The organism is Fodinibius saliphilus, assembly GCF_005869845.1.
GTDB lineage: Bacteria > Bacteroidota > Rhodothermia > Balneolales > Balneolaceae > Fodinibius > Fodinibius saliphilus.
The window spans coordinates 1,614,800-1,672,470 of record NZ_VAWF01000001.1 but is presented as its reverse complement, the minus strand read 5'-3'; the positions used below and the strand labels follow the sequence as shown (position 1 = coordinate 1,672,470).

The 57,671-nt window shown below is 41.7% G+C and carries 50 protein-coding genes and 1 riboswitch (2 of these 51 running past the window's edge); of the genes, 18 read left to right on the top strand and 32 right to left on the bottom strand.

Annotated elements, in window-relative coordinates; all coding sequences use genetic code 11:
* From FCN14_RS07005 to FCN14_RS06955, 11 genes are all read right to left on the bottom strand, one after another.
* On the bottom strand, positions 1-303 hold the 5' end (the start) of the coding sequence (locus tag FCN14_RS07005) for a cytochrome c oxidase subunit 3 family protein (protein ID WP_138430493.1). Its footprint begins 357 nt before the window's first position; the window shows 303 of its 660 coding nt (coding positions 1-303); it begins with the start codon at positions 301-303; its stop codon lies beyond the left edge, outside the window.
* Positions 304-338: 35 nt separating this feature from the next.
* Complete coding sequence (gene ctaD, locus FCN14_RS07000) at positions 339-2,084, bottom strand: cytochrome c oxidase subunit I (protein WP_138430492.1); 1,746 nt, start codon at positions 2,082-2,084, stop codon at positions 339-341.
* A gap of 1 nt (position 2,085) precedes the next feature.
* On the bottom strand, positions 2,086-3,036 hold the full coding sequence (gene coxB, locus FCN14_RS06995) for a cytochrome c oxidase subunit II (RefSeq protein ID WP_138430491.1): 951 nt from the start codon (positions 3,034-3,036) through the stop codon (positions 2,086-2,088).
* Positions 3,023-3,859, bottom strand: a complete 837-nt coding sequence (locus tag FCN14_RS06990; RefSeq protein WP_138430490.1) for an SCO family protein — start codon at positions 3,857-3,859, stop codon at positions 3,023-3,025. The genes coxB and FCN14_RS06990 overlap by 14 nt, the downstream gene beginning before the upstream one ends.
* Positions 3,860-3,874: 15 nt before the next feature.
* Positions 3,875-4,435 (bottom strand): hypothetical protein, encoded by a 561-nt coding sequence (locus FCN14_RS06985; RefSeq protein WP_138430489.1) that lies wholly within the window; start codon positions 4,433-4,435, stop codon positions 3,875-3,877.
* 68 nt (positions 4,436-4,503) lie between these two features.
* Positions 4,504-5,688, bottom strand: a complete 1,185-nt coding sequence (locus FCN14_RS06980; protein ID WP_138430488.1) for a hypothetical protein — start codon at positions 5,686-5,688, stop codon at positions 4,504-4,506.
* A gap of 55 nt (positions 5,689-5,743) precedes the next feature.
* Positions 5,744-6,733, bottom strand: a complete 990-nt coding sequence (locus tag FCN14_RS06975) for a c-type cytochrome (RefSeq protein WP_138430487.1) — start codon at positions 6,731-6,733, stop codon at positions 5,744-5,746.
* A gap of 35 nt (positions 6,734-6,768) precedes the next feature.
* Complete coding sequence (locus tag FCN14_RS06970) at positions 6,769-7,317, bottom strand: DUF3341 domain-containing protein (RefSeq protein WP_138430486.1); 549 nt, start codon at positions 7,315-7,317, stop codon at positions 6,769-6,771.
* Between the two features lie 12 nt (positions 7,318-7,329).
* Positions 7,330-8,763 (bottom strand): NrfD/PsrC family molybdoenzyme membrane anchor subunit, encoded by a 1,434-nt coding sequence (gene nrfD / locus FCN14_RS06965; RefSeq protein ID WP_138430485.1) that lies wholly within the window; start codon positions 8,761-8,763, stop codon positions 7,330-7,332.
* A gap of 17 nt (positions 8,764-8,780) precedes the next feature.
* On the bottom strand, positions 8,781-11,831 hold the full coding sequence (locus FCN14_RS06960; RefSeq protein WP_138430484.1) for a TAT-variant-translocated molybdopterin oxidoreductase: 3,051 nt from the start codon (positions 11,829-11,831) through the stop codon (positions 8,781-8,783).
* Positions 11,832-11,870: 39 nt separating this feature from the next.
* The gene (locus FCN14_RS06955; RefSeq protein WP_138430483.1) at positions 11,871-12,521 is read right to left on the bottom strand and encodes a cytochrome c3 family protein; all 651 of its coding nucleotides are present in this window, start codon (positions 12,519-12,521) and stop codon (positions 11,871-11,873) included.
* A 372-nt stretch (positions 12,522-12,893) separates the two neighbouring features.
* On the opposite strand from FCN14_RS06955, the gene FCN14_RS06950 reads away from it, so the two are divergent.
* On the top strand, positions 12,894-13,457 hold the full coding sequence (locus tag FCN14_RS06950) for a DUF420 domain-containing protein (RefSeq protein WP_138430482.1): 564 nt from the start codon (positions 12,894-12,896) through the stop codon (positions 13,455-13,457).
* Between the two features lie 124 nt (positions 13,458-13,581).
* On the opposite strand, the gene FCN14_RS06945 is transcribed toward FCN14_RS06950, so the two are convergent.
* Positions 13,582-14,289: a metal-dependent hydrolase gene (locus tag FCN14_RS06945; RefSeq protein ID WP_138430481.1), complete on the bottom strand. Its 708-nt coding sequence runs from the start codon at positions 14,287-14,289 to the stop codon at positions 13,582-13,584.
* Positions 14,290-14,517: 228 nt separating this feature from the next.
* Here FCN14_RS06945 and FCN14_RS06940 point away from each other — a divergent pair, with 228 nt between their 5' ends.
* The 3 genes from FCN14_RS06940 to ytxJ are packed head-to-tail and all read left to right on the top strand — an operon-like array spanning position 14,518 to position 16,690.
* Entirely contained in the window at positions 14,518-15,189 is a 672-nt protein-coding gene (locus tag FCN14_RS06940; protein WP_138430480.1) for an L-threonylcarbamoyladenylate synthase, read from the top strand.
* Between the two features lie 3 nt (positions 15,190-15,192).
* Positions 15,193-16,269 carry a 6-phosphofructokinase gene (locus FCN14_RS06935; protein WP_138430479.1) on the top strand — a complete coding sequence of 359 codons (1,077 nt, stop codon included), beginning with the start codon at positions 15,193-15,195 and terminating at the stop codon, positions 16,267-16,269.
* 31 nt (positions 16,270-16,300) lie between these two features.
* Positions 16,301-16,690: a bacillithiol system redox-active protein YtxJ gene (gene ytxJ / locus FCN14_RS06930; RefSeq protein ID WP_138430478.1), complete on the top strand. Its 390-nt coding sequence runs from the start codon at positions 16,301-16,303 to the stop codon at positions 16,688-16,690.
* Between the two features lie 103 nt (positions 16,691-16,793).
* On the opposite strand, the gene mtnA is transcribed toward ytxJ, so the two are convergent.
* From mtnA to FCN14_RS06915, 3 genes are all read right to left on the bottom strand, one after another.
* Complete coding sequence (mtnA, locus tag FCN14_RS06925) at positions 16,794-17,846, bottom strand: S-methyl-5-thioribose-1-phosphate isomerase (RefSeq protein ID WP_138430477.1); 1,053 nt, start codon at positions 17,844-17,846, stop codon at positions 16,794-16,796.
* An 80-nt stretch (positions 17,847-17,926) separates the two neighbouring features.
* Positions 17,927-19,639 carry a gamma-glutamyltransferase gene (gene ggt, locus FCN14_RS06920; RefSeq protein WP_138430476.1) on the bottom strand — a complete coding sequence of 571 codons (1,713 nt, stop codon included), beginning with the start codon at positions 19,637-19,639 and terminating at the stop codon, positions 17,927-17,929.
* 480 nt (positions 19,640-20,119) lie between these two features.
* The gene (locus FCN14_RS06915; protein ID WP_138430475.1) at positions 20,120-20,302 is read right to left on the bottom strand and encodes a hypothetical protein; all 183 of its coding nucleotides are present in this window, start codon (positions 20,300-20,302) and stop codon (positions 20,120-20,122) included.
* A gap of 210 nt (positions 20,303-20,512) precedes the next feature.
* Between FCN14_RS06915 and FCN14_RS06910 the strand changes: the two genes are divergently transcribed.
* The 4 genes from FCN14_RS06910 (at position 20,513) to FCN14_RS06895 (ending at position 26,349) form a co-directional block, all read left to right on the top strand.
* Entirely contained in the window at positions 20,513-22,582 is a 2,070-nt protein-coding gene (locus tag FCN14_RS06910) for an IPT/TIG domain-containing protein (protein WP_171032837.1), read from the top strand.
* Positions 22,583-22,872: 290 nt separating this feature from the next.
* Complete coding sequence (locus FCN14_RS06905) at positions 22,873-24,054, top strand: DUF5050 domain-containing protein (RefSeq protein WP_138430473.1); 1,182 nt, start codon at positions 22,873-22,875, stop codon at positions 24,052-24,054.
* Positions 24,055-24,468: 414 nt separating this feature from the next.
* Positions 24,469-25,323, top strand: a complete 855-nt coding sequence (locus FCN14_RS06900; protein WP_138430472.1) for a collagen-like domain-containing protein — start codon at positions 24,469-24,471, stop codon at positions 25,321-25,323.
* A gap of 132 nt (positions 25,324-25,455) precedes the next feature.
* Entirely contained in the window at positions 25,456-26,349 is an 894-nt protein-coding gene (locus tag FCN14_RS06895; RefSeq protein ID WP_138430471.1) for a collagen-like domain-containing protein, read from the top strand.
* Between the two features lie 174 nt (positions 26,350-26,523).
* Here FCN14_RS06895 and FCN14_RS06890 read toward each other — a convergent pair whose 3' ends face one another.
* The 6 genes from FCN14_RS06890 to FCN14_RS06865 all read right to left on the bottom strand — a co-directional run bounded on the left by FCN14_RS06890 (position 26,524) and on the right by FCN14_RS06865 (position 36,618).
* Positions 26,524-29,340 (bottom strand): serine/threonine-protein kinase, encoded by a 2,817-nt coding sequence (locus FCN14_RS06890; protein ID WP_138430470.1) that lies wholly within the window; start codon positions 29,338-29,340, stop codon positions 26,524-26,526.
* A 23-nt stretch (positions 29,341-29,363) separates the two neighbouring features.
* Positions 29,364-29,921 carry an ECF-type sigma factor gene (locus FCN14_RS06885; protein ID WP_138430469.1) on the bottom strand — a complete coding sequence of 186 codons (558 nt, stop codon included), beginning with the start codon at positions 29,919-29,921 and terminating at the stop codon, positions 29,364-29,366.
* A 112-nt stretch (positions 29,922-30,033) separates the two neighbouring features.
* On the bottom strand, positions 30,034-30,942 hold the full coding sequence (gene xerD / locus FCN14_RS06880) for a site-specific tyrosine recombinase XerD (protein ID WP_138430468.1): 909 nt from the start codon (positions 30,940-30,942) through the stop codon (positions 30,034-30,036).
* 6 nt (positions 30,943-30,948) lie between these two features.
* Entirely contained in the window at positions 30,949-33,384 is a 2,436-nt protein-coding gene (locus FCN14_RS06875; RefSeq protein ID WP_138430467.1) for an HD family phosphohydrolase, read from the bottom strand.
* Between the two features lie 123 nt (positions 33,385-33,507).
* Positions 33,508-35,508: an NAD-dependent DNA ligase LigA gene (gene ligA, locus FCN14_RS06870; RefSeq protein WP_138430466.1), complete on the bottom strand. Its 2,001-nt coding sequence runs from the start codon at positions 35,506-35,508 to the stop codon at positions 33,508-33,510.
* Positions 35,509-35,526: 18 nt separating this feature from the next.
* Positions 35,527-36,618 carry a helix-turn-helix domain-containing protein gene (locus FCN14_RS06865; protein ID WP_138430465.1) on the bottom strand — a complete coding sequence of 364 codons (1,092 nt, stop codon included), beginning with the start codon at positions 36,616-36,618 and terminating at the stop codon, positions 35,527-35,529.
* A gap of 155 nt (positions 36,619-36,773) precedes the next feature.
* Here FCN14_RS06865 and FCN14_RS06860 point away from each other — a divergent pair, with 155 nt between their 5' ends.
* Genes FCN14_RS06860 through surE form a run of 7 tightly spaced genes read left to right on the top strand, consistent with a single transcriptional unit; the run spans position 36,774 to position 41,642 of the window.
* Positions 36,774-37,484, top strand: a complete 711-nt coding sequence (locus FCN14_RS06860; RefSeq protein WP_212747580.1) for a ComF family protein — start codon at positions 36,774-36,776, stop codon at positions 37,482-37,484.
* Positions 37,485-37,538: 54 nt separating this feature from the next.
* Complete coding sequence (locus FCN14_RS06855; protein ID WP_138430464.1) at positions 37,539-38,171, top strand: hypothetical protein; 633 nt, start codon at positions 37,539-37,541, stop codon at positions 38,169-38,171.
* Between the two features lie 5 nt (positions 38,172-38,176).
* Positions 38,177-38,812, top strand: coding sequence for a histidine phosphatase family protein (locus FCN14_RS06850; RefSeq protein ID WP_212747579.1), 636 nt, complete (start codon positions 38,177-38,179; stop codon positions 38,810-38,812).
* A gap of 48 nt (positions 38,813-38,860) precedes the next feature.
* Entirely contained in the window at positions 38,861-39,550 is a 690-nt protein-coding gene (gene ubiE / locus FCN14_RS06845; protein ID WP_138430462.1) for a bifunctional demethylmenaquinone methyltransferase/2-methoxy-6-polyprenyl-1,4-benzoquinol methylase UbiE, read from the top strand.
* A gap of 45 nt (positions 39,551-39,595) precedes the next feature.
* Entirely contained in the window at positions 39,596-40,042 is a 447-nt protein-coding gene (fabZ, locus tag FCN14_RS06840; RefSeq protein ID WP_138430461.1) for a 3-hydroxyacyl-ACP dehydratase FabZ, read from the top strand.
* Positions 40,042-40,869, top strand: coding sequence for a 3-methyl-2-oxobutanoate hydroxymethyltransferase (panB, locus tag FCN14_RS06835; RefSeq protein ID WP_138430735.1), 828 nt, complete (start codon positions 40,042-40,044; stop codon positions 40,867-40,869). The genes fabZ and panB overlap by 1 nt, the downstream gene beginning before the upstream one ends.
* Before the next feature lie 5 nt (positions 40,870-40,874).
* Positions 40,875-41,642 (top strand): 5'/3'-nucleotidase SurE, encoded by a 768-nt coding sequence (surE, locus tag FCN14_RS06830; RefSeq protein ID WP_138430460.1) that lies wholly within the window; start codon positions 40,875-40,877, stop codon positions 41,640-41,642.
* Positions 41,643-41,791: 149 nt separating this feature from the next.
* Here surE and FCN14_RS06825 read toward each other — a convergent pair whose 3' ends face one another.
* From FCN14_RS06825 to FCN14_RS06810, 4 genes are all read right to left on the bottom strand, one after another.
* On the bottom strand, positions 41,792-44,203 hold the full coding sequence (locus FCN14_RS06825) for a ribonucleoside-diphosphate reductase subunit alpha (RefSeq protein ID WP_138430459.1): 2,412 nt from the start codon (positions 44,201-44,203) through the stop codon (positions 41,792-41,794).
* A gap of 93 nt (positions 44,204-44,296) precedes the next feature.
* Positions 44,297-45,283, bottom strand: a complete 987-nt coding sequence (locus tag FCN14_RS06820) for a ribonucleotide-diphosphate reductase subunit beta (protein ID WP_138430458.1) — start codon at positions 45,281-45,283, stop codon at positions 44,297-44,299.
* A gap of 138 nt (positions 45,284-45,421) precedes the next feature.
* Positions 45,422-45,612, bottom strand: a riboswitch (cobalamin riboswitch).
* 153 nt (positions 45,613-45,765) lie between these two features.
* Entirely contained in the window at positions 45,766-46,626 is an 861-nt protein-coding gene (locus FCN14_RS06815; RefSeq protein WP_138430457.1) for an esterase/lipase family protein, read from the bottom strand.
* Between the two features lies 1 nt (position 46,627).
* Positions 46,628-47,527, bottom strand: coding sequence for a hypothetical protein (locus FCN14_RS06810; protein ID WP_138430456.1), 900 nt, complete (start codon positions 47,525-47,527; stop codon positions 46,628-46,630).
* A gap of 208 nt (positions 47,528-47,735) precedes the next feature.
* On the opposite strand from FCN14_RS06810, the gene FCN14_RS06805 reads away from it, so the two are divergent.
* Both FCN14_RS06805 and FCN14_RS06800 read left to right on the top strand, forming a co-directional pair.
* A complete protein-coding gene (locus FCN14_RS06805; RefSeq protein WP_138430455.1) occupies positions 47,736-48,878 on the top strand; it encodes a hypothetical protein in 1,143 nt (380 codons plus the stop codon).
* Positions 48,879-48,958: 80 nt separating this feature from the next.
* On the top strand, positions 48,959-51,091 hold the full coding sequence (locus FCN14_RS06800) for a PAS domain S-box protein (RefSeq protein WP_138430454.1): 2,133 nt from the start codon (positions 48,959-48,961) through the stop codon (positions 51,089-51,091).
* Between the two features lie 11 nt (positions 51,092-51,102).
* On the opposite strand, the gene coaBC is transcribed toward FCN14_RS06800, so the two are convergent.
* The 7 genes from coaBC to FCN14_RS06765 form a co-directional block, all read right to left on the bottom strand.
* Positions 51,103-52,299 carry a bifunctional phosphopantothenoylcysteine decarboxylase/phosphopantothenate--cysteine ligase CoaBC gene (gene coaBC / locus FCN14_RS06795; protein ID WP_138430453.1) on the bottom strand — a complete coding sequence of 399 codons (1,197 nt, stop codon included), beginning with the start codon at positions 52,297-52,299 and terminating at the stop codon, positions 51,103-51,105.
* Between the two features lie 3 nt (positions 52,300-52,302).
* Entirely contained in the window at positions 52,303-52,593 is a 291-nt protein-coding gene (locus FCN14_RS06790; protein WP_138430452.1) for a DNA-directed RNA polymerase subunit omega, read from the bottom strand.
* 16 nt (positions 52,594-52,609) lie between these two features.
* Positions 52,610-53,188, bottom strand: a complete 579-nt coding sequence (gmk, locus tag FCN14_RS06785) for a guanylate kinase (RefSeq protein ID WP_138430451.1) — start codon at positions 53,186-53,188, stop codon at positions 52,610-52,612.
* Positions 53,181-54,062, bottom strand: a complete 882-nt coding sequence (locus FCN14_RS06780; RefSeq protein WP_246043114.1) for a YicC/YloC family endoribonuclease — start codon at positions 54,060-54,062, stop codon at positions 53,181-53,183. The genes gmk and FCN14_RS06780 overlap by 8 nt, the downstream gene beginning before the upstream one ends.
* A gap of 263 nt (positions 54,063-54,325) precedes the next feature.
* Positions 54,326-55,672 (bottom strand): phosphoglucosamine mutase, encoded by a 1,347-nt coding sequence (gene glmM, locus FCN14_RS06775; protein ID WP_138430450.1) that lies wholly within the window; start codon positions 55,670-55,672, stop codon positions 54,326-54,328.
* Positions 55,673-55,725: 53 nt separating this feature from the next.
* Positions 55,726-56,277, bottom strand: a complete 552-nt coding sequence (locus FCN14_RS06770; protein ID WP_138430449.1) for a cob(I)yrinic acid a,c-diamide adenosyltransferase — start codon at positions 56,275-56,277, stop codon at positions 55,726-55,728.
* A 78-nt stretch (positions 56,278-56,355) separates the two neighbouring features.
* Entirely contained in the window at positions 56,356-56,976 is a 621-nt protein-coding gene (locus FCN14_RS06765; RefSeq protein WP_171032835.1) for an IMPACT family protein, read from the bottom strand.
* A 241-nt stretch (positions 56,977-57,217) separates the two neighbouring features.
* Here FCN14_RS06765 and FCN14_RS06760 point away from each other — a divergent pair, with 241 nt between their 5' ends.
* Positions 57,218-57,671 carry the 5' portion of a succinate dehydrogenase cytochrome b subunit gene (locus tag FCN14_RS06760; RefSeq protein ID WP_138430447.1) on the top strand. It continues 245 nt past the right edge of the window, so the window shows 454 of its 699 coding nt (coding positions 1-454); its start codon is at positions 57,218-57,220; its stop codon lies beyond the right edge, outside the window.

Here is a 57,671-nt window from a genome sequence, read left to right as displayed (position 1 = left end):
TTTCTTTTGGTTAAGCTGGGCCGATTTAATAGCCATTGCAACAGTAAGGCTACTTCCAATAAGTACAACGGTGTTGACTCCACCCCACAGAGTATTAAGCTCTTCTGAGGCTAATGTAAAGAGTTCGGGATACCACGCCCGGTATATAACGTAGGCTGCAAAGAGTCCACCGAAAAAGAGTATTTCTGTTACCAGGAATATCCACATACCCATTTTAGCAGCATCAAACTGCTGGTCTGCATCCACAAAATGGTGCTGCATAAACCTGCTGGATTCAGATGCGGATGATGAATGATTTGCCATAATCAGATTTTACTAGTTTAGAAATTGAGTTTCAGTTATTCGGCAGAAAGATCTTCGCCTTCTTTAGTTACTTCGAGATCTGCATCGTGACCATGTCCGTTACCTGACTCAGCAAGTCCCAACTGGAACTCTTCCATTGGTTTGTGATAATCATAGGGTCCGTTAACAATAACGGGGGTATGATGGAAATTGTGCAGGGGCGGTAAGGTAGATATTTGCCATTCAAGAGCACGACTTCCCCATGGGTTTGATGTGGCTTGTTCACCTCTATAAATCGATTTAACCAAGTAATAGAAAACCATCAAGAACCCAAGTCCGAGAATATAGGATCCTATAGTCGAAACCTGGTGGAAAGACTGGAACTGTTCTATATAGTTGAAATAACGTCGTGGCATTCCCTGAGATCCCATAACAAACTGGGGCAGGAAGGTAACATTAAAGCCTACGAATATGATACCACATGCAATTTTTGCCATGGTCTCGTTATACATTTTACCCGTAATTTTTGGCCACCAGTAGTGCAATCCGGCTAAGAAGGCCATCACCATACCACCAACCATTACAAAGTGGAAGTGGGCAACTACGTAATAGGTATCATGCAGGTGAACGTCAAGAGCAATAGATCCGAGTACAATTCCAGTAAGTCCACCTACGAGGAAAAGGAAGAAAAATCCAAAAATATACAACAGGGGAGAAGCCAGTTTAATAGACCCTTTGTAGAGTGTGGCAGTCCAGTTGAACATTTTAATACCTGTTGGGATACCAACCAAGAATGTTAAGAACGAAAATACCATTGAAGCGAGTGTTGCCTGCCCGGAAACGAACATGTGATGCCCCCAAACGAGGAAACCAATAAAGGCAATAGCAAGTGAGGAAAGAGCGATAGCCCAGTATCCAAAAATATGCTTTTTAGAGAAGGTAGAAATAATTTCAGATACTACTCCAAAGCCCGGAACAATCATAATATAAACGGCTGGGTGGCTGTAGAACCAGAAAAAGTGCTGGTAGAGTACGGGATCTCCGCCAAGCGCAGGGTCAAAAATTCCGATTCCCAGAATTCGCTCCATAGCTACAAGTGCAAGCGTAATAGCCAGCACGGGCGTTGCTAAAATTTGTATAACACTAGTTGCATAAAGACCCCAGCAAAAAAGCGGCAGTTTATCCCAGCTAAGACCGGGAGCACGCATCTTATGTATGGTCGTAATAAAGTTGACCCCTGTTAAAATGGAGGAGAAACCAATGACGAAAACACCAAAGGTCATGGTTGTTACTGCACCTCCCGTTGAGGATGAGTAGGGAGTGTAAAATGTCCATCCAGTGTCTATACCACCACTAAAGATCGCATAAATTGCAATAAAAGAGCCTGCCAGGTACAAATAATAACTCAATAAGTTCAACCTGGGAAAGGCCACATCTTTGGCTCCGAGCTGTAGTGGCAGTATAAAGTTACCGAGTGCAGCGGGAACCGAGGGCACCAGGAAGAGGAAAATCATCACCGCACCGTGTAGCGTGAATAGCTGATTGTAGGTGTTAGCCTCAATAAACGTTTTAGCCGGCGTCCATAACTCGGTGCGTACCAATAGTGCCATTAATCCTCCTACAAAGAAGAAGAAGGTAATGGAAGCCAAGTACATGATACCAATCTTTTTATGATCGACGGTGGTTAACCATGACCATAATCCAGTTTCTTCGTTAAGGTAATGATTGTCAGGATTATCGTCGGGTTTAAACCGCTGTACCTGGATTTTCTTAAGATTTGAGCTAGATTCTGCTGTATCCATATTACTTCAGTGTTTTGATGTATTCAATAATCGCGTTGATCTGTTCATCATTGAGTTGTCCCTGGTAAGTATTCATCACTGCAGGATAACCTTCAACAACTTTGGCATTCGGCTCTAGAATAGACTCACGAATATAATTTTCGTCTACAGTTACCGTTGAACCGTCAGCAAATGTTTGTTCCGAACCAAAAGTTCCTTGCCATGTTGGGCCAACCATTTGGCTTCCATCTGTAGAGTGGCAAGTATTGCAAGCATACTCTTGTGCAATTTGTTTACCCCATTCAGCGGGAGGCAGATCATCGGGTTTCGAAGCCCCACCGGCATTTTCAGCCAGCCAATTTTCGAAATCTTCTTGTTCATGAACAATAATATTTGCTAACATATCGGAATGAGCGGTGCCACAGTATTCGGTGCAATAAATGATTGATTCTCCGGGTTCCGGGGCATTAAACCACATTTCGGTATATCGACCAGGTACAACATCTTGCTTTATTCGGTAGTCGGGTACAAAGAAAGAGTGAATTACATCATTTGAGCTCATAATAAGCTTAACAGGGCGCCCGGCGGGAACGTGCAATTTACCGGTGGTTTGTGCACCATTCTCATATTTAAACTGCCAGATCCACTTTTGAGCTGTAACATTAACTTCATAGGCATCGTCTGGAACAACTCGTTGGTTCATGAATACCTCGTATCCCCAGGCAAATACAATAAGAACTAAGATAAGAGGGATAACAGACCATGTTACCTCCAGCTTATTATTGTGGGTGATAAGTGGGGTAACTTCGTCCTCAGACTTACGACGATACTTATATACAAAGTATACAATTACGGCAATAAGGCCGATCGTTAATGCAAGGCTGCTTAGATGTACAAACCAAAAGAGCGTATCGGTCTGGCTTGCCAGCGTTGATTTTGCCGGTGGAAGAAAGAAATCGTTAAGCGCGTCCATTCGTATCTGTTATTTGCTGTTCGTTATTTGAATATCTATGTCGCAACCACATAAAACTAAGAAAAATACCTAGAATAAACATGGTAGCAAAGCCTCCAATTTTCATAATTCGCCAGGCAACGGGTACGTAGGTATTGGCATCTGCATCGTATTGATAACAGTATAATAGTACCTGTTCTGCGGTGCTGCCTATGTTACCGTCTGCGGCTTCGTACAAGGCATTTCGCATGTTGAACTCATCATATTTGAGACCATATAGGTAACGTGTCACTACCCCATTGGGGCTCAAAAAAGTGATTGCTGCGCCATGAGCATATTGTCCGTTTTCTAATTTCTGGACATCAAATCCAATGGCATCAGTAAGTTGTTTAATATTTTTTTTATTACCAGTGAGAAAGTGCCAACCATCTGCAGCGCCTTCCCGATCCAGTTTTTTTAAAAAACGTTGTTTGTTCTTGGCTGCAACATCAGGCCCTTCACTGGGATCGAAGCTAAAAGTAACGATATTATATTCTGATCCAGGGCTCCATTTAAGGTCTTCAATGCCTTTATAAATCGCCTCTTTTACCATGGAGCACAGTTGCGGACATTCATAGTAAACAGGATTCAAGAGTACTGGTTTATCTTCAGTAAATAAATCACCAAGTGTTACTGAGTCGCCATCCGCTGTTGCAAACTTTAAATTCAGCGGTATTTGTTCGCCTAATTGTTCTGTTACGCCAACATCCTTTAAATTGCGCGGCTTTTGTTTGTTCAGTTGAGCACGTGTTGTTACCGGATGTAGTAACAGGCATAATGCCGCTATTAGCCCAACATATTTCATTATACTACACAATCATTATTTATCGGCAGCTATCTTATTAATAGCGCTGTCGATAGGGATTCTATAAATATCATTTTCAGTGTCTACAACGCCAAAGCTATTAAGCTCTTCTTCAGCTTCACGTTTCATATTATTTACCTGGTAGTATTCACTATCTGCTGAAACACTGTTCTTAAGTTGTTGTTCATTGTGCTGGAACATTTCAAAGAGTGCTATCACAAAGATAACAACAAGAACTGTACCCAGAACACTCCAGAAAACAAGTCGTTTATAGTTCAGCTTATCGTCCATAACGCCATGTTCAACTGCTGATGCTACTCTTTCATCATTAATTTCTACATCAACGTCTTGAGGTTTTTCTGTAGCCACTTCTTCTGGTTCAGTAACAAATACTTCATCAATATCTGAATCGTTATCGATGGCCTTTTCCAGTTCCGTTGCCCACATTAAGATAACTGAGACTGATAACTCATATTTTTCAGAGAGTTTATCTAAGTCTTTCTTATTCTGCTCAAGTGCCTTTTGGGCAACTTCCTTTTTAAACTCCGAAGTATAATTTTTGTCTTCGCTTGCCATGAAAATTTAAAGCTTAGTTCGCAGCGGGCAGACCCTGACTGCGTTCAACGTGTTAGCTGTTGAGTTTTTTAATGTTTGTTTAGTGAATCACCTAGTGTAGGGTCATTAACGGGTATCATTTTATTTTGCTTAAAGCGATAGAAAAAGAGCCCAAAGAAGATTCCTCCTAGACCGAAGAAGCTAGTGATTGTCATCCAGTTCAAATGGAAGCCATGGTGATTCAATACCGGCATCACAATCCAATAGAGCTCAACTAAGTGAGATACCAAGATTAAAACAGAGATGCTGGTAACAATTTTGTAATTCGATTTTGCACGCTTTGAAAGTAATACTACAAAGGGAATAATAAAGCGCCCGAACATATAGAAATAGGCCAGATACTCATATCCGCCGTTGAGACGTTCCAAAAACCATACGGTCTCTTCCGGTATGTTTGCATAATAGATTAATAGAAATTGGCTAAAGGCGATATAGGCATAGAATACAGTAAAGCCGAACATCTGAACACCCAGATCATAGATATGTCCCTTCTTAATAGTATTCGTCAACAAGCCTTGCTTCCACAAATACATTACAATGAGAATGAGTGTTGCAAAAAGTCCCTGGAAACTCATCGCAAAGTAGTAAACTCCAAAAATAGTAGAATACCAGTGAGGATCGAGTGACATTAACCAGTCGAAAGAAGCGAAAGCAAGAGTGATCCCAAAGAAAAAGAGTCCCGGCCCACTTGTGCGTCGTAATAGGGTTTGAATACCCCAGTCACCGCTATCATCCATCTCAACGGACTTTGAGTACATACGGTATCCTAAAAAGCTCCAAAGAGCGAAGTAGATGAACTGTCGAATGATGAAGAATGTACTGTTCAAATAGGGGACTTTGCCTTTCATCACAGGATCATGAGCTATAGCATCGGCGTGAGTCCAGTGATAGAGGGAGTGCATTCCCATAAGTACAGGAATAATGAAGATAGCCCAAATCCAGAGATTTGAAGATAAAGCTTCAGGAATACGTCGTATAGCAGTACTCCAATGCGAACGGGTTAAATGTTGCAGCATTACAAAAAACAAACTGGCTAAAGCTATACTGGAAAAGAATGAAAAGCTTACCAGATATGAGAAGAAAAACTGATCGTGTTGTAAGAAATATCCTACCCCCGTAGCCAAGAGTCCCACGATACCCACACCAAATAGCGATTTGGTTATATTTAAGTCAGAGGGGAACTCCAGTGTATCGGTTATTTTGGGCTTGCTCATAGATTAAACCAAATTATTTGTATTCGTAAAATACGTTTTTAAAGAAATTCTGTAATTATTCCGCGTTTTTACTCAGTGACTTGATGTAAGCAATCAAAGAGTTGATTTTACTGTCACTCAAGTGGTCATAAGGCACCATTGATGGTGCAAAACCTTCAGCAACTTGTGCTGTAGGGTCTACAATAGCTGTACGTAGATACTCTTCATCTGCTACAACTGTTTCCCCATTGTCTAAGGTACGTTCGCTGCCGTAAAGATCTTTCCAAGTTGGCCCTACTAATCGTGAGCCATCGGTAGAGTGACAGGTATTACATGCATTATTAGTTGCTATAGTCTTACCGCGTTCAACTGATACTTCTCCACCGCCTTTCGCCTTCTGAGCTTCTTTTTTTGCTTGCTCTTCTTCCTGCTTTTTTGCGAAAGCTTGATTTAAAGAGTCTAAGCTGACATCATATTGTTCAACTTCATCTTTAGAAACATTTTGGCTGTATTGCAGCGCCCGAATGTAAGCAACGATAGCCCAACGGTCTTTAACTTCAATTTGAGTAGCGTACGAAGGCATAGTGCGAACACCATTTGCAATAGCAGCATAATAGTAACCCTCATTACGCTCGCGAACAAAGTCTGTGTGAAAGTCTGGAGCAGGAACATAGCCATAATTGTTGGCCATAATAATACCATTACCATCCCCTTTAAGACCGTGGCAAGGCGTGCAGAATACTTCATACTGTTTCTTTCCGCGATAAAGGAAAGACTTTGTTACGTCAACAGGAATATTTTCAATGTAGTCTCCATCTTCGTTGACACCTTCATAAAAAGCTTTATCAGCTTTGAGTTTACCGCGGGCAATTGTTCCGTCCACGGGTTTACGCATAGCACGATTGTCTTCGAAGAAATTGTTTTCCTCTTGAGGTTCAAAACGTTCTTGCTGGTCCATATTCATGTTAGGATGGACGGGCTGATGCTTAAAGCGTTCACCACGGCAAGAAGATAATACTAGTGGTAGAGCAATAGCTGCAAATAATAAGTACTTAGAAGCTTTCATCGGATCGTTGTGCAAACTAAAGATTTTTATGGTGATTATTCCGAATCGTAAACAGTTTCAATATGAGTAGCCCCGTTGTCTTGGAGCAGTTTGGTAACTTTTTCTTCGGCAAATAAACTGTCGGTTGCTTCAATGCATACAAAGAAGCCATCATCCGAAGCTTTATCAAAACGATCTACGTTAAATAATGGATTGTGAAAACGTGGAAGCTTGTTAAGGCCAATCATTCCGAATACCGCTGCAAAGGCAGAAAGTAAGACGGTTAGCTCAAAAGTAATAGGAATATAGATCGGAATATTGATAAACGGCTTACCACTGATGTTCATAGGGTATTCATAACCCATTACCCAAATCATCAGGGCAAGTGCCCCTATCATTCCGGTAAGGGCCCCACCGAGAACAATCCACCCCAACGGAGATTCTTTGATTCCCATTGCCTTTTCCATCCCGTGGATGGGAAAAGGGGCATAGGTGTCAAAATCCTTGTAGCCGGATTTTTTTACAGATTCTGCCGCATCAACAAGCTCCTTCGGATTACGGAACTCGGCTAATACGCCGTATACGTCTTTGTTTTCTGCTTCCATAGATATCAGTTACTAAACAGTTTGCTCTTGTTGAACCACAACAGGTTCAGTTTTTGATATATCGAATTCTTTAGTCTCCTCATCGTAATTATGCGGATCGGCTTGGGGCATAACACCTTTAACCTCTGCAATAGCTACCATTGGCAAGAACCGCAGGAAGAGTAGGAAGAAAGTGAAGAAAAGCCCAAAGGTACCCACATAAGTGAGGATATCCCACAATGTCGGTGAATAATAATCCCATGCTGAAGGCATGAAATCAGTAGCAAGCGATGCCACAGAAATCATGAATCGCTCAAACCACATACCGATATTTACAATAATTGAGATCACAAATGTAAAGGCTACATTACGTCGTATCTTTTTAAACCATAAGAACTGAGGGGTTATAACGTTACAAAACATCAGTATCCAGAAGCCCCATGCATAAGGACCAACGACGTAGAGCCAGAAAATTCCTTGTTCATAAATATAACCACTGTACCAGGCAACAAACCCCTCCATCAGGTAAGCGAAAGCAACTAAGTTACCTGTTACCATCATCACAAGATTCATTTTCTCCATGATATCAATGTTCATGATGTCTTGGAGACCGTATATTTTTCGAGCGATTAACATCAATGTTAATACCATGGCAAAACCGGAATAAATAGCACCGGCGACAAAGTAGGGTGGGAAAATGGTACTGTGCCAGCCCGGAATTACAGAAACAGCGAAGTCAAAAGATACAATGGTGTGTACAGAAAGTACCAGTGGAGTGGCAAGACCAGCCAAAATCATGTAGGCCTTTTCATAGTGCCACCAGTTTTTAAAACTACCTGTCCATCCCAGAGCGGCAATACCATAAGAGATTTTAGCAACTTTGCTTTTCGCTTTATCGCGAAGAGTAGCAAAGTCAGGAATAAGCCCTACATACCAGAAGAGTAAGGAAACAGTAAAGTAGGTACTTACTGCAAAAACATCCCATAACAGAGGACTAGAGAAGTTAGGCCATGCTGCCATTTGATTGGGAACCGGGAAAACCCAGTAGATAACCCAAATACGACCAACGTGAATAGCAGGAAAAATACCTGCACACATCACAGCAAAAATGGTCATAGCCTCCGCAAAGCGGTTAATTGCTGTTCGCCAGCCTTGTCGGAAAAGGAAAAGAATAGCAGAAATAAGCGTTCCCGCGTGACCGATACCAACCCACCAAACAAAGTTTATAATAGCCCAACCCCATCCAGCAGGGTTGTTAAGGCCCCAAATACCGGTTCCATCCCAAACGAGATAACCTATTGCTCCTAAAAGAGTGATTAATAAGACGTTGGCAACACCAAATGCCAGGTACCACAATTTAGGTGTGGGGGATAAGGGAGTCTTAGCAATAATATCAGTAATACTCCCAAAGGTGTGGTCACCTTTTACGAGTTTTGGCTCTGGTACGTATTGGTAATCTGTGCTCATCGTAAATTTGTTGGAAATTAAGCCAATTTCGGATTGGGGTTACTAAGTTCTGAGAGATATGACGTTCTAGGACGTGTATTAAGCTCTTCGAGTAGCAAGTAGTTACGATTGTTCTTCTTCGTTTTCACTACTTCACTCTCTGGATCGGTAAGATCACCGAAGTAGATAGCATCTGCAGGACATGCTTGCTGACAAGCAGTCTCTACGGAACCGTCTACTGGTTTTTTCGATTCACCGTTTGTTTCAATGTCTCGATTAATTTTTGCTCGGTTAACACGTTGCACGCAGTATGTACATTTTTCCATCACACCGCGGAAACGAATGGTAACCTCCGGATTCATTGCCATCTGTACAATTTCAGGATCATCGCCTCCCGTCAAGAATTCTTTCGAATAATTGAAGAAGTTGAAGCGACGAACTTTATACGGACAGTTGTTAGCGCAGTAACGTGTACCAATACAGCGGTTATAGGTCATCTGATTCATGCCGTCTTCACTGTGAGTTGTTGCAGCAACAGGGCACACTTGTTCACAAGGCGCCAATTCGCAGTGCATACATGGTACCGGCTGGTGCAGTGCTTTTGGATTATTAACATCGCCTTCATAATAGCGGTCATTTCGGATCCAATGCATTTCACGACCGCGGTTCACTTCGCGTTTACCGACAATCGGGATGTTGTTTTCTGCCGTACAAGCAATAGTACAGACACCACAACCGGTGCAGGCATTCAAGTCAATAGACATGCCCCACTGCGGTTGGTCTTCCGGGTATTCTTGTTCATCAATTGGATTAAATATCGATAGTGGATCGTCCTCGCCATGCTCTTCGGCAAATGCAACTCCCGGCATTTCAGCATCATAAGATGATTCATATGAAGAGAAATGCGGATCTTCGCGATATTCCTGAAGCGTCGCATGTCGCAACAGGGAACGACCTTCCATAGTGTTATGGTCCTGTGTACAGGCTACTTCGTACATTTTTCCTGTTTTTTCTACAGAAATGTCACTTGCGAAGTGCATGTTTTCGGTTGTACGGAGCGGATAGGTGTCGAATCCGGTTTTATTTGCAACACGCCCGATACCTTCGCGTCCGTAACCCACGGTGATGGTAATACTGTCATCGGCATGGCCAGGTTGGACCCACGCTGGCATCTCAACGGTAGTACCGTCAACAGTAATAGCAATCATTTCTACTTCAGATTTGCCTAACCCGGCTTCTTTGACTCCCAGTTTGTCGGCTGTTTTCTTACTCATCAGCGCAACATTATCCCAGGTGATTTTTGTCATTGGCTCAGGAAGCTCCTGCAGCCAGCCATTGTTGGCAAATCGTCCGTCAAAAGCGGTAGAATCCGTGCGAATAACCAGTTCCATCCCTTCAGAAGTACTAGCCTTACTGAGGAAGTCACTAGCACGGTTATTAAAAGTTCTAGAAATACTAACAGACTCCGATGGGAAGCCAGTATCGTCTGCAATACCATCGTGCAGTGCTTTTTCCCACTGGCTTTTGAATTCTGAAGAGTAATAATCTTTCCATGTGTCTTGAACGAGATCATATCCTTTTGGCTTCTCGCCATTGAGCACGGTACTTAAAAACTCAATTTCACTAACACCGGAATACAGCGGCTCAATTTGCGGCTGGATAATAGAACGTGTGCCACTATAAGAGTAGCCATCGCCCCATGCTTCAAGGAAATGGGCGCGATTAATATGCCAGTTGGCTAGTTTCGAGGTCTCATTATAATATTGCGAGAGATGTATAACCTGACCGGCACTTGAAAGTGCATTAGAGAAGTTAAGGTCGGCCGGGGCAGTAAATGCAGGATTTGTCCCTACTAGTACTACCGTATCAACATTACCATTCTTTAACTCTTCAACAACATTGGCAAATGCTTCATTGTTGTTTTGATCATTAATATAAGGTACCTCATGATAAGTAACCGTTTCTTCAGCGTTGCCAAGAGCAGCATTCATTGCTGATACAGCCGCATGAAGAGCCGGTTTGTGATCTCGTCCGACAGTAAGAATAGATTCTCCTTTGTTCTCTAATAATTCTTCAGCGAGAACGGGAATCCATTCGTGATCAGAAAATTTGTTACTGTAACCGCTGAATGCCGATAATCCATCAACAGATTTGGCCAATTCAGCTGCCAGAGCATATATAAAGAGGTTTATTTCACCTGATTTGATTCGCAGACGGTTATCAGCATTGGAGCCGGTGATAGAGAAGGTGCTTTCAATAGCATAAAAGCGAGACATCTCGTCCTCGGGAGAGGTAACATCACGTCCGTCAGTGAACTGCTTCGTATTTTGGACGCTGTTTTGATCTCCGGCTGGATTTAAGAAGTCATCGTCGAAGCTGACAATTGTTTCAGCCTTGTCATAGTGATTAACCGTACGCAGGCGCTTACCAAATGCAATATTTGTTCCTTCAAGAGCATTGTCTTCGCCAAATGCTTCGTAGGTTACCCACTGAGCATTAGAAAATTTGTTAAGAGCCTGTGCTTTAAGCCTATTATAAGTAGGAGAAGAGTTCGCTTCTGAGATAAAAGCGATATTTTGCTCAGTATCAGTAAAATGCTCACTACAAAACTTAGCAAAAGCACTTACCGATGATTGTTCTCCATCCTTTCGGACTTTACGAGAACGATCCGGGTCGTACATGTTCAGGATCGCAGCTTGTCCAAAAATACTGGTGTTTCCGTTACTTGAAGGGTGTAGTTCGTTACCTTCAATTTTGCTGGGTCGCCCCTCGTTGTTTTCAACTACAATACCATCCAGAGCACCTTGAAAAGGCATTGCTGATGCATAAAACATCGGTTTGCCGGGAACAACATCTTCCGGCATCTTGCTGTAAGGCATTATCTTTTGAACGGGACGCCGACAGGCAGCAAAGCCTGCCAGGGCAATGGAAGCTCCCATTACACGCAAGAAACTGCGCCGGGATACCTCATCATTAAGTTCTGTAGCATTTTCCGGGAATTCGCGCTCGACGAACTTCTCATATTCATCATTTCTGGCAAGTTCGCCCAGACTTTTCCAGTAATTGGGATTTTTTACGTCTTCGCTCATTCGGTTACGATTGAGTTAGTTCAGATTCGTTTAATAAAATTAGTAGTGGCAGCCTTGGCAATAAGTTGGCGGTGCAATATTATGCTTTGCAACAAGTTCACGCCCTAATTCTAGCTGCTTTTTGTTAGGCTCATAGCCCATTGTAGTGACTTCTTCCACCGGGCGAACGTACTGTTCGGGATTTCGATGGCAATCCAGGCACCAGCTCATGCTTAAAGTTTCTTTTTGTTCAACAACTTCCATACGGTCTACGCGACCATGACATGTTTCACACCCTACGCCAACATTAACGTGTGCTGCGTGGTTGAAATATGCGTAATCAGGGAGATTATGTACGCGGACCCATTCAATAGATTCGTCAGATTTCCAGCTTTCGCGAATTTTTTCAACCTCGTCAGGGTTGTTGGAATCAATTTGGTTGTGGCAATTCATGCATGTTTGCGTAGCCGGCACATTCGCGTGTTTAGATTTTCCAACATTGGTGTGGCAGTATTGGCAATCGATATCGAGTTTGCCTGCGTGCAATTTATGGCTGTACGCAATGGGCTGCTCGGGAGCATAACCGACATCGGTATATTCAGGGGAGAAAAAGTACCAAACTCCTGCTACTGTTGCTGTTGCGAAAATGATAAGCCCGAGCAAAATCTGGTGCGGAACTTCATTTGCCCATTTGGGAAAGATCTGAGCCATAGGTTACGTAGAATTTATCGTTGCTTGAATTCCAGATATTCATCATAAAAGTTTCGGCCTGAATGTATGGAAAATCCGGCGTTTTTAGAACCCCTAAAAAAGACAAGGTGTATATTTATACCGATTCTAAATAGTGGCTGCCGCTCCAACATATAGCCCGAAAGTAGGTGGCCTAAGATATAATCTATTTATCAAAAATGCTTAACCGAATCTATGAATAGTTTTCAGAAAATTATGAAATATTGGCAGGGTGATATTATTTAAGGTTGTTTTTTTAAGCATATTCTAAACTCTTATCAAATGACTGCTATATATATAGTAAAATTTGTACCTTAAGCTTCTTCAAAAATTAATGATTAATTATACAATGTGATGAACTCCTCTGAGCCATTTACTATTGATCTGTTGAAGGATATAAGTCTTGGCAAAGCTATTGCTGTTATCCTATTAATAAGTGCTATTTCATTTACCTTTCTTATTTGGTTGATCTACTTCAAAGGGGGGAGCGATTATGAATCTACCCTCATTACGAGCTTGCCTGCTCTAAATGCTTTATTAAATAGTGCAAGTGCAGTGTTATTACTATTTGGATATCGGGCTATACGAAATAGGAATTTTAGCAAGCATATGAAGTTTAACCTAACGGCCTTTGTAACATCTACGTTTTTTCTGATCAGTTATGTGATATACCATAATTTCCATGGAAGTACTTCTTTTACCGGTGAAGGCTTTGTCCGGCCGATCTACTTCTTTATCTTGATCTCTCATATTATTCTTTCTGCTTTAGTAATGCCTCTTATTCTTACCAGCTTTTACTTGGCCTTTTCCGGTAAACTAAAATTACATCGAAAGGTGTCAAAAGTAACTCTTCCGGTTTGGTTATATGTATCGGTAACAGGTGTAGCTGTTTTTTTCTTGCTGAGGATGTATAGTTAGGGAGGAAGCACATAAATTATTTTGCCTATATATAAGTATTTGGCGTTTAGAAAACAGGACTTATTAATAGAGGAAGGGACACGATATATCGTGTCCCTTCTTAAGGTAAGCCAGGACAAGAAATTTATCCCAGGAAGTTCTCGCCGGCTTTGGGAATCCAAACTTCTGTATCACAACAATCTTCGGTTTCTTCTTTGAAGACCTTGGGGTCGCCGGTTAGTACGGGAAAAGTACCATAGTGGATAGGCACTGCATAGTCGGCTTCAATAAGTTCGCAAGCCATTGCAGCCTCTTCTGGTCCCATAGTATAATGGTCTCCCATAGGAACTGCTATAATATCTGGCTCGTATAGCTCTCCATAGAGTTCCAGATCATAAAAGATATTAGTATCTCCCAGATGGTAAAAGGTGATATCATTATCGAAAGTGATAACCAACCCCGCGGGGTCCCCGGCATAGTCGCCTTTAAAAGAGGAACTGTGATTTGCCGATACCATTGTGACAGAGAAATCATCGAAGTCGACCGTTCCTCCTTTGTTGAATTCTATGGCCTGGTCTTCGCTGAGCCCATGCTTGCCCACAAGAAGACGAGAAAGCTCAACCATAGTAGCTACTTTACAGCCGGTGTTTTGGGCAATTTCAAGGGTGTCACCCACATGATCTTCATGGCCGTGGGTAAGTAAAATATAATCAACCTCATCCTGTTGTTTATATTCATCAGGTGTAGCAGGATTTTGAGAAAGAAACGGATCGATCAAAATGGTATTATCGTTAGGACTTACAAGTTTAAAAGCGGAGTGTCCTAACCACTGTGCTTTTACTGATGTATCCATAGATAGAATGATTTAATTAATGATTATTAGAAATTGAATTGATTATCCGAAATCAATGTGTTATTAATGAAATTCACATTTGTGAAAACCTAATATCATGTTTCCATAAAGATAATAGGTAATATGTTATTTCATTCATAATCACAACAGCTAAACGGAGAACATTCCCACACATTTTTTGCTTATCTGAAATAGTTTTAATAGTCAAAAAATTTTGAGGTTTTAAACATGGCAGAACGAGTTAAACTGCACCCGGAAACACCACATGTTAAGCGACTTTTTGAAGTAACTGATAAAATTCGAGATGGCGCGGTTGTATTATTTCCGACGGACAGCCAGTATGCAATTGGTTGCGATTATAAGAATAAAAAAGGGATTGAAAGAATTCGAGAAATACGTGCCTTAGGAAAAGATGATCACCTGACAATTTTGTGCGATTCGTTGTCTGGTATTTCTAAGTTTGCTCATATATCAGATCACAATTTTAAATTGATTAAGCGACTGATTCCGGGCCCATATACCTTTATATTGCCGGCTACTAAAGAAGTACCCAAGCTGCTGGTGCATCCCAAGAAAAAAACGGTGGGCATTCGTGTGCCCGATTACCCTATTGCAGAAGGGTTGGTTCGTGAATTGGGTAATCCTATGCTTGCTATTACAGCTAAAAAGCCCAATATGAATGGGAACGCACTGGAAAAGTATGAACGAGAACCATTCTTAAGAGAATTTGAAAAGGTGGTGGATGTTACTATTGATAACCAGCAGAAACTACCCTCTAGGGAAACATCAATTCTGGATATGACTGATGATAATACGAAGATTTTACGTCGTGATCTGGGAGCCGAAGAGTTTGAAGAGGTGTTTCGGATGGAAGGAGAACCATTAGAGGAAGAGATATAGCTTATGCGTATAGCAATAAATACCGGGGGTGGTGATGCTCCCGGATTAAATGCAGCAATAAGAGCTGCTACTCTGGCTGCACTTAAAAGAGGCTGGGAAGTTTACGGTATTAAAAATGGCTATGGATCAATATATACCGATGACCCCTTTATTAAGCTTGATGCTGAAAAAGTACACGGGATTACGTTGCAGGGGGGTACGATATTAGGTACTGCTAATAGAGGAAACCCTTTTGATATGCCATATCAGAAAGATGATGGCAGTTGGGATACGCGTGATGTCTCGGATCAGCTTATTGATACATTCGATGAACACGAAATTGATGCGCTGGTTGCAATCGGCGGTGACGGATCTATGAGTATTGCCAGCCGCTTAATTAAGAAAGGTCTCAATGTTGTTGGGGTGCCTAAAACGATTGATAACGACATTTTTAATTGTGATGTATCATTAGGTTTTGATACTGCAATAGATATTGCAACTGGAGCCCTAGATCGTATCACAACAACAGCTGCATCGCATCATCGCATTATGGCAGTAGAAGTGATGGGGCGTTATGCCGGGTGGATCGCTTTATATGCTGGTATTGCATCGTCAGCCGATGTGGTGCTTATACCAGAAATCCCATTCTCGTACGATTCTATTGTCGAAAAAATTAATGAACGGGAAGACAATGGACAGCATTATACGATGATTGTGGTGGCTGAAGGAGCTAAAAAGAAAGATGGTGAACTCGTTACCAAGGGTAAATCTATTGGCCAGCAAGTGCAGCTTGGCGGTATCGCCGGGCGCGTTGCTGATGAGCTGTCTGAACGCACCGGCAAAGAGTCTCGTTCGGTGGTACTTGGGCACTTACAGCGTGGCGGTTCTCCCTCGACCTATGATCGATTAATTTCATTACGGTATGGAGCAGCTGCTATTCGGTGTGTGCAACAGCGAGATTACAATAAATTAGTGGTGCTCCAAGATAATGAGTTAACGCGGATTCCAATTACTAGTATTGAGGGAAAGATGAAATCGGTACCGCTGGAAAGTGATACAGTGCAGACAGCCAGAGATATTGGTATTTGTCTTGGTGATTAAAACCTTTTTAAAATTATTCAAAAAACACATTATGGGATTATTTGATACGATAGGTAAAAAGATTTCTGGAGCTAGGACCAATGATATTTGGAATAGTATTTCTGAACAGGGTGATTTTAGAACAATATTGGAGATGTCGAGAGATCGTGCGCAGCTTATTTATAAACACAGTCACTTATGTAGTGTATGTTTTATGAGTAAGGGAAGTTTAGAAAAAGCAGCAACGGAGATTCTCGATTTTGCGGATATGCATTTTTTAAATGTCGTTCGCAACCGTTCTGCTTCCGATTATATCGCTTCTGAATTAGATATACGGCATGAATCGCCACAGGTTATTATTATTGATAACAAAAAGGTGGTTTGGCATGCGTCACACGGAAGTATTGACACAGATGTTATCATCGATAAGGTGGAACGTTAACGTGCAAAATACTTTATCTCCTATCGATTGAAAATGGAGGAGTCTGGGTGTTGAACTATTTATTGGGCACCAACGTTTGATGCCCGATAACTATCATTATTACTTAGTCTTCAAATAGCTTTTTAAAGTTCTCTTCGAAAGATGGCTCAATGATTCCTTCTTCGGTTACAAATGCTGTAATATACTTATGTGGGGTGATATCGAAAGCCGGGTTATAGGCTTCAACTTTTTTTGGTGCCACATTTGAGTCGTTGAAACTGGCAATTTCATCTCCGTCTCGTTCTTCAATAGGGATGGTTTCACCATTTTCTAATTCCATATCAATGGTAGAAAGGGGTACGGCTATATAGAAGGGAACATCATTTTCATTTGCTATAACTGCAAGTGGATAGGTGCCGATTTTGTTAGCAGTATCTCCATTAGCAGCTACGCGATCGGCTCCTACAATAACCATATCAACCTTTCCTCGTCGTATAAGGGAGCCGGCAGTAGAATCAGTAATAAGTTTCATGGGGATTTCTGCGTTCATCAACTCCCATGAAGTGAGGCGTGCCCCTTGGAGCAGGGGACGTGTTTCATCGACCCATACATGTAGATCGGTCCCCTCCTCCTGAGCGTGGAAAATCACTGAAAGGGCCGTTCCATATTGACCGGTGGCCAGGCTACCGGTATTACAGTGTGTTAGTATCTGAGCGTCATTGGGGACGAGCTCAACGCCATTTTCACCAATCTTTTTACAGGTGCGTTTATCTTCGGCATGGATCGTTTGGGCTGTTTCTAAAACGATATCCTTGATTTCTGAAATACCTTTATCTTTGTGTGCTCGAATGGTTGTTTTAAGTCGTTCTAAGGCCCAATTTAGATTTACTGCAGTAGGCCTTGCTGTTTCTAGATATTCGGCAACACGTTCCACTTCTACCCAAAAGCTTTCGAAGGCATTTTCGGGCAGATCTTTAATTCCTAAGTAAAAACCATAAGCTGCGGCAATACCAATGGCAGGGGCCCCGCGAACGCGAAGCTTTTTTATAGCCTCCCACATACGGCCTACGTCACGTATATCACTATAGACTTCACGGTTGGGTAGATAGGTTTGGTCGAGAATACGAACGTGGTCTTCACGCCACTCAATAGATTGTACTACAGTATTGTTACTCATATAAATGTGTTGTTCAATTTCTTTTCCTACTTAAGGAAGTAAATTAACAGATCCTAAAAAAGGAGATTTGGATTTTCTAATTAGTACCCTTCAGCCGAACCGTGGGCCCGAGGGTCGGCACTTCCATATTTTAAGCCTTTTTCGTTAACATAGATCGAATGCGCACGTCCGATGTGGCCTCTGGGTTGCAGGGTATGGCCCATATTGGAGAGCTTTTTTTGGGTGTCAGGACTCAACCCAAACTCTTCATAATAGAGTTTGTCCGGCATCCACTGATGGTGAAAGCGGGGGGCAGAGATCGCCTGTTGAGGGGCCATATTAAATACGGTTAAGTTCAGAAAGTTTTGAAGTGTCGCGGTAATAATGCGTGGGCCGCCTGCAGCACCTAAAACCATGCGAACTTCCCCCTTTTTAGTCACAATAGTGGGGGTCATACTGCTAATCATCCGTTTCTGAGGCTGTACAATATTGGCTTTTCCTTGTATTAACCCGTACATATTGGGTTCACTAGGTTCGGCCGTAAAGTCATCCATCTCGTTATTAAGAACAAAGCCGGCTCCACCTACAGCTAGTTTGCTACCAAAGCTTCCATTGAGGGTAGTAGTAACTGATACAGCGTTTCCTTCTTTATCTAAAATAGAAAAATGGGTAGTCTGGTCAGACTCTTGTAAAAAGGGGATATCACCATGGCCAATCTTATCACTTGAGCTTGCTTTATCGTGCTTAAAGCTTTGCATGCGTTTCTTATTGTAGCTATTGCTCAGTAAACGCTCTCGAGGGATATCTACAAAGTCGGGATCGCCGAGGAAGTATGCCCTGTCAGCGAAAGCACGACGCATAGTTTCAGTGACCAAATGTACATAGTCTGCTGAATTGAACCCCATTTTTTTGAGGTCAAAAGGATCAAGCATTTCTAAAATTTGATGTACCGCTATGCTACCACTGCTGGGGGGAGGCATAATATGGAGGTTGTAATCTTTAAAAGAAGCTTTTACTGGTTTACGCCAGACGCTTTCGTATGACTGTAAATCATCATACGATATGAGCCCTCTTTGATTTTGCATTTCTTCAACAATAAGATCAGCTGTTTTCCCGGAATAGAACCCCTTACGCCCACGATTGGCAATTCGCTGTAAAGTTTGGGCAAGGTCTTTTTGAACAAATAAGTTGCCTTCTTGCCAAGTGGTGCCATCCTTCTTTAAAAAATATTTGGAAGAGCTCTTGAATTGTTCAAAATCCCCAGCTTTATCATTGAGGCTTTGGGCTTGGGCTGAAGATAATTTATATCCCTCACCTGCAAGGTCAATTGCCGGTTGCATAACCGTTTCAAGGGGGAGGCGTCCGTAGCGTTCCAGTGCCTTGATCATGCCGTCCACAACGCCGGGGACACCTACTGCCAATGCCCCAAGTCTACTCAGTTTAGGGATATATTTTCCATCACGGAGATACATTTTGCTCGATGCTTTCATAGGTGCTTTTTCGCGAAAGTCCAGTGCGTGCGTTTTACCATCTGAAGTATGCAGTACCATAAATCCTCCACCACCAATATTACCGGCTCGAGGTAATGTTACTGCCAATGCAAACTGTACTCCGACGGCCGCATCTATAGCATTTCCTCCCTGTTGTAAAATCTCTTTTCCTACAGCAGAAGCTCGTTGCTCTGCTGATACGACTAAGCCATTTTCATATGATTTGGCTGATCCTACCTGGGCAAGATTTTTATTGTGTATAAATAGAAAAATAGCAAGTAAGATCGACCAAATAAAAAATCGAGCATTGTTATTATTTTTCATCAGATACGATAATTTTTTAAATGTTGTAGTTCAAAAGAAGAGTATCCTATAATTATTATTGGAATGGTAAGGTAATAGAAGGGAAATATCTAAATATTAGTATCCAGTTTTTAAATTGATTTTTTTGCCGTCTATACCTTTTGACACTATTTAATGTGAGGATTCCAAACTGGTTTATCTTAATCATTTAGTAATCAGAGAGTAAATAGTTACCTCTCTTTATGTAAATAAACTCATAGCCATTGCCTGATGTCAGTTCTATTAAATCCTCAGAATGATACTTATGTAGAAACAACCTCCGCTGAGTTTGAGGCCATCCCTACAGAGGCCAATGTTTTTATAACGTATTCCAAAAAATATAATGGTGCTTGAAAAGTGACTGGATATTAAATCCCTGGGGCAGGCTCTCATTAATATTTAATTGAAGGAATAGTCACCTTTACCATAGTAACGGTTGTATGTTCCGGACTGAAAAGGATGTTACTCTAAAAATCCCTCTTTTTCTGCATGGTGTATTCCTTTTAAAAGTGCAACCACTTCTTTATAAAGCTGCATATTATTACTACATGCTTTTTGGGCATACTCTTTTTTTTCTTGCATCGTCTCAAAAGCCCAACTTTCTTCGATAATTGTTTCTATTCGTTGCCAACGTTGTTTTTCCATAACTACAAGTAGTTTGTCCTCTTTACTATTACATGCGGAAATTTGGACGAAGAGAGGTCAAATTACTCTTAAAAACTGGTTTGTTATTTTTTGTCCCCCTTTTTCAAAAGTGTACGCATGTTGTATGTAAAGTGATAATTAAGCGTATACTTTCTTATGAAGATATTAAACTACATCAGGTGTTCATTAAGACTATTTGTAATACTGATTATGGCATTTTTCTTAACCTCCTGTGGTGGAGGTGGAAACGGTATGCCGAATCCGGAAATTACAGGTATACAACCCGATAGCGGTCCTCCCGGGACGTTGGTTACAATATCTGGAAAGGGATTTAGTGCCGAAAAGACGTCTAATGCCATTACCATAGGGGGAGAAGCTGCTCCAGTTGAAAGTGCCACAGAATCGCAATTGAAAACCAAGGTGCCAAAAGGAGCATCCAGTGGGCCAGTAAAAGTTACGGTCGGTGGGGAGACGGTGTCCGGTCCCCAATTTACGGTAGAAGCCAAAGCCCCTGGTATCAGTTCAATAAAACCCGACAGTGGAATAGTCGGTACTGAGGTTACGATTGAGGGTATGAATTTTAGTACGAATTCTTCTGATATAACAATCACATTTAATGGGACGGCAGCTCCAGTAAATGATGCATCAAAAGATCGATTAATAACAAAGGTTCCGGACAATGCCAGTGATGGACCGGTTAAGGTAACAGTAAAACAGAAATCTGCAACAGGACCTGATTTTGATGTGTTAGCACCCACAATAATTGCTATGGAGCCCGATACCGCTGTTATAGGGGCAACTATAGCCATAAAGGGTAAATATTTTGCAAAGAAATCTTCAAAAAATAAGATCTCCTTTGGGGGTATAATGGCAGATGTTGATAGCGTCAGTAGTGATACGCTTTATACGGTTGTGCCCGAAGGTGTTAGCGGCGGTCCTGTAAAAGTTGTTGTTGGAGAACAAATTTCTGATGGTGTTCCCTTGCAGGTTATTACCAATATTCAGGCATGCTATGGAAATGACGTCCAGCTTGATGCTAATCTGCAGTGGGTTAGTCAGGGACTTACAACCTCGGATAAAGACGATAAATCGCAGGACATGGCCATGGATTCGAATGGCAATTTATATATGGTACTGCGTGACCGAGGGGTAGCTGCAAAATATGATACTGAAGGAGATAAAGTTTGGGAATCAAGATTTGATTCAAAATTAAAATCTACGACATGGAGAGGTATTGAAGTTGACGGTAACAGTGTGTATATCGTGGGAGAGCGTGGTGTTACCAATCAAGGATTAGGAGAAGCAAAGCTAAAGTATCACTTCTCAACTCTAAAAGATGGCAATTCTAATACAGGGGGTAGAGATGTAGTATTAGCACGTCTTGATGCCGGTTCTGGAAGTCTTGAATGGGCCCAGCAGTTTGGCTCACCTGATCTCGACGAGCTAAATCATGAAACGATTGCCGTGCTACCGTCGGGTGAAATATTGGTTTCTGCTAGAATGAGCGGTCCTTTTACACCCAAAAATAAAGAGCCAAACAAGGGATCTCATGATGTAGCTATTGCTAAATTTCAAAAAAATGGCACCCTCCAGACTGTGAAACAAATTGAGGCGTATACGGCACCTTACAGCATAGCTGCTGACGACCAAAGCCGTATATTTTTGGGTGCAAGAAATGATAATGGTAATACCATATTTGCCAGACTTAACAGTAATTTGCAAATCGAAGCCTCAAGCAAACAGCTAACAAGACAAATTAAACAGCCTATTCCAATGCCGGATGGAGGAGCCGTTGTATATGGCAATACGGCTACTTCGCTTGAGCCTGATGTTAATGTATATATCAAAGATGCTTATGTACAGCGACTTGGACCCAGTGGGGTTGAGCAATGGGTACACCAGCAAAAATTTGATGATAGTGGATCTACCAAATACAATGGAGGTGTGCGAATACCTGGTGGAGGAGTTGTTCTTGTGGGACAAAATGCGTCTGAGATTGGTGGACTTCCATACTTGGGGGTTTATGCGGATGAGGGAATGCCTCTCTTCATCGATGGTAGTAAAAAGTCCACGTTTTTTGAGTTTGAGAATGACAAGAAAGGCCGAGGATTCCCTTCGGCAGTAGAAACGTATCGTGATGCAAACAACAAGGTGCATGTATTTACGATGGGGGTCACAACTTCGAGCTGGCCAGGGCGTAGCGATGATGATAACATTGATCCTAAGGGGGGTAAAGATATGTGGATTACTGGTATGACCCTTAAGTGTGAACAGCAATAAACAGAGTAGGACTTTTATTCATGACGAGTTATTGATTAATAGGGGGCTTTTTTATAGAGCATTAGCTATTAAAAAATGTCCCCCTTCAATTGAACGTTTCGCATAGTGCTGTGTAACAGATTAGATAATAAGACAACATCTACAGATAGAATGAATTCCAAGAGGGCTTTGCTTTAGCAAAGGTTATACAATTCCATCTTCTTAAATGAACTAGTTAGGAATTGATTGTGATGGGGTCTTGAAGGATTCTTAAATAATCATAGCAATCATATTAAATAAAGGTTAAAATTATGAGGAAACTACTACGAACTTTAATACCACTTTTGTTAATAGGATTAATAATTTCTTGCAGTGATAACAGTACCGGTACTGATTCAGACCCTGAACCAGCCCCAGAAGAACCCACAACAGGTACTCTGGAAGTGACAACCAGTACCAGTGGCTCGGATGTGGATTCTGACGGATATACTATTACTGTGGATGGGGCTGACCATTCCATTGGGACTGACGAGACGATCACCGTAGAAGATCTAGAAGAGAGCAGTTACGATGCCGAACTCTCGGGCATTGCCGATAACTGCTCGGTAGACGGAAATAATCCTAAAAAAGTGGATATTACCGCGGAAAATACAACTACGGCTAGTTTTGATATTACATGTGAGGCTGTTTTGAGCAATCAAATTGTGTTTCTCAGTGGTCGCAATACTAATCCCGATTTGTATGTAACGAATCCGGACGGTACCGGTCAAGAGCGGATAACCAACAATGCAGAAATGGAATATTATCCTTCAATTTCTCCCGACGGTACCAAGATTGCATACACCAGTTGGTCAGACAACAATATATACATGATCAACGCCGACGGTTCCAATCGTACTCAACTTACCAATTCTTCGGGACATGATCTGCTTCCACGCTGGTCGCCGGATGGCAGCCAGATTCTTTTCAGCACAGATCGTGATGGAGACTATGAAGTTTATATGATGAATGCTGACGGGAGTAACCAAACAAATCTAACAAATAATCCGAATGCTCAAGATGTAGCTGGAACATGGTCCCACGATGGTGATCGCATTGCGTTTGTAAGTAGTCGTGATGCAGATGGTGATGATGAAATTTATACGATGAATTCCCAAGGAACGGCCCTGCAAAAAATAACTGATAACACGCATTATGATGGGATACCTATCTACAGCCCCGATGGCTCGAAAATTGCGTTTGCAAGTGATCGGGATGGAAACAATGAGATATATATTATGAGTACCGATGGCAGTGATCTCAAGCGGGTAACCAATAATTCAGGGAGTGATGTTTTCCCTTCATGGTCACCGGACGGTAGTAAGCTTTCATTCCAAAGCGATCGGGATGGAAATGACGAAGTGTATATTATTAATACCGATGGCACGAGCGCGACCAACCTAACAGTAAACTCTGCTAGCGACCGTTTTCCGTTCTGGAGCCCGGTAAAATAGGTAAATTACATGCCCCTTCAGGCCCACAGCAATTTATTTTGCTGTGGGCTTTTTTATTTATCTCTATTTTAAAGGCGGATTTTAATAAAAGGGTAGGCCAATATTTTCTTGTTATGATGATTCATTCTGATTTTGGTGGTGGCTTTTTATGAATGAAGCCGAAACTATAACAGTCCAATTGCATATGAAAGTAAAAGCTGGTCGTTGACTAAAATTAGTGCACATACGCCAGTGCATTTCTATCTGTATTAATGATGGTTCATGCAACCGAGTGACAGTCTGTGAGTCACCCAGCTAACAAACATCATCAATAGCATTTGAACAATAAAGTTAGAACAGCTGCTTTGAGCTCACTTCACTTTCGATTACGTATTATTCTATGTGAACTTATAATATTCATAAAACTATAGAGTTATGCGACGATTCTCACGAGTGGTTATATTATTTTTGATAGCAGTTTTCCCCCTTTTTATGGGGTGTGAAGGCCCCGCCGGAGAGCAAGGAACCCAAGGCCCTGAAGGTCCACAGGGACCGGTAGGACCGGCCGGTGATGACGGGAGTATGATGTACTCCGGAAAGGGTGCGCCCGCAAGCAGTACTGGCAGTAATGGTGATTATTACCTGAATACGAATACCGGAGAAATGTATGGTCCCAAGAAAGATAGCGGTTGGGGGAACCCGATTATGGTACTGATGGGCCAAGATGGGGAAGATGGCAGCAAATTTCATGCGGGATCTGGTGCACCAGCTTCTTCATTGGGAGAGAATGGAGACTTTTACTTGGATAAATCCAACTACAATATGTATGGTCCCAAAACAAGTCAAGGGTGGGGAACTGCCGTGAATTTAAAAGGAGCTGATGGGAATGCGAATGTAACGCGCTATATTTATCCTCAACATGACTTTAGTTCAAGTCCACAGTTTGTTGCCGTCTTCAGTAATTTAACAGAAACAGAGATGAAACAGAGTTCTTGGTCGGTGTACTTAATGTATGATACCGGAAGCAATCAGATCTATTATTCAGTACCGGGACGCGCTCGAAATATCCAGTATTCTGTAGAGCACAATTTTGTTAACGGGAATGTATATTTCCGGATAAATACAGAGCCGAATAAAACAGGCATACCTTATGATCAAATTGAGATCATTCGTACAGAGGCCAATAATACCCAAGACAATACAGAAGTAGACGATACAGGGATTGTGACTCTTAAAAAAATGGAGGTAGTAGATCAGCAGTCATTTAAGGAGTTTTATAACTTTGAGTGATGAGTTTTAGCTTTTTTTAAAAGGGCTCTACAATTTTTTTGTGGGGTCCTTTTTAATTTGTCCTCTCTTCAAATGGTTTCTCGCAGTATGCAATGTGGTATTAATGAAAACTAATTAAACCAGATTGTAATTATGAGACGATTGTTACGAGTATTGACGCTATTTTTGATCGCAACTTTACCTTTGTTTTTTGGTTGTGAAGGTCCTGCCGGTGAACAAGGACCACAAGGTCCTGAAGGACAGCAAGGTCCCGTAGGCCCGGCCGGGGATGATGGGAGTAAGATTTATTCCGGACAGGGGGTACCCGGTAGTAGCAAAGGAGATATGGGAGATTACTATTTAGATACCAGTACTGGTGATATGTATGGGCCCAAAAATGACCAGGGATGGGGAACGCCAATAAGCCTGCAGGGCCCTCCCGGTCAGGATGGACAAGATGGCAAAGATGGTAGCCAAATTTATTCCGGAAGTTCAGCACCACAATCATCATTGGGTAAAGAGGGAGATTATTATTTAAATAAAAGTACCTTCAATCTGTATGGCCCCAAGACAGCTAGTGGTTGGGGAACGCCCATTAATCTAAAAGGTACTGCCAATGTAATGTATTCCAATTGGGTAAATCCTTCGCAATGGAATGGAAATACGCAAAGTACGACTAAATATCGGTACTTTGATATCTCGGCAAATGCCATGACACAAGATATTATTGATAAGGGGATTGTAAAAGTGTATACCGATTTTAATACTCAATCGGTTTATGCATTGCCGTTAGCTAAGGCAAGTAGCCCCGGAAATCCTAATTACAGTTTCTTTTTTCAGCTAAACCCGCAACAATTACGGATTGGTTATATGAATCCTGATGCTACTGGTACTCTTCCCAGAGCTATTGGAACAAGTAGCAGTTTTCGGTATGTGCTTATTCCCGGCGGAAAGCAACTGAAAACAAAAGCCAAGGTCGGAAAGCTACCAATTGATTTGAATAACTATGAAGAGGTAAAAAAGTATTTTGGTATAAAAAATAATTGAACAATAATGAAAACCTTCCGAAGGCAGAGCCGAGAGCTTGATCTTGGGGGCTTGGATCATCAAGCTATAGCAGACTATTTCGGCTCTTGTCGATAAGGGAACCAATCTAACTTCAAAAAATATTAGCCTGCCAGGTTTTTTGCCTGGCAGGCTTTTTTAAAAGATGAAAAGTCTTTATTCAGTTGAAGAATACTTCTTTGCCATATCTGTTTTACCCCAGTCCTTGTAGAGTTCTATTATACTATTTTTAGCATGGTTGGTAAAAGTATCAGAGGAACCGCGTTCTTTTTTTAGTGTTTCATAGGCTGGAATTAAATAAGATTCAGCTTTGGTATATTCCATATTCTTACCCAAAGCGTTACCCAATATCGATTTTGTGTAAGCAATTTGCCAACTCCTCTTGTCATATGATTTCTTTTTGATAGCCAATGCTTTTTCTAACATTGGTATAGCTTCCGATATATTGTTTTTGATGATATGCAGTTTTCCAATCTCTGTAAGTATACCAGCTATTTTTCTATGATCTGAAGGTAAGTTAGCTTTAAATATTGACAAGGATTTTTCGAAATGCTTTTTGGCAATATCCAGTGAACCTTTTTCTTTTTCAATGCGTGCTAGATTTGCCAAATCACCGGCTATATAAGGATGGTTTCCGCCAAAATTTTTTCGATCAATTTTAAGTGCTTCTTCAAGATAAGAATGGGCTTTTTCGTAGTTTCCCAGTTCGATATTAAGTCGACCCAAATTATTCAAACTTTCCGCAAGTTTGGGATGGTATTCATCAAATAGTTTACGGCGCATAGCTACTGCCTTGGTTAAGTAAGGCTTAGCTTCTTGGTATCGGCCTTGTTGCCCATAAAAAATGCCAATATTATTATACGATTGAGCAATGTGTCTTTCTGGGGCATCGTATAACTTTTTGTCAATTGTTAACCCTTTATGATAAAGGGAATCGGCTTGCTCTAATTTTCCTCGTTGGTTAAGTATTAAGGCAAGGTCATGGTAGCCCATGGCGGTACTTGGATGAATATCACCGTATTGGGCTTTCCAAATATTTAAAGCTTTTCGGTAAAGTTCTTCTGCTTTTTCATACTTCCCAAGTTTTCGTAAAACTCCCGCCCTGTTATTGAAAATATGTGCTAGTTTAGGATGTTCGGATTTATATAGTTGTTGTTGAATGTAAAGCACCTCTTTATAAACAGAATCGGCCTGCTCATATTTACCCCGTTGGTCAAGTATTAGCCCAAGCTCATTTAACCCATTGACAAGAAGCTTTTTATTATTAGGCTGATTATTTTTGAGCACCGAGAGAGAGCGTTGAGTAAGGGATTCTGCCTCTGCGAAATTTCCCTTGAGTCGTTCAAGAACACCCAATGCGTCAAGACTTTGTATATAGGCAGTACTTGTAGTTCCTTGGTATGTTTCCCGGAGTTTGAGACTTTTATTTAGAAGGGGGGCTGCTTTATCAAATTGTCCAATCTCGGAATATGCTCGCCCCATTATTTCAAGCAGCTGGCCTTGTATCTCCGGCTGGTCATTAAGTTGATCAATACGTTCTTGCCCCCGTTTTAAAAACGTGGCAGCAGTAACGGTATCTTTAGGATTATAATTTGGATTACTGGCCCTAAACATATCCGTTAAAAAGCTGCTTACTTCTTGTGCTTTTTGTGCCTCTAATTGTGCTTTATCTTTTTCTTGAGCAATTTGCCAAGTATAAAAAACGGTAAGGCTGATAATAATCGACAAAAAAGCTGCTGCTACAGAAAGCCTGGTCTTGTGCCGTTTTAAAAATTTGGAGGAATTATAACGGAAGGTATCTTCCCTAGCAATAATGGGGAGGTTCGTTTTCCGCCTGTTAAGGTCTTCCAGAAGTTGCTCAGCAGAACTATATCGGTGACCAGGTTCTTTGCGAAGGGCTTTCATCACAATAGCATCAAGGTCGCCTGTAAGTAGACTAGTTAATTTAGCTGTATCAGTAGACCGGTATTGAGCGATTTTTTTCTTTTCAGTAGAAGATAGTTGCGCATATTTATCCGAAGGGTTTTTGGGACGCTTTTCTCGTACTTGTTTTTCAATTTCTACCAAGTTTTTATCATCCATTTCAAATGGATGAACATCTGCCAAGAGTTCAAATAGCAATATTCCAAGGACATAAGCGTCGGTAGCCGTAGTTATGGCTTGACCTTCCAGCTGTTCCGGTGACGAATAACCTACTGTTAGCATGCGGGCGCCGGTGCGAGTTTGAAAGGTTACTCCCTCCGAACTTTCCGCTCTTATAAGTTTTGCAATACCAAAATCCAGAACTTTGACCTTGCCTTCATTATTAACTAAGATGTTAGAAGGCTTCAGGTCGCGATGAATAATGGCATTTTGGTGGGCATGTTGAACAGCAAAACAAACTTGTTCAAATAATTCTAATCGTTCTTCAATGGTTAGATTATTTTGGTTACAGTATTCGAGCAAGGGAGTGCCGTCCACATATTCCATGACTAAATAGGGCAAGCCCTCTTCGGTAAGCCCTCCATCTAGTAGGCGGGCAATATTCGGGTGTTCCAGATTTGCCAAAATATTTCGTTCCCTTTTAAACCGTGCAATATTGGAAGGGGTGTCCATACCGCGCCGTAATATCTTGATGGCTATTTCTTTTTCATAGGCTCCATCGGCGCGCCTACCTTTAAAAACAGATCCCATACCACCATGGCCAATAAGTTCATCAAGGTGATAGTTGCCAATATGTTGGCCAACCATGGATGAGGCAGTGGCATCTGTTGCAGTTAACTCGCCGGCCATTTCATCGATATAGGTGGCAGGTGTTGCTAAAAAATCTTCGGTTTCTGATTCTTCAATTGCAGCCAGAAGTTGGGTTACGTGTTGCTTAAGCTTGTTGTCATTTTTGCAATTTTCTTCGATGTAAGTAGTTCTCTCTTTTTTATCTAGCTCAAGTGCAGTGTCAACAATTTTGTTGACCTTTTCCCATTGATTTTGCTCCATAGAAAAGTGAAGCTTGGTTAAGATTATCCTTTTAGTTCTTTATAAAGCCATCCGCGTGCTTTCGCCCAATCTCTTTTAACCGTTCGTTCTGATATGTTCAAGGCTTTTGCTGTGTCGGATACTGTCATCTGTCCAAAGAAACGAAGTACTACAACATCGGCCATCCGCTGGTCAAGCTTTGCCAACTTATTGAGTTCGTTATCAATGTCGATTAGTTCTTCTGTTTTGTGCCTTTGTTTAAGAAGTTCATCAATATACGTTACGTCGTTTTTATCACCACCACGCTTTTCCGCTTTCTTTTTGCGGGCATGGTCGATAAGTATTTGACGCATACATCGTGCTGCTATGGCCATGAAGTGATTTTTGTCATTAGCCTGAATCTGTGTCTGATCTATCATTTTGAGATAAACCTCATGTACTAACGCTGTTTCTGTTAAGGTAATATCCTCTCGTTCTTTTTGAAGCTTTGAGTAGGCAAGTCTTTTTAGTTCACTATAAATCTGGGAAAATAGTTCATCATAGCACTTATTTTTAGGATCTCTGAGATTTTTTAATAGCTTGGTAAACCTTTTCTTACTCATCGATTATTAAGATGGAAAGTTAATAGCATTAGCGTGCTATGTAGATGAAATAATTTTACATCTGTAGATGTTCTTGGTACTAATTACAAGATCTTATACTAAAATAAAAATCTTAAGCACGGGGATGGAATTCTTTGTGCACTTGATGTAGAAGTGAACGGTCTACATGGGTGTAAATTTCTGTTGTAAGGATTGAAGAATGTCCTAACATTTCTTGTACGGCCCGTAGGTCCGCTCCGCCCTCGAGTAGATGGGTGGCAAAAGAATGCCGGAAAATATGTGGATAAACATTTTTCTCAATACCGGCCCGTTCGGCTGCATCATTGACGACATTCCAAATACTCATCCGTGATAAAGGATTGCCGCGTTGACTTAAAAATACTTTGTGCTCTGCTTTCTGTGGATTTTTATCACTAATGAATATCGGCCGAACAACCTCGATATAATGTTCCAGTGCAGATTGAGCTACCTCACCCACGGGGACCAAACGTTCTTTATTGCCTTTACCAACAACCCGTATAAAACCAATTTCAAAAAAGAGGTTGTCAACTTCCAGGCTGGTCAATTCACTAACTCGCATTCCCGTAGCATAGAGTGTTTCGAGGATAGCAGCATTGCGAATGCCAGCATTTGACTCTCGGTTGGGAGTGTCAATAATTGCAGCAACTTCATCTTGATTTAAAACCTCAGGCAGGTTTTGGGCTTTCTTAGGGAGTTCAACCAGCTCTGCAGGGTTTGCCTCCGCCATACCTTCAACAACGGCAAATTCATGAAATCCACGGATACTAGAGATATTTCGGGCTATGGAGCTTACCGAAAGGTCCATAGCGGTAAGCTCTTCGAGATATTGCTCAATATGTTGTAGGCTAACTCCATCTAGCTGTTGAATACGTAAGTTATCTGCAACAAAGTTGAGGTATCGCCGAAGGTCTCTTTCATAGGAGACTACCGAATTCTCAGAAAGATTTTTTTCTAATTTAATAAATTGCAGATAACGCTTGAGCTCCTCTGTATAGTGCATAAAAATTCAGGAGTTATAATATTCATCAACCGGGGGTGGACTTTCCGGGGCTTCGGGATGTTTGGGGATCTCCTCTCCAGAATCAGCAGAAGGTTTCTCTTTTATAACCTTGTCATGGTCCTGTTCTTTTTCTTCGTCATCAGGATAATCAACTCTGCTATGGTAGATACCGACCAGGATATTGAGAAAGGTCTCTTTAATAGCATGAATATCTTGGAAAGTGAGCGGTGTTTTACTGAGCTGCCCCTCGTTTACCCGTTCGTCAACCATGCGATCTATAAGGTTTTCGAGCTTTTGGTAGTTCGGATCTTTCATAGCTCGTGAAGAGGCTTCTATACAGTCGGCCAATAAGAGAATGCCGGTTTCTTTGGTTTGGGGCAGGGGGCCATCATATCTAAAATCTTCTTCTCGGATCTCTTTTTTATCTTCATCAGCCTGTTTTTGGGCTTTATCCCAAAAGAATTTGATCAAAGAGGTACCATGGTGTGTTTTAATAAAGTCAATAACGACATCGGGTAACCCTTGTTCCTCGGCTAGCTTAACTCCGTTAGTAACATGTGCCTTAATAACCAAAGCACTCATGCGTGGCTTCAGGTTATCATGTTCATTAGTTTCGGTTTGGTTTTCAGTAAAGTAGCCGGGGTTTTCCATTTTTCCAATATCGTGATATAAGCCCCCGACACGACATAGCAGGGCATTGGCACGAATAGCTCCGGCTGCGGCTTCGGCAAGATTAGAAACCTGAAGACTGTGGTGGAACGTACCCGGAGCTCTTGTCATGAGTTGCTTGAGCATTGGTAGGTTTGTATCGCTAAGCTCAATGAGAGTAAAATCCGTAGTAACTTTAAAAGTTTTTTCAAATAACAGTATCAGGGGATACGTAAATAGAATAAAAATAGCGTTGATTCCTACGAAAAATAGCTCGTTTCCCAAATGGCTCCAGCTATTAAAAGAGGTCATGTTAAAACCAAGAATAACAATCGCATAAGAGATAAAAACAATACCGGGGGTCGTAAAGAAAAATTGTGATCGTTTTTTGATGTCCCTCACAGAAAATAAACCAAGGCTGCATGCAACTGTGGTAGCTGTAATATATTCGAAATTATTGCCATTGATGAGACCGGTAAGCAAAGCCAGCGTAAAGGTGGCAAGTAAACCAACCCGTGAGTCAAAAATAATGGTCAATATGATGGGGGCTATTGCTACAGGCACTATATAGGGAGAAATATTTTCGATGTCGTATACTATAGAACTTCCTATACAAATAAGAGACATAGCAATAACAACCAATAATAACATGGCATTATTAGAAAAAATATGTCGTCTGTATAGGTATAGGTAAAAGAAGAAGATGGTGAGAATGGCCATGATCACCAGAACATCACCGCCATACCGTAACCACAATTCGGTTGTGCTGGCATTTTGGGCTCTTGCTTTGGCAAGACTCTGTAGCATGTTATATTTCTTTTCCGTGACGATATCGCCCCGTCGTATAATTACCTGTCCCTGTGCTACGGCTCCCTTTGAGGTAGAAATATCAGCCATCGCTTCCTCAATTTTCTGCTGCGTTTCTTTCTTATTAAAAATGAGGTTAGGTTGAATAACCCTGTTGAATATTTGTGTAGCAACATTTGCCAGTTCTTCGTAGTAGTTTCTGGAAATTCGATATTTTGCATATTCCTGTGCTTCGGGCATATCCCGCACATTCACGAGGTTAAATGTTTGTTCTGTTCGCTGGTTAAGATTTCTAACCGTTATTTCATCATTAGAAAGTTCATCTTTAGTAATACTGATGACCCCATCATCAAGCATATCATTCACCAGATTTTTAAGCTGCATTTCTAGGTTGACTGCAGTAAACTGGTCGCCGGTTTCATTGCCTGTTGGTGTATTGCCTTGAAGAGCATAGTAATTGTCAATTAGAATATTCCAGCTTTTATCAGGAAGTTTTACGGGTGCTTGATTTTTAAGATTGTTAAAACGGATACTGTCGCGTTGTGCATTTTGAATATTCTCTTTGGTTGCTTGCCACTGTTTGTAGCTTTCGGCAAGAGGTTGCATATGCTGGAAAAGAGAGTCCAGTTTGGCCTGAATTTCAACTTTGGCACTATTGTCGGTATGGAATATAGGGGGAGTGGTTTCCCGAATAGTCTGTCGTTCTTTTTCAATTTGTTCACTGCTCTTTTGGATAGGGAAAGTGAAGGGAGCAGTAAGGTCATCGGCTCGCCATGGTTCACCTACACTGTAATTTATAGGTTCTTTAAAGGAGGCATGAGGTACTGAAAAGATAAGGACAGCAAGAAAGCCAAAAAGGATAAATCCCTGTATATAATTGTTATAGCGTAACGAGGAAGCCTTTTCCTGTTTTTTCTTTTTTTCACCTATAACAGGTGCTCCTCGCCGCTTCTTGGGGGCTAGCCCCAGCTTTTCAAGAATATTCATAATATCGATTAGGTCCGTTTATTGGGCGAAAAATGTACCCGCGAAACGTTGATTAATTACACTAAGATACTTCGAATACAAAATTATACCAACCCGAATTCATATTCCCAAACTATTTGAGGATTATTGCTTTTTATCAATAAGCTTTAGAAAGTCGTCTTCTTCGATAATTTCAATTCCTAATTCACGAGCTTTGTCATATTTACTTCCGGGTGAATCACCTTTAAGTAAATAATCGGTATTTCCACTCACCGAGGAGGTTCTTTTTCCCCCGTGTTTCTCAATGAGTTCTGTGGCTTCTTTCCGGGTAAAAGAAGGTAGGCTGCCGGTTAAAACCAGTTTTTTCCCTTTTAGTTTTTGGGATGATTGTTTTTGTTCCTCCATCCTAAATGTAAGTCCGTGTTCGCGAAGGGTTTTTACCATCTGTCGATTATGTTCTTGTTCAAAAAAGGTAACGACAGATTCAGCAATTTTGGGACCAATAGAGTCAATTTCGCCCAATGTTTCTTCGTCGGCGTCCATGAGAGCATCCATCGTCTGGAAACCATTCGCAAGGTCACGGGCTACCGTTTTACCGACAAAACGAATGCCCAAGGCATATATGACTCGGTCCAAGGGCTGTTCTTTGCTGCTTTCTATGGCATCAAGAAGATTTTGGGCACTTTTTTCGGCCATTCGCTCTAACGGTAGCAGCTCTTCTTTTTCTAGTTCATATAGATCGGCATAGGTGCTAATAAGTCCTTCTGAAACGAGTTGGTCTACAACAGCTTCGCCCAGTCCTTCAATATCCAGGGCATCACGTGAGGCAAAATGTTCTATGCGTTGACGTATCTGAGGAGGACACTCCGGATTAATGCAGCGCCAGTCGATATCCTCTCCCAGCTTTGTCAGTTCTTCACCACAGGCCGGGCAATGACCGGGCATTTTAAAGGGAGGTTCTCGGTTTTCCCGATCAGGATTAACAACACTTACTACTTGAGGGATGATTTCACCGGCTTTTTCTATAACAACACGATCACCTATACGAATATCTTTACGATGAATTTCGTCTTCATTATGGAGCGAAGCGTGCTTAACGGTGGTACCGGCCAGTTCGACAGCTTGAAAATCAGCAACGGGGGTAATTTTTCCTAATCTTCCAACTTGCAGACGAATATTTTTTACAGCAGTTGTTGCCTGTTCAGCTTCAAATTTATAAGCAATAGCCCAGCGTGGTGCTTTGGAAGTACTTCCCAATTGGTCACGGTATTTATCTTCATTCACTTTAATAACAACGCCGTCTGTCTCATAAGGTAAGTTATGCCGCAACTCTTTCCATTGGTCAATTTGATTATGTACTTCAGCTATATCTTCACACTTTTTGTAATGCTTACAAACTCTTAGGCCATACTCTTGGAGGAGCTCCATTTTTTTATATTGGGTAATGGGCGTCTCATTATCTGTCATAAGATCGAAGCTGAAAAAACGAATTGGACGGCGTGCAACTTCGCGCGGATCTTGCATTTTAAGTGATCCAGCTGTAGAGTTACGGGGATTTGCAAACGCATTTAACCCTTGTTGCTGTCGGTGTTCGTTCAAGCGTAAAAATGCATCGCGTTCTATATAAGCTTCACCGCGTATCTCTGCAACGTCGGGATACCCATTTTTCAAGTGAAGGGGAATATCTTTTATCGTTTTGACATTTCGCGTTATATCATCGCCTCGTTCTCCGTCACCTCGTGTTGCCCCCAAAACAAGATCACCATCCTCATAGCGCAGACGGATGGCAGCTCCATCAAATTTGAGCTCAGCCATATAGGAGTAATTCTTATGTCCGAGTAACTCTCTTACTCGTCGGTCAAAATCATTGAGTTCATCTTCATTATATGTATTGTCGAGACTTAGCAGCCGAACAGGGTGTGTTACGGTTTCGAAGTCACTGCTGGGTTCTCCCCCCACACGCTGCGTAGGTGAGTCTGGAGTGGCAAGGTTATATTGATTTTCTAACTGTTCTAATTCGGCAAGATAGTCGTCAAATTCTTTATCAGAAATGAAGGGGTGTGCATCTTGGTAGTACGCTTTGTTGGCTTTTTCTAATAGATCACGTAGTACTTCAACACGCTTCTTAGCCTGTTTCTTATCCATTATTGGTGGTGCATTAAATCAATTAAAAGTAGGTCTGTTCTTGATAACGGAAGGTGGGGGAGCATCAATGCTCAACGAGTCGGGTGGTGGTTGTAGCCAGGTGGAGTCACCTTCAAAATAGGAACGGTTAATTTCTAGTAACCGTGAATCAGGATTATAAAACGTTTCCCGAATACTTGGTATTACATGACCATTTAGCAAGAGAACCATCCGACTATATTGTCCTCTTATTTCTATTTCATTTATAAAGTCGAAGCGTATCGCTTCCGATTTTTCAATCCAGTAGGGATTAATGCTATCAGTTACATCAGAGTATACGCGAACGGGTTCCAGTTTTCCGTAGGCTGCATAAATTACCATCGTAAGAGTATCAGGCAGGGACGTAAGAGATTCGTTTTCTTCTGTAGTAATAGTACTCTCCGACATGGTATCCGTATTAGATTCGGGGGAGGGAACAATATCCAGCTGTAACGAGTCACTGGCAATCGCTTCTTTGGCTACTTCCGTTGATTGCTGGTCATCGTTATTTTTGGGTGGAGTCTCGGCATTCTGAAAATTATAAAAATATAGATAGGTGCCAGACACAACGATAATAATAATAGCTATAATACCGACCCATACTTTCGATTTTGTGGATTCCAGTGGTTGAAAACGACGTCCCATATCTACCCAGTCAACAGAATGGACATCAGATTCCGATTCGAGGGTGCTGGGTTTGGCAATCGGGGCAGAAGTACCTTCGACTGATTCTTCATTTTCTTCTTCAGGGGCTTTCTCTTCCGTTGGTTGGAGACTTTTTTCATCATCATCTGGTTCAACGCTTTGTTTAGCATCGCTTTCCAATAGCTCTTGGAGTGAGCCCTGGTAATCATTTTTTTGCCTTTTGTCTAAGGCATAAATGATTTTTTCTTCTTTAATAGAAAGAGCTTTGGCATAGCTACGTATATAACTTCGTATATATGTAGGATTTTTCTCAAACTCCGAAAAGATGGTTTCATCTTCTATGGCATTGAGAATATGTTTAGGAATTTTTGTGACCTCATAAATATCATTAAGTGTCAGCTTTTGCTCTTTACGAATATTGGCCAAGTCATTTCCAAGTGATGGCATAGAAGATGATCAAGTTTATATAATGGGACCATTAAAGTGTCGTAAATCTAAACAAATATAGTGGTAGGCAAAAGTTTTTTGGCAAGATCCTTTGTAAGGATATCAATGCCCGGGCGGTCTTATATATAAAAAGAGCTTAATAGAACTCAAACCGAATGTCTATATTCAGTTCAATAGTAGCCGGATTTTCCCAAATTGCCTTTCCCAATGTCTGTGTCTGTTGTGGGCATGAAAATACGCAGAAAAAGCATCAGTTATGTTCTTTCTGTTTACATGAACGATTTGAAGATGCTAATCCTGATAATGAACGGGCCTCTAGCGATACCCTGCTTCCGAATGGCATATTGTTTCAGCAAGCACTGTGGCAGTTTGATAAAGGAGGTGTACTCCAGCATCTGTTACATCAGCTTAAATACCATCGCCTTACTACCATTGGTAGCGATTTGGGAGGCAAGCTGGGAGAACGAGTAGCCCGAAACACCGATCTCAATAATTTATTGATGGCACAAGAAGTACAGTTGTTGCCGGTTCCCCTGCATTATCTAAAATACCGCTATCGTGGATTTAATCAAGCATTTAAAATTGCAAAAGGATTTTGTGAGGGATATCGTGATATACCGATTTGTAATAGAGGTGATGTTATTCGCCACAAAAATACCCGTACGCAAACGGGCTTCTCACTGGATCAGCGGTTACAAAATATGGCGGGGGCTTTTGAAGTTAAAAATTGTTCTGCGGTTAAAAATAAGATTGTAGTAATTATTGATGATGTTTTTACCACTGGGGCAACCACTTTTGAACTTAGTAAAACTGTTCAGGAGGCAGGGGCGCAAAGTGTTATTATTCTTACTGTAGCCCAGGCTTAATTTTCCATGTTAGAAAAATTCATTTTCTGCAAAAAGAAGGATATTTTGAGGCCTATGAAAAATTACAGTCCGCGTTCTAACGATATATTTATTGAAACCCAATTAGGGATTGTAACCCGTACCGGTGACTGGTTCCATACAACCTCGGAATACATTGAGGATTTCGTACCCGGTTTATTGGAGAAGCGCCCACTTGATAAATTGGTAGAAGAAGCAATTGCATGGGTGCGCAGTGCCGATAGTTTATCACTGAGCCTTTTGTTGGGATTACTACTATTTGTTCATCCGATACTTGCTGTCTCTATCGCTGTTGCATTTCACTTCTTCTGGTACCGTTCCAAAAGTGGATTTGTAACGGTCTACTTGGGCAAAGTACTGAAACTGATGAATACTGATGGCTATCTGTTGGTTACTTCTTTAGTAGTAATTAGTTTTTTAGGAATGGATGGGCAATATTTAGCAGCTGGGACAGGGCTTGTATTCTTTTTCCTGATGAAGCTGGGGCTCCTGAAAATGTTATGGGATAAATTAGACCGGAGTACTCAGAAAGAGCTTTCACTTAATGATCGTGTATTTAAGATGATTCTAACGAAATATGCTATGCACTACAATATGGCGCCGGATAAGGTGCGTGGGATGGAGCAAAAATTTGTAGATTTGGCCAGTAGTAGAAAAGGAAAAAAATAATAGCATTGGCTTTGACAAATATTTATCTCGCTAGGCACGGTCAAACAGAATATAATCGATTAAACCAGATCCAAGGACGCGGTATCGACGCTTCACTTAATGATACCGGTCACCGGCAGGCCCGTGCTATTGCTACCTGTTTTGAGAATATAAAACTACATCAGTTGTTTAGTAGTAGTTTAAAACGATCTTTTGAGACCGCACAGGTAGTAGGTGATATCCACGATTTAAAACCGAAATCTTACGCAGATCTCGATGAGATGGATTTCGGCCCCTTGGAAGGGCGTCCGATATCTGAAATAGAATCGAAGCTCGAAGAGTTACACAATAAATGGAAAGCTGGAGATACTGCATTTGCCTATGAACAGGCCGAAAGCCCGGAAATGGTGCTACGCCGAGCGACAGAACGGATCGAAAAAATTATGAATGAGCAGCAGGGAAATAACTTGTTATTCATTTTGCACGGCCGATTAATAAGAATATTGGTGTCGCACTGGTTGCAATATGGGCTCACAGGGATGCACAAGGTGCCACATACCAATGGGGCCTTATATCATCTGAAATGGAACGGCAGCGTTTTTAAACCGATTTATCTGAATCGTACTGCGCACCTTGAAAACGATAGCGAGAAGAAAGGATAATAAACTGATTTTTTATAAACAGCATTAACAAGAAATTATTGAGATTTTATGAGCGAAAAAGTTCGCAATATGTTCGCCGATATCGCCGATGATTATGATAGGGTTAATTCTATTTTGTCATTTGGTGTCCATCATGCATGGAGAAATAGAACTGTACAGCTTAGTGGAGCTAAAGAGGGCGACAATGTTCTCGACTGTGCTACCGGGACCGGAGATTTGGCACTGGAGTTTAAAGAAAAAGTGGGTAGTAAAGGATATGTGTTGGGAACAGACTTTTGCAAAGAGATGATCGAGCACGCACCGGCTAAAGCTAAACAAAACAACCTCGATGTTGATTTTGAGGTGGCGGATGCTATGGATTTGCCATATGAGAATGATCGATTTGATATCTGCAGTATCGCATTTGGTATCCGTAATGTGGATGATCCGGTACAGGCGCTCAAAGAGATGGGACGTGTTGTACGGCCTGGAGGGAAAGTTGTGGTATTAGAATTTGGACAGCCTAAAGGATTACTTAAATATCCGTATGAGCTATATAGCCAGTATATTATGCCTACACTCGGGGGCTGGATAAGTGGTAATCGCGAGGCTTATACCTACTTGCCGAGAACAAGTGCAGAATTTCCGGCAGGAAATCATTTTATTACACTCATGGAAGAGGCCAACTGCTTTACATCCCAGATGTTTGAAAAGTTAACGGGAGGTATCGCTTATATCTACGTAGGCACTGTTAAATAAATCACCTATATTCAAAAATCATATTATCAAAGGAAAACAATTTTTATGGATAAGCTGAAAATTGCCGATATAAAAAAATTAATTCCCCACCGTTATCCCTTTTTACTAGTAGATCGTGTGTTGGAAGTTGAAGAGGGACGAATTTTATCATTAAAAAACCTGAGTGTAAACGAAGAGTTCTTTAACGGCCATTTCCCCGATCGTCCAATGATGCCAGGGGTGCTACAGGTAGAAGCGATGGCTCAGAGTGGATGCCTTATGATGATGCATTCGCACATCGAAGACCCTGATGAGTCATTAATGGTATTTACCGGCATTAACAAAGCAAAGTTTCGTAAGTCAGTAGTTCCCGGTGATCAGCTTATCATGGAAGTAAAATTGGTTAACCAGCGTCGTAACTTTATTAATATGGAAGGCACGGCAACGGTAGATGATAAAGTTGTTTGTGAACTGGAAGCTTCTGCAGCGATTGTACCTAAAGAAGAGGAATGATGAGTACTGAAAAGTCTTCGAACAGGCCCAAAAAAGTAACGACCCAAACGGTCGTAGAGATGAAAGAACAGGGCGAAAAGATAAGTATGCTCACGGCCTACGATTTTACGATGGCTCGTATTATTGATCAGGCAGGTATTGAGGTGATTTTAGTAGGTGATTCTGCCAGCAATGTGATGGCCGGACATGAAACGACTGTGCCAATGACAATGGAGCAGATGATTTACCATACTTCATGCGTAGTCAGGGGGGCAGATAAAGCCTTGGTTATTGCAGACCTGCCTTTTATGAGTTACCAGGTAACGGCTAATGAAGCCCTAACTAATGCCGGGCGTATGATGAAAGAAGCAGGTGCCCATGGTGTTAAACTCGAAGGCGGAGAGGTTGTAGCTGATACTGTTGAAAAAATTGTAAATGCCGGTATTCCTGTTATGGGACATTTGGGACTTACGCCTCAAAGCATTTATAAATTCGGCACGTATAAGGTGCGTGCGACAGAAAATGCTGAGGCGGATCAGCTTATGGAGGATGCCAAGAGGTTAGAAGAGGCCGGTTGTTTTTCTCTGGTTTTGGAAAAAATTCCGGCAACCCTTGCTGCAAAAGTTACTGAGGCTATTTCTATTCCTACGATTGGGATTGGTGCCGGTGATCAGTGCGACGGACAGGTATTGGTAACACACGATATGCTAGGATTAAATAAGGAATTCAATCCTAGTTTTTTACGCCGCTATGCAGATATGCATTCTTCAATGACAGATGCAGTGCAACAGTATATCACGGATATTAAATCCGGTGATTTTCCAAATGATAATGAGCAATACGATTAATACTTATGAGTAAATCTGACAAGAAGCCGGTAATTCTAGTTTGTAATGATGACGGAATCTTTTCTCCTGGTATTAAAGCCTTGGCCGAGGTGGCTGATGAATTCGGGGATGTAGAAATTATTGCGCCTGACCGGCAGCAAAGCGCAGTAGGGCATGCTGTTACGGTAAATACCCCGCTTCGTTCGCGATCTTTTCAACTTGATGGGCGCTTTACGGGACAGGCGGTCACCGGAACTCCAGCAGATTCTGTAAAACTGGGACACGATCAGTTAATGAAGCGAAAGCCTGATTTAGTAGTAAGCGGTATTAATCACGGAAGTAATGCAGGGGTTAATATCCTCTATTCAGGAACGGTGAGTGCTGCTACAGAAGGAACTATCCTAGGATATCCCTCTATTGCTGTAAGCTGCACCGATTTTGATGAAGAAGCCGATCTCTCCGGAGCTAAAGATGCGGCACGTAAAGTGATCGGGTATGTACTGAGTGAAGGGCTTCCCAAAGGAGTAACAATGAACTTGAATGTTCCTGCCGGTCCATTAAAAGGCATCAAATGGGCACGACAAGCAAACAGTCGTTATGTTGAAGAGTTCGAGGGACGTGTAGATCCCAATGACCGAGATTATTACTGGCTGACCGGGCGACTACAGCTGCTAGACGAAGGTGAGGATTTAGATGTAAACGTACTTGAAAAAGGATATGCTTCGTTGACGCCCATCCAATATGATATGACAGCATATTCGTTGCTCAAAGATATTGAAGATATCGAGCTATAGTAATCCCCCCAATGTGCAAATGTGTTAGATACTGAAGCATCTCGCTATTGTCTTAGTTTTTTGAAGGGAACTTCCCGGCTTAGCCCTCAAACGTACCAAATAAGTTAAATAGCGATGCTATCACTTCGGGTGATAGCATCGCTATGTTATTATTCACAGCTTGGACAGATTTTCCTGAGCATTGGATCGGTAGGGCAGGAGTCGGTATCAGCATTGAGTGCTTTTTCCACAACTTCATCGCCGAACTTTTTCCGGGCTTTAGCTTCCAGTTTTTTGGTGTCCATATCCTCGGGCTTTTCTTTGTTCTTGGGCGTTGAACCATTATTAGCGGTAGCAGCACCGAACCCTTTGCGAGAACCCCGCTTGTTAACTTCCTCGGTATACTTTTCGCCCTTCACTACCTTGTCTATAAAGCAGTAGTAGGTAGATTTCAGCTTTTCCTCCCAGGCATAGAGGTAGATCTCTTCCATATCGTCGCGGTACCGTTCATCGATATAAAGAGATTTTGATACCGACTGATCAATAGACTTTTGGAAGGCCGCTGCAATATCAATCTGCCGTTTGGGGTGTATCTCATAGGCTGTTTTGTACAGGTCTTTATCGATAACACCATCCAGCTCTGCGATAAGTTGTACCGATCCGTTATTGGCCTTGATCTTTTGAGCCATATCGTCATTCCATCGCTCTTTTTCTTCCAGGTCTTCAATGAGCTGTTGATTGATGACAATGTTTTTGCCGGAAAGGGTATCACGGGAGTAGAGATTGCTAAAATAGCTGTCGATAGATGAAGTGGTACCCGAGATGATAGAGATCGAAGCGGTAGGGGCAATGGCAAGTAGCACGGCATTTCGGCGCGGTTTGTAATCGTAGGCATTGCCCTTTTCTTTTACTTCTTCGTAGTGCGCAAAAGCTCCTCGCTCTTCGGCCAACTCTTGGGAGGTACGATAGGTAACCTCCCGCATAAATGAGCCTAATTTTCGAGCCAGTAGTACTGCTTCTTCCGAGTCATAGGGGATACCGAGATCTAACAGTGCCTCAGCAAAGCCCATCAGGCCGATCCCCAGCGGACGTAGGTCCATAGTGTTCTTTTTGGCTTCTTCGGAGGGGTAGAAATTTTTGTCCAGAATATTGTCGAGTCCGCGGGTCATGGTTTCCAGCGTATCTTCGAGCTTATCCCAGTCGACATCGCTGTGATCATCTTTTACATGTTTGGAAAGGTTTACAGAGGCTAGCGTACATACGGCGGTAGAATCCGGTCGATTGGGGATAGAGATCTCGGTACACAGGTTAGAACTGTTGATAGCGCTGTACTGCGGACATGGATTGTGGCGGTTGTGCTCATCTTTGAATATAAGCCACGGGTGTCCGGTTTTGGCCAGCTTAAACAGGTATTTTTTGAAAAAGTTCTTACTGTCGCGTTTGTCGTACTGGGTTAACCCACCTGCTTCTGCTTGCTCAATGCGCTTCTCATATTTCTTCTTGAAATCGTCGCCCATAGCTTCCACAAGTTCCGGGCATTCGCCGGGATCAAACAGATAAATAGGTTCATCTTCCCGGATTCGGCGCATCATTTCGTCGGGCATCCAGATGCTAGTATTAAGAGAGGGCGTTCTGAAATAGGCGTTTCCGGTGGTTTCGCGCAGATCCAAGAACCCGTCAATATCGAGGTGCCACGGCTGCATTGAGATAACCTGCGAGCTCCGGCGACGGCCGCCCTGCTGTATAGAATTGACCAGCGTGTCAAATATTTTGATAAAGGGGATGGCTCCCGATGATGGGGCATTCAAGGATTTTATATTAGAACCTGTGGCCCGGATACGGCTCACATCGGTACCTACGCCGCCGGCATATTTGGCTAAGAAAGCAGTCTCGCGGGCTTTATCCATAATGGAATCCAGTGAATCATCAATCACACTGACATAGCACGAAGAATATTGTGAGGTCGTTGTCCCGGAATTAAAGAGGGTAGGCGTGGAGTGCAGGTATTCCAGGTTGGAGAGCTTATTGTACATCTTCACGATCTCCTCGTTGGAGTTACCGATCCCCATAGCTACTCGCATAAAAAACCACTGCGGCTTTTCGATAGTCTGATCGTCCCGGTTTGTCATCAGGTAACGATCGTTAAGGGTGGTAAGTCCGAAGTAGCCGAGCAGACCATCACGTTCGAAATCGAGTGTATTTGCGAGCAGGTCGAGGTCAAATTCTTTAAGTCGGTCATCCAGCAGATTCTGTTCAAATGCCTGGTCAAGGTAGGCTCGGAACCCATCCAGCCGCCGGTCTATATCCTTATTGATGATTTTGAGCAGTTGTCGCGTGGCCAGTGTATCATACACTGGGTGCTTGGGAATAAGCTGCTCGATGGCCTTCAAGACCAGCCGGTCGAGTTCTTCGGTGGTGACTCGTTCAGGGACTTTTAGATCCAGCTCTTTCATGATCAGGAAGACCAGCTCATAATCGTCCTCTACCTCCAGTCCCTGTATGATGTTAAAGATGGCATTAATGATTTTTTGAGTGCGAAATGGTTGTTCTGTTCCATCACGCTTTATGACGGTACGTTTCATAATATTGATATGTTTATAGATATAATTTGGTTTCTACTGTCATCTCTCCGTTGGTCGAGATGCTGAAACAAGTTTAGCATGACAAAGAATGATCTAGTAATTCGTGTATTCGGTGGAGGAGACCTCGAAAAAATTGATAAGCTTCTTCACGTCCTCTTTCTGGAGAAATCGCAAGGGATTCTCATTCACATGGAACTCCTGTTGGAAACCAAGTTCCTGCAGGCGACGGTCGGTGATATATTTCAGGTAGCGCTCCATTTCACCGGATGAAATGCCCAGGATAGTACGATCGGCGAACTGGTGTTTTACGTATTCAATTTCAAGGGCCGTTCCTTCCAGAATAACATTGCGGATATCTTGCACATATTCGGAGTCTTCGACGATTGCTGGGTTTTCTTCCAGCATAATGAGAATAGCTTCAATCCCATTTTGTAGGTGCAGTGATTCATCAATAAGTACCAGTTCTACCCCCGATACCACATTTTTCATTTTGGCCATATCCTTAAGCGCAAAAAAATGGGCGAAAGAGGAGTAGAAAAAGATGCCTTCGAGAACAATGTTGTTCAGCAGAATGGCTCGCAATATCTGTTTTTGTCCCTCCAGACTTTCGGGATCGATTTTACCATGGCTGATTTTGTCAATTTCATCAACAACGAGCGACTGTTTTTTTCGCAGGATAGGGTCGGAAAATGCGACATCATACATCTTTTCACGATCCATGCCAAAGGACTGCAATACAATCTCAAAAAAGTCGCTGTGTATGTTCTCCATAAACAGCTGTGTACTAAAGCTCATCTTGGCATGGGGATCAGTCAGCAGTGGAAAGAATGAGTTTACCAGCACGTTTTGTACCAGCAGTTCCGAAGAACAGAAGTACCCAACCGCGGTATCAAACAGGCGTTTCTCATCCTCCGATAGTGAGTGGTAGTCCAGGGCATCTTGCTGGATGTTCAACTCCTCTGGGAACCAAATAACTTTTTTCTGCTTTTCATATAGTTTCTTGAAGATAGGATAGGAAGGATCTGCGCTTAGTTGAATATTTTCGCGTACCGAAGTACGACCTATTAATTTACTAGCCATAGTAGTTTCGTTTTAGCTTTGAATTATGAGAAGGGGGCTAAAACGTTGAGAGGCAGAGATAAGAAGATACGGTAATGTAAGGGTCAAGCTGTCTAATACAATCCTGCCTTTCAACAACGCCTTAACTCCCGAAGGCCTCGTTTACTTGATTCAAAGGCAGGTCTCCTGACTTACCGAACAGTTTCCTGATACCTTCCCGTCTCTTTTGGGGTTGAGACAGTGGTTTATATCAAAAAAAATCGGATTACAGTTGCGGGAACAGTTCCGGTTTTACACCGGATTCCCTTTTCATCTGCCGACTGGCAGACACCTTGGAATCAGAACTTAAGAAAAAGGGTACTATCGCCATTGTCAACGAATACTTTTCCACAAAAAGACGGAGTTTTCAACAATAGGGGGTACTGAGAGTTAAACAAATAGGATAATGGAAAAGCTAATAATGATGAGAACAAAGAGAGAAAATATTGTACAGAAATGGAGTATCAGTGGCCCTTCTCATTCAGCGTTTTAACAACTTCCAACCAAAAGTGTTTATAAATATCCTGTCGATCGTCCTTGACCCGCAGGTTCATCTGTTCCAGGTGCGAGAGGTTAAGAGTTTTGATATGTTCTCCCCACTTTGCACTTGCTACGGATACCATACCATCATTAATGCCTTCTAAATCAAAGATATGTTTGTTCTGGTAGCGTGCTATAACACGAATAGGTGCATTTGTCCCTTTACCTACAGCTGAGCTATAAGAGTAGTAAGGAATGTCAGGAACATTAGGTACCTGAGGATTAAAAACTTCAGTAACATATTTCCTGGTTAGTTGTTCGGCAGAACCCACCGAATCACTTTTGGTTTTGGGATAGATACGATCTCCCATCCAATCAAGAAAATCGGCTAGTTTATCGCGAATAGCGTCGGGGGTTTTAAGGGTAAGTTCAGCTAGGCTGGTTCCCCGATGCGGTGTACATATTGTAGTGAAAGATGCCACCTGTTTAGCGATATCAAGCTTTGTCAGCGCGTATCGCATATCTAATCCTCCCATACTATGGGCAACAATATTGACTTTACCACCAGGTAAATCCTCGGTAAGTTCTTTGATAAGCTTGACCCATCCCTTAGCGCGTGTTTCAATTTTGGCATAGGGTACAATGTTAGGAGCAAAGGCCGGTACATTATGGGTGCGCAGCAGCATGGCAACATCATAAAGAGGGGAGGGTTTTACCAAAGATGCAATTGCTCCATAACCGTGGCAAAGCAGAACCGGATGTTTGAGAGTAATACTTTCGGGCTCAGGAAATTCATCTATTTCAAATCGTTTAAGCCATTTGTTAGTATCGAGACGGTCAATCATATCAATAATCAGCTTTTGGCGGCGGTATTATATCGACTCCGGATTTTTTTAACTCTGGTAGCTTTTCAGTAAGCCAAGACAGCGTTATCTCATTGCCGGAGATCAGTGCAATAGATGGGGTGTCTGGCTTTGTTAAATTTTCCAATTTTTTAATAAAAGCCCCCTTACCCATATCGGAGTGCAAGATAAGGGCATTATCAGCATCCACAAAGGACATTTTTGTTTGTTCGATAAGTTCTTTTTTTGCTGATGATTTTTCTGAACTACTGAGATACATCATTGTTGTCTCGGGCAGAACCTGTTGAAGTTGTTTTATTTTGTCGATAGCCGTAGAACGGTTCACCTTAATAAGGTCCTCGCCATCGTGATTTTGCAACCAAAATATAATTCGATTATATCTGCTGCCAAGCTTTTTTCGCCAGTCATTAGCTTGCATAGGGTTATCAATCTTTAAAACAATAGGGATGGGTTCTCCATATTGTTGAATCTGATCAATAACAGGTTCTCCGGGCATCTCATCAAAAGAGATCAGTAAGCTGGCTTGGTCTCTGCGATATGCCAAGTCCGGATCTGTTTGGAGGCTAATAGAGCGGATGACAGTGCCCTTGTATACCAAGTGGATATCCATATCTTCTTGTGGAAAGGTAACCCGGGCGGGGGTTTCGACCGAATAAAAATGGAAGCGTTTATTCAGCTCTGCATGAAAGTGTGTTTTCGAGAATTGATATGGTACACCAAGCTGATAGCTTTTACGTGAAAAATCAGGTGTAACGTTGATTGTTGAAATCCGAACTTGCCGCTGAGGAATATTAAAATTAGAAAGTTCGGTTTGTATCAGCGAATCGGCTTGGGCAAAGCTCTGGAGGTGCTTTGGTGCACTATCAAAAGTAACGAAAAACATATACCCACTAATTGCACAGGCAGTAAATAAAAGTAGCGCAATTATTCTTTTTTTCTTTTGTTCCTTCAAGCCAGATACTAGATATTAAGTTGGCATTTGGGCCACCTAATAATAGCTGTTATTCTGATGTAAATCTATCGGAATTTTGTGCTGGGTGTAACTCTTTCTTCTACTGGTATAATTATAAAAAGGATAAATTAAAATATATATGTCGTTTGATTTTGAACAGGTCTGCTCTGACAAACAGGTAGAGGCTTTTCATATGCTGCCATTTCAAATTTATGAGGACTATCCCCAGTGGGGGCCACCCTTTCGATTTGAAATTGAAAATATTTTTGATCCTGACTCTAATGCTTTTTTTGAAAAGGGGGAGTGCGAGCGTTACCTGGTAAAAGATGATGGCACTGTGGTAGGACGTTTTGCAGTAATGAATACACCTGAACGTGATAAAGTATTAGACCCTCCTATGGGTGGGCTGGGATTTATTGAGATGCAAAATGATCCTGATTTGGCCCAAGCTATTATTGACTTTGCTAAAAAGTGGCACCGCCAGCGAGGATATAATGCTATGCAGGGGCCAATCAATTTTGGGGAAAATGATACGTATTGGGGATTGTTGGTAGAAAACTATGATGAGCCTCCCATTTATGGCATGTTTTATCACCCCCCTTACTACAAAGAGTTATTGGAACAAACGGGGGCTCAAAAACTGGATGATCACTGGAGTTACAAACGGGATTTTGAACAGCCCATCCCTGAGCGGATGAAACGTATTACTGATCGCATCGAAAGCCGTGATGATGTTGAGCTTCGCCCAATAGATATGAATAATATCTACAGGGATGCCGAATATATTCGGGAGATCTATAATGATGCATGGAGAGAACAGGATATTGATGAGCGGGAAGAAGAGTTTACAGAGTTGACGCAAGATACAATCGAAGATATGATCGACAAACTTAAACCGGTACTTATTGCCGAAAGCGTATTAATTGCTTTTGTTGATGGTCGTCCTGCCTCTTTTATAGTTTGCGTTCCTGATTTAAATGAAATTTCAAGAGAAACCGGGGGTAAACTTCGTTGGTGGCATTATCCCAAATTGTTCTGGTTTAAACGCCGGGCTAAACACTTACGTACGTTGGTTTATGGTACACGTCCGGAGTATCGAAAGATGGGATTAGAAGCCTTAACATTTACACGCGGGATACAATATACAAAGGAAGCAGCTCCCACCTTAGAATATTTGGAAGGAGCTTGGGTTAGTGAAAAAAATTGGTTGATGCAGCGAAGTTTAGAAGCATTGGGATGTTATCACCATAAAACCCACAGAACCTACAAATGGGAGTTTTAAAAAAAGGAACAGTTTATATTTGCAAATATAAATTTAGTTGCCCTTTTTGGGGTGATAATATAAAAATATGTATTTAGGATATGGATCAGTTTCTATTTGATGTAAACCCCAATCCCATATTGATATATGAGAAAGGGACTCTTCGAATTCTGAGCGTAAATGATAGTTTTCGAAAAAAATATGAGTACTCCCAAGAAGAGGTAAAGACATTAACTCTCGAGGATATTCGCCCACCCGAGAGAAAAGAGGAACTGTATAAAGCGCTTGATAACAATGATAGAGAACCTAAATCTGTACATCATCAGTCAAAAACCGGAAAGCCTTTTTATGTGAATTTATCTTCACATGACTTTGAATATGAAGGGAAAAATGCTCGGGTAGTTTTTATTCATGATGTGACTGATCGTGTTATTGCTGAAAATCGGGCGAGAAGTGCATTTAATGAACTTAATCACCATGTGAAAGAAAGTCCACTGGCTATGATTAAATGGGATGCCGGTTTTAGAGTGATCAAATGGTCGCAACGGTCCCAAGAAATGATGGGATATACCGAAGATCAGGTTATGGGGAAAACGCCTTTTTTCTTTCGGTATAAAGATCCTGCCGATAAAGCAGTAGTAGAAAAGAAGGTAGAAGATATAACCTCTGGTAAAGCAGATAGGGTGGTTTTTAATACACGACTTATAAATATCGAGGGAGAGGTGGTTTATTTACGGATACACGGCTCAGCCCTTCGCGACGATGAAGGACAGTTGGTATCTGTATTAACCTTTATGGAAAATATCACGGAAGTGATGAAAACGAAGCATAAATACCAACGACTTTTTGAGAACGCAAATGATGGTATTTTTTTAATGGATGGGGCTACATTTGTTGAATGCAATAAGCAGGTTGTAAATATGTTCGGATGTTCTCAAAAAAAGGAGGTATTGGGAAAAACTCCAGATGTATTTTCTCCGGAATACCAGCCCGATGGCAGATCGTCGAAAGAGAAAGCTTTGGAAAAAATAAATGAGGCGTTTAATGGTACGCCCCAGGTATTTGAGTGGGTACATCAAAAAAAAGATGGCTCAAATGTTGATACTCAGGTGAGCCTAAATAAGATAGAACTGGGAGAAAAGGAATATGTGCAGGCTATAGTTAGGGATCTTACTGCCCAAAAGGAAGTCAAGAAGATGGTCAGAAGAAATGAAAAGATGTTTCATAAGCTTTTTCTCAATGCCCCCAGTGCCATTGTAATGGTTGATGAAAATAATCGGGTAAAAAGGGTGAATGAAAGTTTTGAACAACTTTTTGGATACTCAGAAAAAGAAGTTTTGGATCGAGATATTGATACCATTATTGTTCCTGAACATGACGATACCGTTCCACAAAAACCTGCAGAAGTTTTTCGAGATGGTAAGTTATATGAGGACGTGGTCCGCTATACCAAAGACGGGGAGGCGAAAGATGTGTTGCTGGCTGCTATTCCTGTTTTTTTGGATGATGATCCGATAGCTGGGTTTGGAGTATATACTGATATTACTGCCCGCAAGGAAAATGAGCGAAAACTTCAAAAGTCGGTCAAAGAGAAGCAGGTTCTCCTTGAAGAGATACATCACAGAGTAAAAAATAATCTTGCGATTATTTCAGGTTTTCTCCAATTGCAGGCTTTTGAAATTGAGGATACTAAAATTAAAGAGGTGCTCAGTGACAGTCAGCTCCGTATTCAGTCAATAGCAATTGTACATGAGATGCTTTATCAGTCGGATGATTTTGCCGATATATCATTTGAAACTTATGTTAAACGGCTTATTGAAACTGTGGAAAAAACGCTTCCACTGAACTATCAGCATATTGATATCGACATTAGTGCTTCCGATGTTGCGCTCGACATCAACCAGGCTATACCATGTGCTATCTTAATCAATGAACTAGTTACGAATGCATATAAGCATGCTTTTCAAGGGAGAGATGCTGGCAAGATTTGGATTAGCCTTGAGCGAAATGCAGATCGTATTAATCTGAAAATACAAGATAACGGGGTAGGGCTACCAGAGGATTTTTCAATTGAGAATCAAAATTCAATTGGGATGAATCTCATTCAGACTTTAACCCAGCAGTTAAATGGTTCACTTCAGGTGTACAACGATGGTGGAAGTTGCTTTAAGGTCTGCTTTCAAAAAACAGAGCAAGCCAGTAAGCCTCAATTTGCGGGAATCGAAGAAAAGTAGAGCGAATAAGATTATCCAAGTATTTTTTGCAAGACCCTATTAGCTACTTCTTTTTTGCTGCCTTTATATTCTTTGTTGGTTCTATTATTAATAAGATGCACTCTGTTGGTATCAGATTGAAAGCCAGCATCAGGATCAGAGATAGAGTTTGCTACGATCCAATCTGCCTTTTTCTTCTCTAATTTTGAACGTGCATTTTTAAGAAGATCTTCGGTCTCCATTGCAAAACCGATCAATTGCTGTCCCTTTTTCTTATGCTCACCTAACCAAGCCAGTATGTCCTGAGTTCTTATGAGGTGGAGGTCAGTATTTGCCCCTTCCTTTTTTATTTTTTGCTGTTTCTTTTCCTGTGGGGTAAAATCAGAAACGGCTGCAGCCATGATAACAACATCAGCATCCGACTCTTTTTTCACTTCTTCAAACAAGTCGGCCGCTGATTCAATTTCAACGGTACTAATACCGTACGGCTTTGGTATGGTGACGTGTCCATGGATAAGAGTTACTTCGCCCCCAAGGTTACGAGCCGCTTCGGCCATGGCAAAGCCCATCTTTCCTGAACTAGGATTGGAGATAAAACGAACAGGGTCGATGTGTTCCCGGGTAGGTCCTGCTGTTACTAGCACTTTTTTTCCAGATAATGGACCATCAGACTTTTCCTTTTGTATGACTTGATTACTTTTATCCAGTATTTTAAACACGTCTGGCAATCGTCCTTTTCCTTCAAGCCCACTGGCCAGGTATCCCTCATCGGGTTCCAGCAGGTAGTATCCAAGGTCGTGGATGGTTTCTAGGTTCGTTTGAACAGCAGGAGCCTCATACATTTCCCCGTCCATGGTAGGGCAAATAAGAAGCGGACAACGTGCTGCCAGTACGGTAGCAGTGAGCATATTATCAGAAATTCCATGGGCAATTTTAGCCAGCGTATTGGCTGTACAAGGGGCCACAACAAAAAGATCGCTCCATTCGCCCCAAGAGATATGCTGAGTCCACGACTCTGTAGCAGCGTGATTTTCTGGGAAAACCTCTACGGCTACTTCATGTTTGGAGAGAGAAGAAAAAGTTTCAACACCTACAAATCGGGTAGCAGCAGGAGTCATAGTTACACGTACCTCGGCCCCCGCTTTTTGATAGGCCCGTAAAAGAAAAGCAGCCTTATAGGCTGCAATTCCTCCAGTAACACCAAGTATTATCCGTTTGCCGGATAACATAAATTAATCTTCTTCTGGATAACGGAAATAAACTTCACCACGTCGCATCTCATCAATAGCTCGCTGTGTAGCGTGTGGAAGTTTTTCAAAATCCTTAGAGATGTTTTCTTGCTCTTCGTTAAAAGAGAAATCGTCATCATCGTCAAAGCCTTCAAAATACTTCAGTTTTTCGTCGAGCTGAAGCTTTTCATTAGCGGCAATTTGTCGTGCCCGCTTAGACATAATAGTAATCAATTCATACTGATTACCAGTGTCTTTGTTGAGCTTTTCAATATCTAGCGTTTTTATACCCATGTTGTAATCCAGCTTTTTAGTCGGTGATAAAAGATTCTATAATTTCCTTGACTTCTGTGTATGCCGTTTCTAAATCATCATTGACCACAGAATAATCGAAGTCTTCAGCATGCTGCAACTCTATCTTAGCACGTTCTAGCCGTCTTGAGAGCGACTCATCCGTTTCACTGCCCCGGTTGGCCAATCGTTCTTTGAGAACATCCATTGAGGGCGGTTTGATGAAAATCGAAATCAGGCTATCTTTTTCATAAATGCGCTGTACGTTGAGTGCACCTTTTACTTCGATATCAAGCAGAGGAAAATACCCAGATTCCACCAGTTTATCAACTTCAGATTGTAGGGTCCCGTATTTATTACCGCTGTATTCTTCCCATTCTAAAAAATCATCCTCTTTTACTTTCCTGCTGAACTCTTCTTCACTCAAAAAATAGTACTCTCGCCCGTCTTTTTCGCCTTTGCGTGGGGGACGAGTGGTGGCCGAGGTAGAAAACTTAATTTTCGGATTGTCAGCAAGCAGTTTTCGGGCAATAGTTGTTTTACCGGCTCCGCTGGGCGCTACAATGACAATAATCTTTCCTGCTTTCTTGTTACTCAACGTTTTGCACCTGTTCTCTAATCTGTTCTAAACTTTCTTTTGCTTGTACTACGTATTGAGAGATTTCTGAATCATTGGCTTTTGATCCGATGGTATTTATCTCTCTGTTAATTTCCTGGCTTAGAAAATTCAAGCGACGTCCCACGGCATCATTATTATTGATGGCCTCTCGGAAAAACTTAATATGAGCCTGTGTGCGGACTATTTCTTCAGTGATATCCTGCTTGTCAACTAACACCGCCACTTCCATTTCCAAACGTTCGTCATCAATTTTATCGTTATCTATAAGATCATTGATACGCTTCAACAGGTCATCGCGGATCTCTTGGGTACGTCCTTCAAGTTTGTCCATTATGATCGTAAGCATTTCATCAATATGGGCTACTCTGTTATTGAGGTCCTCCTCGAGCTGGCTACCTTCTTGAAGTCGCATCTCTACCAGTTTTTCAGCCGCTGATGTTGTTGCATCTTTGGTAAGCTGCCAGATTTGTTCAATTTCTTCAGCATCCTGTTCTCGCGACTCAAAAATATCCTTGAACTCCAACAAGGTTTCTAATTGAACAGGCTCTTCAATACCTGCAGCTTCTCGAAGATCATTAAGTAACTTTTTATACCCTTCAACTAAGTTTTTATTAAACGTAATTTCTGGGATTCCGGTATCTGCTTTATCAATCCGTATAGATACATTTACTTTGCCTCTTTCTACATAAATTTGCAATAACTCTTTGAGTTCCAGCTCTTTATTTTGAAGAGATTGAGGAAGTCGGAATGAAATATCAAGGTATCGACTGTTCACTGTTTTAAGTTCAACAGTTACAGTAATACCATTGGCAGAAGATTCACCTCGGCCAAAACCGGTCATGGATTTGATCATAGCAACATTTTCTGGTAAAAATTTAAAAAAGCGACGACAGAAGATACGAAAGAATGTTTCTCAACAAAATTGTTACTTTCCACCCATCCTAGTACGTGTTGATTCCTGATAATTCGGAATGAATTTAACTATCCTAAAGTGATGTTTGAAAAATTTGCTAACCACTAGTTTCGAGGGAGTTGTGTTCCCGTTGAAAGGCTAGGGCGTCGATGAAATAATCAGCCGGTAGTAAGGAATAAAGTTTGGCAAACTCTTTAAAGAAATTACGCTTGAACTTTATCAACAACCTGTTCTGCCAATGATTTCGCCTTTTCCGCCGTTATTCCCTCGGAATAAACACGTATAATGGGTTCAGTATTTGATTTTCGCAGGTGTACCCATCCATCTTTAAAGTCAATTTTTACGCCATCGGTGGTATCCGGCTCATAATCGGAATAAATAGATTTCGCTTTTTCAAGTATGGCATTTCCATCCACATCAGCCAGTTGTATCTTACTTTTGCGCATTGAATAGTCGGGCAAGGTGTTGCGATAGTCATCAGAAGTGATATCGCGTTCAGCTAACAGTTGTAGGACCATTGCTACCCCCACAAGGGCATCACGACCGTAATGCAGATCGGGATTGATAACACCGCCGTTGCCTTCTCCGCCTATTACGGCTCCAACTTCCTGCATCTTCTTTACAACATTAATTTCGCCCACTGCAGATCGGTAACACTGCTGGTCATGCTTTTGCGCTACATCTTCTGCTACCCTGGAAGAAGAAAGGTTGGTAGCGCAGGGACCATTCTTTTTTCCCAGCATAAAGTCGAAAGCAGTAGCCTGTGTGTATTCTTCGCCAAAGAGTTTACCTGTGTTAGTAACAAGGGCCAAGCGGTCGGCATCGGGATCGGTGACAACTCCTAAATCACAGTTTTTATTTTTAACTAGGTCGCATACATCCTGCAAGTGTTCGGGCAGGGGTTCTGGATTATGCGCAAACCTTCCGTTGGTTTCTTCATTGATCATATGAATTATTTCCACGCCAAGCGCCTTAAGGATGGCAGGGATACCAATGGCCCCGGTTCCATTTACAGGATCAATCCCTACGGAAAAGTTTTTTGAGGCAATAAGTTCTGGATCAATATATGGAAGGTCTAAAATTGATTGCACATGCTGATCCAGCGCATCTGTATCGGTTGTAACAGTTCCGATATCATCATAGCTTGCGTAAGAGTATAATTTCTCTTCGCTTATACGGATAATTTCTTTGCCTTGTTCGGCATCCAGAAATTCACTTTTGCCATTTAATAACTTTAAAGCATTCCAGTCGGCAGGATTATGACTGGCAGAAATAATAATAGCTCCATCAGTATTATGCTTTAGAACCGACATTGCTACAGTAGGGGTGGGTACAACACCCACTTTGACAACCTCGCATCCCACTGATTGTAAAGTGGCTGATACGATATCCTCGCAGATTTGGCCGGTTACCCTTGTATCACGGCCTACAATCACTTTCCCATTGCCTGTCCAGTTTCCGAAAGCAGCGGTAAAACGGCTAAGGTTTTCAGGTGTCAAGTCTGTGCCGAAAATGCCCCGGATGCCCGAGACCGAAATCATTAAACTCATAAAGTGATTTTTTTAAAAGTGGGTTATAAATCTAAATTTTTCAAAACTACTAATTATTTACTGCGTTCGGGAGTCCAATTTTCTTCTCGCACCCCGGCAAGTTTATTTTCATAGCGAGCGATTACAAATAAAAAATCGGAAAGGCGATTTAAAAATTTGACACAATTGTCAGATATTTTATCAGTTTCTTGGCAGGCAACGGCAGCGCGTTCAGCCCTTCTGCATACCGTTCGTGCTATATGTAAGGTGGCGCCGGGTTGCGATCCACCGGGAAGAATAAAATTTTTCAGGGGCTCCAACTCTTCCTCCATGTTGTCAATGGCCTCTTCCAGAAAGGTGATATTTTCTTCGCTGATGCGTTCGATACGTGTTTCAGATGACGGAGGCGTTGCAAGGTCTGCTCCCAATGTAAAAAGCAGTTCCTGAACAGTATTAAGTAGATCTGTTCCTCGGTCAGAAAGCTCATAGCTGGCAGCCAAACCAACAAAAGAGTTTAGTTCATCGACATTTCCATACGCTTTAATACGTTCTGCAGACTTAGAAACACGTTGACCACCAAATAGTGAAGTGTCTCCGGAGTCGCCTCTTTTGGTGTATATCTTCATGACAATTGTTTTGTAGAAAAATTGATAGGCTAAAGTACGGAGTGATAAGCACACTTTCAGGTGAAAACGAAAAGAAGGTTATCTGCTCATCGTTACAAAGCTGGGACCAATTAATTCAGTGTTAATCCCATTGTGTTCCAGCTTTTGCATGTTGTGTTCAAACTGCTCTGACTGAGATGTTCGACATGCAAGGGTAACGGTTACTTCTTCAAGATACTCGGCATTTAGCTCTTTAAGGTCGAATTTATTTTTTAAACGATCGATTTCTGATTGAGCAGAATAGGGATATTGAACTTTGAAATTTTGAGTGCGAATCAATGTTGCTAATGGTGCTTGTTGCAGGCAAAGTTCTGCGGAACGGCCATAGGCTTCAATTAATCCTGATTTACCAAGTTTTGTTCCACCATAATAACGAACCACTACACATCCACAATTTACTACTTCATAAGATTTGAGTTTGTTTAGGATTGGGAGTCCAGCTGTACCACTGGGTTCGCCGTCATCTTGTGCAAATTCTTCTATATTATTAGGATTAATACGCCAGCCATAGCAATGATGGGTAGCATCCGGATATTTTGATTTAACCTGTTGGAGCTGGTCATCGAACGCTTCTGTCGAAGAAGCTGAAAACAGGTAGCCAATAAACTTTGACCCTTTTTCGCGAAAATTAGTCTGAATTGAATTACTGACAGTATTCAAATTTTGCAGAATGATGGTATTGGGGTTAAAAACTTTTTCATCACTTTCGAAATTAAGGATTTTTATTAGAGAAAATAACTTCCAATTTAGAACATTTCTGAATAAGAATTTTGGTTTTAAAATGCTCCTATAACCTTGCCTTTTTATCCATTTAGCCACATCTTCTACCCCTCGGAACGAGGATCCGTACGTTGGCGTTAACGCAACGGAGTAAACATAATAGATCAAATATTATACTACGATGCCATCATTTCTAGACGCGCTAAAATCTCAGGTTGGCCGCAAGATTTTAACAGGTATAACAGGAGTTGGCCTCATTATTTTCATAATTTTTCATCTCATTGGGAATTTAGCTCTTTTTGGCGAGCCTCAAGCCTTTAATGAGTATACCTATTTTCTGGAGAATTTAGGATTTTTACTCTATTTCCTTGAAGCAGGCTTAGCAACAGCTTTTTTATTACATGCTTATATCGGTATTTCTATTTGGTGGAATCGTCGCAAAGCTCGCCCCGAAGGCTACAAGAAGTATAAAAGCAAAGGCGGCCCCAGTCATCAAACATGGGCGGCCAAGTCTATGATCTTCACCGGCATTGTATTGCTCGTGTTTATCGTTATCCATATTGATACGTTTAAATTTGGAGCCACCGAGACGATTATGCTCAATGGCCACGAAGCCCGAGATTTGAAGGCGTTAG

Bases quoted from the DNA above. Each gene is read 5' to 3' on its own strand.
- FCN14_RS06885 (WP_138430469.1), bottom strand. From the start codon at position 29,921: ATGAGTAAGAAAAGGTTTACCAAGCTATTAAAAAATCTCAGAGATCCT.
- fabZ (WP_138430461.1), top strand. From the start codon at position 39,596: ATGGATAAGCTGAAAATTGCCGATATAAAAAAATTAATTCCCCACCGT.
- FCN14_RS06790 (WP_138430452.1), bottom strand. From the start codon at position 52,593: ATGGGTATAAAAACGCTAGATATTGAAAAGCTCAACAAAGACACTGGT.
- FCN14_RS06860 (WP_212747580.1), top strand. From the start codon at position 36,774: ATGTCTATATTCAGTTCAATAGTAGCCGGATTTTCCCAAATTGCCTTT.
- ctaD (WP_138430492.1), bottom strand. From the start codon at position 2,084: ATGGATACAGCAGAATCTAGCTCAAATCTTAAGAAAATCCAGGTACAG.
- FCN14_RS06895 (WP_138430471.1), top strand. From the start codon at position 25,456: ATGAGACGATTGTTACGAGTATTGACGCTATTTTTGATCGCAACTTTA.
- FCN14_RS06810 (WP_138430456.1), bottom strand. From the start codon at position 47,527: ATGTTTTTCGTTACTTTTGATAGTGCACCAAAGCACCTCCAGAGCTTT.
- FCN14_RS06955 (WP_138430483.1), bottom strand. From the start codon at position 12,521: ATGGCTCAGATCTTTCCCAAATGGGCAAATGAAGTTCCGCACCAGATT.
- FCN14_RS06910 (WP_171032837.1), top strand. From the start codon at position 20,513: ATGGCATTTTTCTTAACCTCCTGTGGTGGAGGTGGAAACGGTATGCCG.
- ggt (WP_138430476.1), bottom strand. From the start codon at position 19,639: ATGAAAAATAATAACAATGCTCGATTTTTTATTTGGTCGATCTTACTT.
- FCN14_RS06855 (WP_138430464.1), top strand. From the start codon at position 37,539: ATGAAAAATTACAGTCCGCGTTCTAACGATATATTTATTGAAACCCAA.
- coxB (WP_138430491.1), bottom strand. From the start codon at position 3,036: ATGGACGCGCTTAACGATTTCTTTCTTCCACCGGCAAAATCAACGCTG.
- mtnA (WP_138430477.1), bottom strand. From the start codon at position 17,846: ATGAGTAACAATACTGTAGTACAATCTATTGAGTGGCGTGAAGACCAC.
- FCN14_RS06815 (WP_138430457.1), bottom strand. From the start codon at position 46,626: ATGATTGACCGTCTCGATACTAACAAATGGCTTAAACGATTTGAAATA.
- FCN14_RS06770 (WP_138430449.1), bottom strand. From the start codon at position 56,277: ATGAAGATATACACCAAAAGAGGCGACTCCGGAGACACTTCACTATTT.
- FCN14_RS06980 (WP_138430488.1), bottom strand. From the start codon at position 5,688: ATGAGCAAGCCCAAAATAACCGATACACTGGAGTTCCCCTCTGACTTA.
- panB (WP_138430735.1), top strand. From the start codon at position 40,042: ATGAGTACTGAAAAGTCTTCGAACAGGCCCAAAAAAGTAACGACCCAA.
- xerD (WP_138430468.1), bottom strand. From the start codon at position 30,942: ATGCACTATACAGAGGAGCTCAAGCGTTATCTGCAATTTATTAAATTA.
- FCN14_RS06970 (WP_138430486.1), bottom strand. From the start codon at position 7,317: ATGGAAGCAGAAAACAAAGACGTATACGGCGTATTAGCCGAGTTCCGT.
- FCN14_RS06805 (WP_138430455.1), top strand. From the start codon at position 47,736: ATGTCGTTTGATTTTGAACAGGTCTGCTCTGACAAACAGGTAGAGGCT.
- surE (WP_138430460.1), top strand. From the start codon at position 40,875: ATGAGTAAATCTGACAAGAAGCCGGTAATTCTAGTTTGTAATGATGAC.
- coaBC (WP_138430453.1), bottom strand. From the start codon at position 52,299: ATGTTATCCGGCAAACGGATAATACTTGGTGTTACTGGAGGAATTGCA.
- FCN14_RS06915 (WP_138430475.1), bottom strand. From the start codon at position 20,302: ATGGAAAAACAACGTTGGCAACGAATAGAAACAATTATCGAAGAAAGT.
- ligA (WP_138430466.1), bottom strand. From the start codon at position 35,508: ATGGATAAGAAACAGGCTAAGAAGCGTGTTGAAGTACTACGTGATCTA.
- FCN14_RS06865 (WP_138430465.1), bottom strand. From the start codon at position 36,618: ATGCCATCACTTGGAAATGACTTGGCCAATATTCGTAAAGAGCAAAAG.
- FCN14_RS06875 (WP_138430467.1), bottom strand. From the start codon at position 33,384: ATGAATATTCTTGAAAAGCTGGGGCTAGCCCCCAAGAAGCGGCGAGGA.
- FCN14_RS06820 (WP_138430458.1), bottom strand. From the start codon at position 45,283: ATGGCTAGTAAATTAATAGGTCGTACTTCGGTACGCGAAAATATTCAA.
- glmM (WP_138430450.1), bottom strand. From the start codon at position 55,672: ATGAGTTTAATGATTTCGGTCTCGGGCATCCGGGGCATTTTCGGCACA.
- FCN14_RS06800 (WP_138430454.1), top strand. From the start codon at position 48,959: ATGGATCAGTTTCTATTTGATGTAAACCCCAATCCCATATTGATATAT.
- ubiE (WP_138430462.1), top strand. From the start codon at position 38,861: ATGAGCGAAAAAGTTCGCAATATGTTCGCCGATATCGCCGATGATTAT.
- FCN14_RS06890 (WP_138430470.1), bottom strand. From the start codon at position 29,340: ATGGAGCAAAATCAATGGGAAAAGGTCAACAAAATTGTTGACACTGCA.
- FCN14_RS06975 (WP_138430487.1), bottom strand. From the start codon at position 6,733: ATGAAAGCTTCTAAGTACTTATTATTTGCAGCTATTGCTCTACCACTA.
- FCN14_RS06945 (WP_138430481.1), bottom strand. From the start codon at position 14,289: ATGGATACATCAGTAAAAGCACAGTGGTTAGGACACTCCGCTTTTAAA.
- ytxJ (WP_138430478.1), top strand. From the start codon at position 16,301: ATGGGATTATTTGATACGATAGGTAAAAAGATTTCTGGAGCTAGGACC.
- FCN14_RS06985 (WP_138430489.1), bottom strand. From the start codon at position 4,435: ATGGCAAGCGAAGACAAAAATTATACTTCGGAGTTTAAAAAGGAAGTT.
- FCN14_RS06825 (WP_138430459.1), bottom strand. From the start codon at position 44,203: ATGAAACGTACCGTCATAAAGCGTGATGGAACAGAACAACCATTTCGC.
- FCN14_RS06780 (WP_246043114.1), bottom strand. From the start codon at position 54,062: ATGATCAAATCCATGACCGGTTTTGGCCGAGGTGAATCTTCTGCCAAT.
- FCN14_RS06960 (WP_138430484.1), bottom strand. From the start codon at position 11,831: ATGAGCGAAGACGTAAAAAATCCCAATTACTGGAAAAGTCTGGGCGAA.
- nrfD (WP_138430485.1), bottom strand. From the start codon at position 8,763: ATGAGCACAGATTACCAATACGTACCAGAGCCAAAACTCGTAAAAGGT.
- FCN14_RS06905 (WP_138430473.1), top strand. From the start codon at position 22,873: ATGAGGAAACTACTACGAACTTTAATACCACTTTTGTTAATAGGATTA.
- FCN14_RS06935 (WP_138430479.1), top strand. From the start codon at position 15,193: ATGCGTATAGCAATAAATACCGGGGGTGGTGATGCTCCCGGATTAAAT.
- FCN14_RS06950 (WP_138430482.1), top strand. From the start codon at position 12,894: ATGAACTCCTCTGAGCCATTTACTATTGATCTGTTGAAGGATATAAGT.
- FCN14_RS06940 (WP_138430480.1), top strand. From the start codon at position 14,518: ATGGCAGAACGAGTTAAACTGCACCCGGAAACACCACATGTTAAGCGA.
- FCN14_RS06900 (WP_138430472.1), top strand. From the start codon at position 24,469: ATGCGACGATTCTCACGAGTGGTTATATTATTTTTGATAGCAGTTTTC.
- FCN14_RS06990 (WP_138430490.1), bottom strand. From the start codon at position 3,859: ATGAAATATGTTGGGCTAATAGCGGCATTATGCCTGTTACTACATCCG.